Below are 57,671 nucleotides of genomic sequence, written 5' to 3'. Positions count from 1 at the left end.
ACCGAGTTTTGCATTGCGCTTACGCTTTGTTGTGCTTTATCTTTTGATTGACCGATATCGCTGACAACGTCATCTGAAATATGAGTGAGCTCTTCAATCATTGATTGAATTTCAGTGGTCGATTGTGAGGTACGATTCGCCAGCGCTCTTACTTCATCAGCAACTACAGCAAAGCCTCGTCCATGTTCACCAGCACGAGCAGATTCAATGGCTGCATTAAGAGCCAGTAAGTTGGTTTGTTCAGAGATACCTCTAATTGAATCCACAATACTAGCGATATCAATAGTCTTTTTAGAAAGTAAAGCAACTTGCTCGGTTATGCCGTCAATGTCGCTGGCAAGGGCTGAGATTGTCGTTTGGCTTTGTAACACTTGTTGATGGCTTTGCTTAGTGTTATCGCGGCTATCGTTGGTTAACTTAGCTGCATTGGCAGCACTTTGCGCTATTTCTTGCACTGTAGCGCCCATTTCATTAATGGCTGCTGCAACTGAAATAGTTTGCTCTTTTTGCTTATCAAGCGCTAAAGAGTTTTGCTTGGCTTGTGAAAATACATGATCTGAGCTGTGGCGAATACCGTGGCTCTCATTAGCCACTTGCACAATAGCGGTTTCTATTTTTTCAATAAATTGATTAAAGCCGGTGGTTAAATTATTTAGCTCAGGTTGGGGAGATGTTGGTAAGCGATAGGCTAAATTTGCGTCGCCACGCCCTAAACGCGAAAATAACTCAGCCATTGTTGATAACGGTGAAGCTAAAGACCGAGCTAATAAGTAACTGATCACGCTTGCGATTAGCGCAGTGATGATAGTGAAAGTGAATATTTGCCACTCTAGGGTATTTACACTAGAAAAGACTTCGCTTTTTGGGACTTGAGCTAATACAAATAAGTCAGTGTTTTTAATCGGTGTGGCTGCAATGAGTGTGGCTTGCCCGTTGATATTTACTTCCTCTAAAGCGAAGCCGTTTTTATTAAGTAATTTGTTATGAATATTAGCGCTGTAAATACTATCTATATTAACCTTAGCGACTTTGTCTGCATCTTTATGTAACTGAATTAATCCGTTTTTATCGGCAATAAACACAAACCCTGATTGCTCAATTTTAAATTGTTGTAGCAGCTTTTGCATATCTGTAATGCTTTTTGCTAAGCCTGCCAAGCCTAAACCATTAGGTTGTTGGTGGTTAACAAACATTTTTACATCGTTTTCTGACTCTTGATAAATACTAATTGAGTAAGGTTGCTTTGATTGTGTAAAAGCAAAAAACCATCCATCTGCGGCATCATTTTTTAAAACACGTAAAAAGCCATCTTGATTCCAATATTGTGCAGTGTTTTTATTCGCCCACGAAGCCGTGGCAAGATCGTATTGGTCAACCAAACGATTGAGCTCTTTAAGTAATAGCGTGTCGTTGTTGTTGCCAGCATTTGCCCAATCTAAAATAAAGGTATTTGCCGAAAGCTGCTGTGCTGCACCAAGAAGTTCATTGATCTCGCCACCAATATGATTACTGACTGTTTGCAATTTACTTGGCAGTTCAGATTCGATCATGCGTTGCTCAATAATATTCTTTGAGTTATGCAAAGACGTCAAACCAATTAATACAGCAACACAAATAGCAATAATGCTTCCAAGGGCTGTTATTTTTTGAGTAATAGAGAGATTTTGTATCGTCATGATAGTGCTTATATTTACAACTGAGGCAATGAGGGGAATTATTTTAGCACATTATTTATTTTCAGCTATTGATGATTAATTTGCACTTAAAAAAGCCCACAGCAAAATGCAAGTGGGCTTGGTTTCTAACAAGTGAAAGTTCTAGGGTTATAGAATTAAACTATTTTTTTCATTGCGGACATGTAGCCGCGTAATTTTGCGCCCACTTTCTCAACAGGGTGCTCACGTAGAGCCGTATTTATTTGAATTAAAGTTTGGTTATCAACTTGATTACTTTGCTCATTTAAGCCTTTACCAATAACATCAGTATCAATACCTTGCATAAATTCTTGTAGAAGCGGCAAACAGGCATGGTTATATAAATAGCAGCCGTACTCAGCGGTATCTGAAATAGTGCGGTTCATTTCAAATAACTTTTTGCGTGCAATAGTATTGGCTATCAGCGGCGTTTCATGCAGTGACTCATAATAGGCAGATTCTGCAATAATACCGGCCGCTGTCATGGTTTCAAATGCCAGTTCTACACCCGCTTTTACCATTGCCACCATTAAAATACCGTGGTCAAAAAATTCTTGCTCAGCAATTTCTACATCGCCTGCAGGGGTTTTTTCAAAATGAGTTTCTGCAGTTTCAGCACGCCATTTTAGTAAGTTAGCGTCATCATTTGCCCAGTCTTCCATCATTACACGTGAAAATGTGCCATCGATAATGTCATCTTGGTGTTTGTTATAAAGAGGACGCATAATCACTTTAAGCTCTTCACTTAGCTCAAACGCTTTAACCTTTGCAGGGTTTGATAAGCGGTCAAGCATGTTTGTCACACCGCCATATTTAAGTGCTTCTGTGATCACTTCCCAGCCATATTGAATAAGCTTTGAGGCGTAACCGGCATCAATTCCTTTTTCAATCATTTTGTCAAAACATAAAATAGAGCCAGTTTGTAGCATGCCACATAAAATGGTTTGCTCGCCCATCAGATCAGATTTCACTTCAGCGATAAATGATGATTTAAGTACCCCCGCGCGATGACCACCTGTACCTGCTGCATAGGCTTTTGCTTGTGCCAAGCCATGGCCCTGAGGATCATTCTCTGGGTGAACCGCAATTAATGTAGGTACACCAAAGCCGCGTTTATACTCTTCACGTACTTCTGACCCCGGGCATTTTGGTGCAACCATAATAACGGTAATGTCTTCACGAACTTGCATGCCTTCTTCAACAATATTAAAGCCATGTGAATAGGCAAGGGTTGAGCCGTGTTTCATTAATGGCATGATGGCATTAACAACTGCAGTATGTTGTTTATCAGGTGTTAAGTTAAGTACTACATCGGCTGTTGGGATTAACTCTTCATATGTACCCACTTTAAAACCATTGTCAGATGCATTTAAGAATGACTGACGACGCTCAGAAATGGCTGAATCACGTAGTGTATAGGCTACATCTAAACCAGAATCACGTAAGTTTAAGCCTTGATTTAGGCCCTGTGCGCCACAGCCTACAATTACCAATTTTTTACCTTTAAGTGCAGCAACACCGTCGTTAAATTCGTCTGCGCCCATAAATTCACATTGTGCCAATTGCGCTAATTGTTCGCGTAAAGGTAAGCTATTAAAATAATTTGCCATGATAAGTTTCCTATTAATTCAGTTTGTTAGATGCATTGCTTTTGCTTTGCTTGGAATAACAATATGGAAAATCTTTTCTTGCGTAAAATGATATATTTGAATTAAAGTGTTTCATAATATGAAATACTGGTGTTGTTATGGATCATAAGCATTTAAATTACTTTTTGGCGTTGGCAAAAACGCTTCATTTCTCTCGTGCCAGTGAGTTATGCCACATAAGTGCGCCCACTTTAAGTCGTAATATTAAGCAGTTAGAAGATGAAGTAGGGGTGATGTTATTCCAGCGAGATAATCGCAGTGTAAAGCTTACCCGCGAAGGCGTTGCATTTAAGGAGTATGCCAGTGCAACACTTAGTCATTGGCAGCGGTTTAAAGCTAATTTAAACGAACCGCAACAACATATTTATGGCAATGTGAGCCTTTATTGCTCCGTTACCGCGTCTTACAGTTTTTTGCATCATATTTTAGAGCAACTGAGAGCTCAGCATCAGCATATTGAAATTACCTTAAATACGGGCGATCCCGCCTTGGCTATTAACCGAGTGTTAGATGGACATGAATCTATGGCCATTGCAGCCAGACCCAGTAAATTACCTGCACAAATTGCATTTGTAGATATTGGCTACTCGCCATTGGTATTAATTGCACCCACTATTCAATGTCCGATCACAGAAAAATTAGCCACTAGTAGCGAAACTATTGATTGGTCTGAGCTTGAATTTATTGTTGCTGAACAAGGATTTTCAAGACAAAGGTTGGAGCAGTGGTGGCGAAAAAATAATGTACAAGGAAAAATTTACGCGCAAGTGGCAGGGCATGAAGCTATGGTATCTATGGTGAGTTTAGGGTTAGGCGTGGCCATGATCCCAAAAATTGTACTCGATAATAGTCCGCTTAACGATAAGGTTCAGGTTTTAGAGTATAAAGGCGAGCCACCACAAGGGTTTAAAATTGGTTTGGCTGTATTACATAAAGAACTAAACGACCCTGCTATTAGTGCGCTTTGGAATATTGCACAAAATATGGGGGAAAACATAATATAGGCTTGTTGGATGATAAAAAACTGTTAATATAAACCGCTAATATTTATGTGTTTATTAACATCTTTGTTGTGATGTCTAAGAGTTTTAATTATGGATAATACGGTTTCACTTGCTCATTCTGCCCAGTGTTTAAAAAAAGCCATTCCGTTGATGGTTAAATACAAAATGCCTGTAACGCCAATAAATTATGCTATTTGGTACTGTTATGTACAGGGCGACAACCCACAACTAAACACAGAGCTTGATAAAGTCATCTCTTTGCACAATACGTGTTCAGCTCAAACCGCCCAAGAAATTTTTAATAAGCATATTAATGACGAAGAGCTTGCATTTTTTCAACAAATGTCTGAAAGGTTTCATGGCACCGTAGAGCAAATGCAGTTTGATCTTAGTGACTCCATTCAATATTCGAAAAGCTTTACTACCTCGTTAGTTGATTCACAAAATGAATTAAAAACGCTCTCTAGTATTAACTCATTTAATGAGATCCTTTCTTGCGTTGAGCGCCTAACTGACGAATCAATTGCGATGCAAGATTACGCCCGTGGATTCCAAACCAAATTAGCGCAAGCGTACAACGAAATTAAAGATTTAAAAGAAGCGCTTAGCGTGACCCAAGAAGCGGTTGATAAAGATTCCTTAACCGGATTATTTAATCGCGGTAAGTTTGACACAGACATTGTTGAGTTTTGTTTGAACGCCTCTTCACAAAATGAACACGGTAAATTAGCGGTGTTGATTATGTTCGATATTGATCATTTTAAACGTTTTAATGACGATTTTGGCCATCAAAAAGGCGATGAGGTACTCAAGCTAGTCGCTCAAAAAGTGCAAAATAGTGTACAAGAGCAATACAGAGCTTATCGTTTTGGTGGTGAAGAATTTTGTATTACGGGTTACTTTGAAAGCATTAATGATGCGATGGCATTTTGTAATCAGCTTCGTTTGAGCATTGCCAAATTGACGATTCGTAAAAAAGAAGACAGTAATAATAAACGTAATATTTCAGCCAGTTTCGGCATTGCTTTAATGGAACCTTTTAGTAAGAGCTGTTTATTAGTTGAAAAGGCAGATAGAGCACTTTATTTAGCTAAAACCCATGGTCGTAATCGGGTCGAAATAGCGGCCGATATGTAAACGTGTTCTGTTTGTATCAAATTTGTTAATGATTGTAACCCTCTAGAGCTTGTGTTCATACTACTTGCTACTATAGGGTCAAAGCCACTTTATAAACTAGCGATTAACTTCATGCGGTTCCATCTGAGAATAAACACATGCCTGTTATTAGTGCTATTAAGCACTAATGCGATTGCTCAGAAGCAGCAACATATATCCACTGATGAGCTTAATCTTAGTGTGAGTGTTGGTGCTGGGGTGATCACAAATCCTCTGTATGGTGCAGATAACATCCCCTTAGTTGTTATTCCGCAAGTGGCTTATTATGGTCAAAATTGGTTTTTTGATAATGGCCGTCTTGGTTATTCTTTTTTACAAAGCAAACAACATAACGTTAGTTTTGTGTCAGAAATTAACCCTGAGTCACGCTTTTTTATTGATTGGCATCCACAAAATATTTTCGCCTTTAAAACAACGTCTGAAAACGAGATATTAGAGTCGCTACACACTGACTCACCTCGTCAAGTAAATATAAATAATATACAAAAAAGACGAGTCGCACTTGATGCCGGTATCAGCTATTTTTTTGTAAAGCAGCAGCAAGTATTTTCTGCGCAATTATTGCATGATGTAAACAGCGTTTATAATGGCTACAGGGGATCGTTGCAATGGCAATATCATCATGAGTTTAAGCAATTAACGTTAAAGTCGACTTTAGGCGTTAATTACAAATCAGCCCAACTAAATAACTATTTTTATGGTTTAAATAGCGCTGAATCTATTTACGGTGAAATAGAAGTTGGTAGTAGTTGGCAACCTTATGCTAAAATCGACGCCCGTTGGCCTGTAGATGGAGTCAACGCGCTTCGTTTTCATTTAGCCTATTATGATTATTCAGCAATGGATAGCAGCCCGCTTTTTGAACATGACTATTCAATGACCGCCTTTATAGGATTCGAACATACATTTTAATATGAAGTGTTTTATGTTGGTTGTGCTTGCAGCTTCATTTTTTAGCAACGCTAGCGTTGCAAAAGCCTCTTCACTTAACGTATCACCCAAAGTCTGTGTGGTTTCCGAACAACAAGAATTTTGTGATCTTGAGTTAAAATTTAAGTGGCAACTGTCAGCCGCTAGCGATGTATGTTTATACCAACAAGATACACAATTACAATGCTGGAAAGGTGTCAAAAAAGGCCAACTTAGTTATAAAGCGCGTGTTCAGGTGGAGACCATATACTCCCTGATTAATCCCCATACAGGTGTATCGTTAGCGAGTGTGCAAATAGAAGTGCAAACCGCATACGCTAAGAAAAAACATCGGCTACGCTCACCTTGGAGCTTTTTTTAATTTAGGAGCAGTAAATGCCAAAGATATTACTTGTTGAAGATGATTTAGGGTTGCAACAATTAACCAAAGACTATCTTGAGCATAATGGCTTAGAAGTTGACGTTTTAGAACGCGGTGACGAAGTGTTCCCTTATCTTAGTGAAAACCACGTCGACTTGATCATTTTAGATGTAATGTTGCCAGGAAAAGATGGCTTTAGCGTATGTCGACAAGTACGTGACAAATACACTCTCCCTATCTTAATGCTAACAGCAAAGGGTGAAGACTTCGATCAAGTCATAGGCTTAGAACTCGGGGCTGACGACTACGTTATAAAACCGGCAGAGCCGCGTGTACTTCTTGCTCGAATTAGTGCATTGCTTCGCCGTGGACAGCCAAGTGTTAAAGCGATTGAAGAACTTCAATTTGGTGATTTATCAATAGATAAAACCAGCCGCATTGTAAAGCTAAGCGGTGTTGAAATTGTCCTGACTTCTCATGAATTTGAATTGCTGTGGTTATTGGCTTCAAATGCTGGTGAAGTGCTCAGTCGAGAGCATGTCCATCAACATATGATAGGGCGTGAGTACGACGGGTTAGACCGCACGGTGGATGTTCGTGTATCACGCATTCGTAAAAAGCTCGGTGATAACAGTGATAAACCATACCGTATTAAAACGGTGTGGGGGCAAGGCTATTTATTTGTATCAGATGCGTGGGATATGTAATAAATGCAAGGTGTTAGGCTAGGTTAATGGGAAAGCTATTTATAAGCCTTTACGTGTATATTATTGCCTCTTTGTTTATTGTTAGTGGCGTTATAGAGCAGTTTTGGCCCTATGATGAATCTCAGCAAAGTGTATTGTTAGATGACGAATTCGGGCAGTCTTTATGGCTGCTTTCACAAACCCCAGATGGGCTTGAGCAGCTTAAACATAATTTTGATAGCCAAGTCATTGCCCAGCAAGATCTAGTGCTCCCACCTGAACAGCAAGCACAACTATTTCAAAACCATTACCTTTATTTATATGATAAACAGCAGCGTATCGTTTGGTATGTAACACTAAATAATTCACAATTGCTACAAGTAGGCCCTGTGGGTGTTAAACACAGCAGCTCAGGAACTGTGTTACCGTATTTACTGGTGTTGTTTATTATAAGTTTACCAATAGGTTTGTGGAGCTTTTTGTTGTGGCGAGACTTTGCAAAGCTGAGTCATGCATGCGAAGCGGTGGGTGGCTCGCAAGATTTTCAATTAAGCCATGGCTCAAAGTCATTCTTCTTACCCATCACCGATACATTGCAAGTAATGCAGCAACGTATTGAGTTTTTACTTAGTGCTCAGCAAGAGCTCACCTCTTCTGTATCTCATGAATTTAGAACGCCATTAGCGCGGTTGAAGTTTGCTATTGCAATACTCGAGGATAAAACCCACGATACCAAAGCACAGCAATATTTATCTGACATGCAAATGGATATTCATGAACTTGAGTCCTTGGTATCTGAAATGTTGGAATACGCCCGTTTAGATACACAGCAACCTAGTTTACAATTAGCCCCTTGCGATATCGTTGCATTAATTAAAACTAATATTGAAAAAGTAAACTTTGATACCCGTATTAAACTAACAACAACGCTCCCCACTCAATTTATTTACTTATGCGATAGTCATTTTATGTCGCGGGTGCTGCAAAACTTAATCAGTAATGCACTTAAACATGCCTCGAAAAGTGTACATATTAGTTTAAGTACTGCCGATGAAAAGTTACTGCTAGTGGTTGAAGATGATGGCCCCGGCATTGCCTTCTCTGAGCGCGAAAAAGTATTTAAGCCGTTTACACGCTTAGATAAAAGTCGTGATAAAAAAACCGGTGGGTTTGGGTTAGGGCTGGCGATAGTGAGTAAAATTGTGTCATGGCATAAAGGGCAGTGCACGATTGAAGACTCTACACTGGGTGGGGTTAAGTTTATTATTAGCTTAGACTAGTAAATTCCACACAATAAAAAAGCGCCGTAAAGGCGCTTTTTTGCGGTTTAAAACCAAAAAATCAACAAGTAGCAAATAGATAGACAGGCCACTTATAGAAAAGTTCTATTTTATTTACTATTTTTTTCTAGTAATGGCATCAACATTTGCTCTAAACCATTAAGCTTCACTTCGTACATCATTGCAAGTTGAGAGCCGAGCTTGCTATCAGGAAAGCCTTGCTGTTTAAACCACACTAAATAAGGCTCAGGCAGCAAAAGTAAGGGGCGTCCCGCATATTTACCAAACGGCATAATGGTATTAATGGCGACTTTAAGTTGTTGAGGATCCATTATTGACATCTTTTATGAGTAGAGGTGTTAAGTGTAAGGGATAATAAAGAAATAAAATAGGCTGTAACGGGCAAGTAACAGCCTATTGATAGAGGGAGTAGGCCCTCTAATTTGAGAATCTTATTGGTTAATTAAAAGCAAGGGGTCCAGTTGTGTATATTTTTATTTAAATACACACTTAGGTATTAGCTTTACTAAACCAACACAGACATTTTACCTTATTTTTAAACCAATAAAATACGCAGATGTAAAGGAATGTAAATGCAATCCATTTGCATCTAAACCCTATTAAGGAAACAGGGTTTGCTTTACATGCTCTGCAAAACCGCTACCTGCTTCTAAGTAAAAGTTGTAAGTAGAGTCTATTCCCATTTCTTCTAATTCTTTTTGCTGATCGGGGTAGTTGGCAATCGCCGTTACTTGTCCTTTATAACCCGATGCTTGCAATTGCTCTAAGGCAAAAATATTTTGCATGTGCTTAGGCATAGCTAGCATTACCATTTCAACGTGGGAGTGGTTAACACGTTGCCAAAAATCAGGATCGGTGGCATCGGCAATTAATACTCGGCGACCTCGCTTTACATGCTTATCAACTACCTCAGGCTTAATATCAATACCTGCAACAACATCCGGATGAGTTGCGTTTATTGTTTCATAGGCACCTGTGCCAATTCTACCCATACCAAAAATAACAATTTTTGTGTCATTTAAGTTTACTGGGAGCTCTTCAGCTAAGCGGGTTTTGCTTTCAAACTTTAATAAAAAGCGTTCAATTTTAACGTATAGCTCGTTAGAGCGTTTATTTAAAGGAGAAGCAATTACAAAGGTGATCGACACCGCAATCGCAATAACAGCAAGCCACTCAGAGGTAACCATGCCGGTAGATGCGGCAACTGCACACACAATCAAACCAAATTCGCTAAAGTTAGCTAGGCTAAATGCTGTTAACAAAGAGGTACGCGCACGAAGTTTAAATAGGTTGGTTAGTATGTAATAAAGCAGGGTTTTAATTGGAATAATTAATACCAGCACTAAAGCGACGACTAAGGAGTGGGCAGTAAGCTCTGCACTTAAACCAATGCTTAGGAAAAAGCCAACTAGCAATATATCTTTTAGGCTAAGCAATGACTTAGACAATTCACCTGCTTTTTTGTGTGGTGCGAACATCATACCTACAATCAAAGCACCTAAATCACCTTTGAGACCTGCAAATTCAAAGGCGTTATAACCTGCTACTAAGGCAAAGAAAAACCCAAATAGCGGCAGTAACTCACCATGTTTAGAGCGGTTTAACACCCAGTACATAACAGGGCGAAATAAAGGTAAGGCAATAATTAACCCTAAGGCCCAAATATTCGGCAACTTACCGGTACTGACCGCTAAAAATATAACCGCAAATATATCCTGCATAACTAAAATACCAATGGCTATTTTACCGTGCAGGCTTGCCATTTCACCGCGCTCTTCAAGAACTTTTACCGCAAATACGGTGCTTGAAAAGCTCAGAGCAAAACCAACTAACAGCGCACTTTGCCAACTTAAATCGACGAATAATGGCAGTGCAAAAACACCCAGTAATAGCATAAAGCCACTAAATAAAGCGCTGCTTAGAATTATATGTAAGGTGGCCGGAGCCCAGACTTGAGGTTTTATTAAATTTGAAATTTTAAGCTTGAGGCCAATACTAAAAAGAAGCAGTGTAACCCCTAAAGATGCAATTGTTTCCAGCAGTTCCGTGCTTTTATAACCCGCTAAATTAAGAATAAATCCAGCCATAAGAAAGCCGATAAGTGGCGGCAATTTTAGCTGGTATATACCAAAACCGCAGACGAAGGCGGTAGCAAAATAAATTAGTTCCATAGTTATTAATACCACTTTTTTAGGCATTGTAGTGTAGCGAAAAACAATGCTTATTGACAATTAATCTACTTATTTAACGCAGTTAGTTACGTGATAGTGAGTATTTATCAAATGATTGCTACTGTCAGTTTATGCAGAGGTAAAGTAGCTTCAATGTATAAAAAATGCACATATATGGCTAGTTTTATGGTAAACAGCATGTAAATAGCAGTTTTTCGCTGACAAGAGCTTTTAAATGTGGTTAAGATGCCATAACGAAGGAGTTTAAGCGTAAGCAAACATTAGAGTTGCTTAGCTTAAGGAGAAAATATGTTTAAAAAGATTTTAGCATCGGTAGGCATTGGTGCCGCCAAAGTAGATACTATTTTAGAGACCGAGCATCTTCAGCCGGGGCAATTATTTAACGCGCAAATTGTAATTACTGCAGGCGATGTGAGCCAAGAAATTACCGGTTTAGACTTAATGTTAGTTACCCGTGTCAAAGTGGCGAGTGAAGACGGTGATTATTTCACTAATCATGTGATTGACCAGTGGCGCATTACCGATATTGGTATTATTGAGCCCGGTGAAGTAAGAACTATTCCGTTTGAAGCCCGTTTACACTCAGAAACGCCTATAACCGAAATTAATGCAGGTTATAACCAATCTTATGTATGGTTAGAAACAGGCCTTGATATCGACCTTGCGCTTGATCCAACAGATAAAGACCATTTACACATTTATCCTAATGAAGCGGTTAAAACATGCATGCAAGCGATGGAAAAGCTTGGTTTTAGTTTAGTTAAAGCCGATGTAGAGCAAGGCCATTTACGTGCTCCTACTTTTCAATCTGTGTCGGGGTGTTATCAAGAGCTTGAGTATCAGCCTAATAGCCGCAGTTTGTTTGGCATAAAAGAAATAGAGTTGTCGTTTATTCCTGAAGCGCATAAAACCCATGTATTGATTGAATTAGACAGAGCGTTTAGAAGTGATGGCTATGTTGATTTAACCATAGAGCATGACCATGTTAATTTATCGCAGTTATGTGATCAGTTAGAACGATTATTTGCTTAATCGCTTTAGGGGCTTACTTTAGGTAAGCCTTTGCAATAAAAAAGGTGTTTAAATGGCGTTTAAATGTGAGCCATTCTCTGCGCTCGACTCCCAAACCCTGTTTTCAATCATGCGTGTACGTGTCGGCGTATTCGTTGTAGAACAAGCATGTCCTTACCCCGAACTTGATGATCACGATATCGCAGACTCTACACGTCATGTCTATTTACTTGATGGGCTATCGGTGCATGCCTATGCCCGTTGTTATGAAAAAGATGCTCAGTACAGTGCGATAGGGCGTGTATTGGTTGCTCAATCACAGCGAAGTTCTGGATTAGGCAAACAGTTAGTCAATGAAGCAATAGCATGCTGTAAGGCGCAATGGCCGACTCGCGATATTTATATTGGCGCACAAACCTACCTACTGAATTTTTATCGCTCATTCGGTTTTGAATGTGTTGGTGATGAATATATAGAAGATGGCATACCCCATCAGGATATGATTTTAAAGCAGTAGTATTGCTCCACTAAAAAGGCCCACTGATGTGGGCCTTTTTTATGCATCTTTTAACTAGCTTAGTAGGGAATGTAAGAATACTAAGCTAATGGCAATAGGGCATACAAACTTAGTATACCAAGGCCATATCTTCCAAAATAACGTATTATGCACCTCAGGGTTACCTTGTTGAATCGCTTTTAGTAGTGACGATCTGTACCAGATCCAACCTACAAATATACAGCACATAAGCCCTAATAAAGGTTGTGCAACTTTGGTTGTTAGGGTGATCACTAAGCCAAATAAAGTGCCTAGGTTACACACTATGGTAATGCTCACAATGGCAATTAAAGCGCCTATTAACCACGTTGCTTGAACACGTTTCATCGCAAAGCGCTCTACCGTGTACGACACTGGCGCTTCTAACATGGAAATAGATGAAGTTAGTGCGGCAATACTCATCAATGCAAAAAAAGCAAAGCCAACAAATAAACCTACACCACCCATGCCATCAAATAAGGCAGGCAATACCTGAAATACGAGAGTATCTTCAGAGAGAAGTTTACCTGTAGTTGAAGAGAATATTTCAACACCTTGCGCTTGTGCCACGTACATAGCAGGGATGATCAATAAACCCGCTACAAACGCTATAAACACATCAATTAAGGTTACATACGCGCCAAGGGACACAAGGTTTTCTTTTTTACTGATATATGAGCCATATATAATCATCACACTGGTGCCCAGTGACAGTGAAAAGAAAGCTTGGCCTAAGGCACTCACTAACAATGTAGGGTCAAAAATAGAAGAAAAGTCAGGGACTAAGTAAGCTTTTAACCCCTCAACAGCGCCTTCTTGAGTCATCACGTAGGCAATTAAGGCAAACAAAATACCGAGCAGAGCGGGCATTAAGCGTTTAGACCATTTTTCAATGCCGTTTTCTACACCGCGGCTGATAATAGCAACAGTTAAAATAATAAATAAAACAGTGAAAAGAATATTACGAGTAAGCGACTGCTCACTTAACCATAAAGAGGCGGCATCAGCGCCGACCAATGTGGTTACCGGTTCTAAAGTGGCACTTAACATCCAACCGGCAACAATGGCATAAAAACTTAAAATAAATCCAGCACATAAAATACCACCAAAACCGACAGCAAAGGCAAATTGCTTTTGCCATGGTCGCGTGGTTAATTTAGTTAATGAAGAAACCGCATTAGCTTGCCCATGGCGACCTATCATCAGTTCTGCCATTAAAGCGGGGTAGGCTAAAAAGAAAGCCAGTACTAAATACGCGACTAAAAATGCAGCGCCCCCATTACTTGCTGTTTGAGTCGGAAAACCCCAAATATTACCCAAGCCAACAGCTGATCCTGCCGCAGCCATTATAAAACCAAAGCGGGAGCTAAACTCACCTCTTACTGCACTCATATTATTCTGCTTCTCTATTTTTTCGACGCCGTGACAATCTACTGGAATTATAATTAAATAAAAAGTGCTTATTTGTCTCTGTTGCACAATTATTGCGTTTTATTTAGCTGTATAAATAACACGTGCGTATTTTGATTATAAATAGCACAATTTTTTTAATTATATTTCGTTAATCAGCTGTATTGAGCATCTTTGCATTGTTGATTAATGTTCAAACTGAGCGATGGTTAATGTGAAACAGGCGCCTGAGAGTCGTTCACTTTTACTCACTTTTACGGTGCCATGATGCCAATCGGCAACTTTGGCGACGATTGCTAACCCCAAGCCATAACTATTATCACTGCGATTACGGTGGCTGCGTTCACGAAAAAATGGGCTAAATACTTTATGATTATTTTCTTGAGCAATGCCTGGTCCGTCGTCGGCGATGTTCACCACCAGAAAACGTTCTTGTACTGAAGCGGTTACTTGAATGCTGTGATTTGCAAAGTCGCAGGCATTATTAATTAAGTTGGTGATTGCTCTTGCCAGCCAATGTAAGTCAGCATAAACGGTATGATCATCACATTCTAAAGAAATATTAAGCGAGCGAGAGGTTATTCTAGGCTCAAGTTGCAATACAATATCACTTAGGTATTGTTTAAGGTTTGCTGATGAGTAAGTAAGCTTATTCGCATTTTGCTCTAAAGTAGCAAACGTTAAATAGCTTTTTAGCATTGACTCCATATGGTCTAAGTCGGTTTCCATGCGAGTTAAATAATGCTTTATTTTATTTTCGTCATGACTATCAAGAGCGGCGTCGACACCAAAGCGTAAGCAAGCAATTGGAGTTCTAATATCATGCGATAAGCTGGAGGCCATTAGCTTGTTTTCAGCAACTAGCTTTTCAATTTGACTCGCCATACGGTTAAAGGTCAGTTCCACATCTTTTATATAGGTAAATCGAGAGGGGGTAATACGCGCTTTAACATTACCAGATGCAAATTGCTTTGCTGCTTCGTTTAACACCGTAAGGCGCTTTGCTAAAGGGGTAATAATAAAACCCATAAAAACACATAAGCCAGTGTAAAATAATAGCGTTAAAATAATATCGTTTCGTTGTGTGGCCTCATAGGGTTTATCTAAACGCATGGTTAAATGATAAGGACTTAACTCATCATTTGTGTAGAGCATATAAAAGCCTTGCTCGTCTTCGAGTATTAATCCGCCTTGGGTTTGCATTTTATCTAATAGCGCTAAGGGCAGTGCCAGCGACTGATTTAATTTGTAGTTAAGTATAAGGTCAAAGTCAGCGGCGAGCTTTGTTACTTGTTGCGGGCGAGCATCGGGTTTAAGCGCCGTGAGCTGTTTACTTAACCCGACAATAATCTGGCTTTGAACGCTAAACTCATCCAAAGGCGCATGCGCTTGTTGGCTAAATGCATCAATAAGCCAACCTAAAACAATAATTGAAAGCAGCGCACTGCCTAGTAGTGAAATATAAAACTTTTTCATTGATGCTATTCCATAATAGGCTGGGTGTATTGAAGTGACTTTTATTACTATCGCGCTAATTATTTTAAGCACTCAGGCATTAAAACTTACCACGCTGTAGTCACAAACAAATAACCACGTCCCCAAATGGTTTTAATTTTTTCTGGTTTTTGTGGGTCATCATTAAACTTTTTACGCAAGGCAGAAATAAGCACATCAACGCTTCTATCTAAGCCATCATATTCCCTGCCTTTGGTTGCTTTAAACACCGCATCGCGGGAAACAACTTGTCCAGCATTACTGGCTAAGTAATGCAGTAATAAATACTCTGCGCTTGAAATGTTCACATCCTGTTGGTTAAGGGTAACGTTGCGTGACTCGGTATTAATACTTAATTGACCGATATTGATCATATTTGCTTGATCATCGGTTTTAGGCGTGTCGCTACTGTAGCGCAAGGCAGATTTAATGCGTGCAAGCAATGCGCGAGGGCGTACTGGTTTTATTATATAATCGGTAGCACCGACTTCTAGCCCAATGACTTCATCCATTTCTTCATCGCGGGCAGTAAGCATTATAATTGGGGCATGATAAAAGCTACGTAGCTCACGACATACACTAATACCATCAAGCCCTGGCAGCATAATGTCGAGTAAAATAAGTTGTGGGTTTAAACGTTTTACTTGGCTTATTACCTCATCACCTCGATGACATACATGTACAACATAGCCTTGCTCTGTTAAATACTCAGTGACCCATTGTGCAAGAGAAATATCATCTTCAACCAGTAAAATAGTACCGTAATTATCCATAAGCTTTCTTCGCATACCTAAATGATGTTTAGCTATCATAATGTTTATAGTGTGTGACTAAAATAACCGCCAACGCCGCTTTTTTTGCCTATTTTGATACACCCATTGTAATTTTACTTCTGTGACGGCAATGACTTGTGATGTATTACTGTCAAATAGTTCAAACGAAATACTTTGCGTTGAGTCAAAGGCATAATTAAACGAACCTTGTCGCTGTTTAAGCCAGCACTGCATAATGTACTTTGAGGTGGCATCGCGTAGACAATAATTTCCCACTTCTACTTGCTGCCATGACAAAACAACATCGGCGTAACAGTGACGTCCTTCACGTAAGGCCACACAGGTATCAGGTACTGCACTCAATTGAGCGGGTATTTGCACTGGGGCTGCCAGCAAAGAGCCTGAATAACTAAACAATAAACAGTAAAAAAATCTAAAGTACATAACGCACGCCTACCTTGGCTTTGTGTTGATATCCTTGGGAAATAATTGGGCTGTCATCAATTTCTTTTGAAAACCACGTCGTTAACCAGCCTGCTAAAAAGACCCAATCTTGGTTAATGGGGTATTCAGCATGAAATTCAAACATAATACTGGTACTGGCATTGGTTTGATAAATAGGGCGAGTTGCGTTTGCTTCATCGCTATCAATACCAAAATAATAGTTTGTAAAATCTGCAGAGTAGGCACTTAGGCCAATACCAGAGCGAAACTCCCAATTACGCCAAGGCTGAATATGACTAAAAAATACGTTTGCCACCCAGCCATTATGAGCACCAGATATATCATGTAAGTATTCAAGGGAAATTTGTGAGTTTTCAAATCGACGTGTTAATCGAAGGCCAGTATCAAAATCATAGTTACGTTTTTTGATACCGCGCAGTGGCTCAATAATGCCATCGTTATAAATACCTAAGCCTTGTTCGTCAAACCCGGCTTGGGAATTAGTGCCTAATAAATCAAGGCCCCAATCGTATTTGTTAATTAAGCTATAGCCTAAAACAAGTCCACCGCTGAGTTGATTATGATCAAAATCAAGGTAAAAATTATCGTAAGAAACCGCAAGGCTTAAATCTAACTCGGCGCCAACATCATAAGAATTCATGCCCACCAAATAAGAATCTTCTATGTAATAACCTGCTCCCGCACTCCAGTCCCAGGCAAACCCTGTAGTGGGTTCCAATGTGTTATCGGCATAGTAACGATTGCTTGCTGTGCTCTGGCCACTAAAAATGAGCGCAAACAATAAGGCTGCACAACGGAAAAAATGTCTTTGTGGGAAATGCTTCATCCTTGGAACCTAAATTAGAGTTTGCTTAAAAGGGTAGTATATTGTCAAACTCTTGGCTAAATCTGTAAAAAAATGTAGCGGTCGTCCTGCAACTACTGAACCTTAATTTTATCGATAAGTATACTGCTTAAGTAAAATTGCATCATGGGAGTTAATGCGCTGATCTCAGTACGTGTACATGGCCCATTTAATTTAGTTAAACGACTCAGTTTAGTAATGGTTTTATAAGCAGGGGCCGTTACTTCATTTTTAAGTTCAGCACGCTTAAGCCGAGCCTGTTCGGTATTATGTTTATGAATAAACGCAACAACTTCTAACTCGTTAGTGATCTTTTTTTCTTCAGTAAAGCTATAGATTAGGGGCTCACGATGAAAGCTTGCACTATCTATTGATGATTTGGCAAACCACACTACATCTCCCGATGCTTTGTGTGTAAGGCGCATACTAACTTGTGCCAGTATATTTGCGCATTGTTGAGAAGGGAATTGCTGTGCTACTTTTGAAAACAATGAATAAGGTTTTTCTGGCTGCGCTAGGATGTACTTAGCATCATCTATAAACTCAAGGTCAACTTGATGGATAGCTAACGTGTAATCACTGTTATCGGTTGTGGTAACTTTTAGTTGTTTATCGTTAAGTGCTTGGCTAATTTGAGATACTAATGTGTCGGTGACACTTGCACGGTCTACGATCACTCTGACAGTCTGATTTTTTTTAATGTTATGTGCAGGTAATTGCACCGATTTTACTTTCGGTGAAGCATGCTCGGTTTCATATTTAAGTTGGTAAGTTTGACTCTTAAGCAAAGGTTTTGCAGGCATTGCTAAAGGTTCTGCAGGCTGCTTAACTACGGCACAACCTGAAGCTAATACAATAAAAAGTGATACAACTAAAAAACGCATAAATATTTTACATCCACTCAAAAGCCATTAATCGAACATATTGTACGTTAGTCCGAGCAAAAGTTCATGATATTATAGAGGCTGATTATGACTAAAAAAGAAAAATTAGCTAAGAATGAAGTATTTTAACTCCTTACCCTTTTATTTTTTTGCTTTATGTATTTTAGGGACGCATTTACAGGCAAGCGCAAGCACAGATCCTGACTGGGAAGCTTTTGTTAAAAATTATGGACGCTACGTAGAAAAAAAACTAAAAGTAAAAAAGATTCCGGGCGGAGCGCTTTCCATCGTCAACGCACAAGCGCGTGACTATATACATACTATGGGGCATACCAAAGTGCGCAGTGGGCAAAAAATTAATCCACACACTCGGTTTCGTTTGGCCTCAGTATCTAAAACGTTTGCAGGGTCGTTAGCGGCAAAACTTGCAAATGAAGAACAACTTAATTTGTATTTTCCTGTTAGTCATTACATTCCTGAATTTAAACAAACCGACTACAAAGATGATTTAAAGGTTTTTCATATTTTAAGCCATTCTAGTGGGCTAGTACCGAATGCATACGATAATTTAATCGAATCGCGAATGGGGTATAGCGATATTGTAGAAAAGCTATTAAGTGTAAAACCCATATGCGAACCCGGTGACTGTTATGGCTATCAAAATGTCATGTTTAGTTTAATTGATGACGTGATTTTAAAAAGCACCAACAAAACTTATACTCAGTGGCTCAATGACGCATTTTTTATCCCTCTAAAAATGAACGATGCAAGCTTAGGCTACGATGCCATGGTACAAGATAGTAACTACGCACACCCTCATGTGCGTGGGAAAAAGCGTTGGTACAGTGCCCGTTTGAAAAAGAATTATTATAAAGTCGCTCCGGCGGCTGGGGTAAACGCCAGTGCGTCAGATATGGCTATTTGGTTAAATGCGCAATTAGGGCAATATCCATCGGTATTATCCTTAGATGCATTGGCCACGCAAACGCGTCCTTATACACATACTAAAAAAGAACGCTACAGACGAGTATGGCGAGAGCACATGAACGAAGCCTACTATGGGCTAGGCTGGCGTGTGTATGATTATGATGATGAAACGCTTTATTACCACAGTGGTTGGGTGCAAGGTTATCGCAGTGATTTGGTTGTGTTTCCACACTTAAATGTTGGCTTTAGCTTAATTTTAAATGCAGAAACTGGACTCATAAATGAGCTTACAACTGAGTTTATAAATCGCCTATTAGCATATAAACGAGAGAAGCAATAATGAACGCCCACATAAAAACATTGTTAATAGCATTATTACTTATTTGCCAACCCGCCTTTTCTGCCCCTGAACAGGTTTACTTGTTTCGACATAGCGAAAAACAAACAGGGGAAAATCCATTTCTAACTGCCCAAGGCCAAGCGCGTGCTGAGCACTTGGTTTCGTTAGTTAACACCTATCCAAACATAACGTTATTCAGCAGTAACTATAACCGTACCCTAAACACGGCAGCGCCATTAGCCGCGTATTATAATATTAAAGTTATTACCTATGATGCTGCTGATCTAATGACATTGAAAAAACAATTATTAGCACAAAATGGCGTTGTGGTAGTAATAGGGCATAGTAATACCACACCGCAGTTGGCTTCATTATTGAGTAACCAAGCTATTGAAAGTATGGATGAGAGTCAGTACGGGCATTATTATTTAGTGAGTAAACTAGAAAATAATAGTTATGAAGTTAAAACGCTGACAATGGGTTTTTAAGCAGGCATAAAAAAACCAGCAATGGCTGGTTTTTTTTGTTTTACCTTTAAATGGCCTTATTAGCCACGAGGTAATTGAATTTTTTTCTCAGGGCTTTGACGATAAAGCACAATCGTATGACCGATAGTCTGTAATTTAGTAGCCCCTGTTTCGCGAACAATAGCATCAAAAATAAGCTTTTTGGTTTCACGATCGTCTGTTGGCACCTTCACTTTAATTAATTCGTGAATTTCTAGTGCGCTTTGGATTTCAACTACTACGCCTTCGGTTAAACCGTTAGAACCTAGTAAAACTACAGGCTTAAGGCTATGCGCCTGACCTTTTAAAAACTGCTTTTGTTTGTTTGATAATGTCATGATATTACAAATTTTGCTGAATATGGCTTGAATTAAGGGTATTCTAACGCCATCTAGAGAATATTACTAATTAGTTGCGTGTTAATTTATGACAAATAAAAAACAGTCAGCCAGTTCACAACGTTGGCTTAAAGAACATTTTGATGATAAATATGTTCAAGAAGCGCAAAAAAAAGGCTGGCGCTCTCGAGCTGTTTTCAAATTAGACGAAATCCAAAACAAAGATAAGTTATTGCGCCCAGCGATGACCGTTGTTGATTTAGGCGCAGCCCCAGGGAGTTGGTCACAATACTTAGCTGAAAAAGTGGGTGACAAAGGCCAAGTGGTTGCGTGTGATATTTTACCTATGGACTCTTTAGCGGGCGTTGACTTTTTACAAGGCGATTTTCGTGAAGAAGCGGTACTTGATGCATTGTTAAAACGCATTGATGGTAAAAATGTAGATGTGGTATTGTCTGATATGGCACCTAACATGAGTGGCAATAACTCGGTTGATCAGGCAGGTAGCATGTACTTGGTTGAGCTTGCACTTGATATGTGCAACCAAGTTTTAAAGAAAAATGGCGCGTTTATTGTTAAAGTATTCCAAGGTGAAGGCTTTGATCAATATTTGCAAGATGTACGTAATAGTTTTAAAGCAGTGAAGATACGTAAACCGGATGCCTCGCGTCCCCGTTCTCGGGAAGTATATATAGTAGCGACTGGATACAAACTGTAGTACAGTTGCTTGGCGTTTAGTTGAATTTAAATTAATTGGATACAAGAGGTTAACCCCTTGAGCGATATGGCGAAAAATCTAATACTCTGGCTGGTTATTGCAGTAGTGCTTATGTCAGTATTTCAGAGCTTTAATGGCGGCGATCAAGTTGATCGTCAAACAAGTTACAGTCAATTTGTAAAAGACGCCCGTAGCGGCTCTATACAAGAAGTGTCCATTGAAAGTGGTAGTGGCACAATTACTGGCATAAAAAATAGTGGCGAGCGTTTTCAAACCATTATGCCTATTTATGACAAAGACATTTTAAATGATTTGTTAAAAAGCGATGTGAACGTTAAAGGTGTTAAACCTGAAGAACAATCGTTTTTAGCAAGCATTTTTATTTCTTGGTTCCCTATGATCCTGCTTATTGGTGTGTGGATTTTCTTCATGCGTCAGATGCAAGGTGGCGGTGGCAAAGGCGCCATGTCATTTGGTAAAAGTAAAGCCCGCTTAATGAGTGAAGATCAAGTCAAAACGACCTTTGCTGATGTAGCTGGCTGTGATGAAGCCAAAGACGATGTAACTGAGCTGGTGGACTTTTTACGTGACCCTTCTAAGTTTCAAAAATTAGGCGGTAGTATTCCTAAAGGCGTACTTATGGTCGGTCCTCCAGGTACAGGTAAAACATTACTTGCTAAGGCTGTTGCTGGTGAAGCAAAAGTACCGTTCTTTACTATTTCGGGTTCTGACTTTGTTGAAATGTTTGTAGGTGTAGGTGCATCACGTGTACGTGACATGTTCGAACAAGCTAAAAAAGCAGCTCCTTGTATTATCTTTATCGATGAAATTGATGCGGTAGGGCGTAAACGTGGCGCTGGTATGGGGGGCGGCCATGATGAACGTGAGCAAACTCTAAACCAAATGCTTGTTGAAATGGACGGCTTTGAAGGTAATGAAGGTATTATCGTTATTGCTGCGACAAACCGTCCTGACGTACTAGACCCTGCGTTACTTCGTCCTGGTCGTTTTGACCGTCAAGTAGTGGTCGGTTTACCTGATATTCGCGGTCGTGAACAAATTCTCAAAGTACATATGCGTAAAGTGCCATTAGGCGATAACGTTGAAGCGGCCGTGATTGCACGTGGTACACCAGGATTCTCGGGTGCTGATCTCGCTAACCTTGTAAATGAAGCTGCTTTGTATGCTGCACGTGGCAATAAACGTGTTGTTAGTATGGCTGAATTCGACGCTGCGAAAGATAAAATCATGATGGGCGCTGAGCGCAAGACCATGGTTATGAGTGAGCAAGAGAAAGAAATGACGGCTTACCATGAAGCTGGCCACGCAATTGTAGGTCGTATGGTGCCAGAGCACGACCCAGTTTATAAAGTATCTATTATCCCACGTGGCCGAGCGCTAGGTGTGACTATGTATTTACCAGAACAAGATCGTGTTAGTCACTCTAAAGAGCTTTTAGAATCAATGATTTCAAGCCTTTACGGTGGTCGTATTGCTGAGGCAATCATTTATGGTGAAGACAAAGTAACCACGGGTGCAAGCAACGACATTGAACGTGCCACTGATATTGCGCGTAAGATGGTGACTCAGTGGGGCTTAAGCGAAAAATTAGGTCCATTACTTTACGCTGAAGATCAAAGTGAGATGTACATGGGTGGCGGCGGTGGTCGCTCTATGAGCATGTCTGATGAGACGGCGAAAGTAATTGATGCAGAAGTACGTTTATTCTCAGACCGCAACTATCAACGTGCAGAATCAATATTGAAAGAAAACATTGATATTCTGCATGCAATGAAAGATGCATTAATGAAGTATGAAACCATTGATGCGAAGCAAATTGATGATTTAATGGCTCGTCAGCCTGTACGTGAACCACGTGATGCGCATGACCGTCATGAAGCTAAACCAGAAAAAGAAGATGTTTCTAAAGACAAACCAGTTGATGAAGTACAAAAACCAGCTGATGAAGTACAAAAACCAGCTGATGAATCTAAAAAAGATGAAACAAACCTTGATGATAAAGCTGAATAATCGTTAAAATAACATATCCAAAAGCCCCGAAGTTCGGGGCTTTTTTGTATCAGTTTGATGTAAATAACTAAAATTATCACATATTAAGGTTAGCGATGAATAATAAAATTAACCTTGCGCGTGGCCGAACGCTTGATTTTGCAGAGCCTGTGATTATGGGGATCGTGAATGTTACCCCTGATTCATTTTCTGATGGCGGTCAGTTCTTAAATACAACTGCCGCGCTGAGTCATGCGATGCAATTACTTGATGATGGTGCGACCATTTTAGATATCGGTGGCGAGTCAACACGCCCAGGCGCACCTGATGTTAGCCTTGAAGATGAGCTAAAGCGTGTTATTCCTATTATTAAAGCTATTCGTGAGCAAAGTGACTGCGTTATTTCAATCGATACCAGTAAAGCTGAGGTGATGCGCCAAGCGATTGAAGCCGGTGCTGATATTGTCAACGATGTACGGGCATTGCAAGAGCCCGGCGCAATCGATGTGGTTGCACAGTTTCCTGAGGTAGCAGTGTGTTTAATGCATATGCAAGGGCAACCTCGTAGTATGCAACACGCTCCTCACTATAATGACTTAGCGGGTGAGATAAACGATTTTTTTAGCCAGCGAATAGCCGCATGTGAAGCTGCTGGCATTAAACAAAGCCAGTTAATTTTAGATCCTGGTTTTGGTTTTGGAAAAACACTAAAGCATAATTATCAAATATTGGCTCAATTTAACGATTATGCAAAATTGGGACTTCCTTTGCTCGCGGGATTATCGCGTAAGTCAATGATTGGTAAATTATTAAATAGAGACACAGACGATAGATTGGCAGGCAGTTTAGCTGGAGCACTGATCGCCGCACAAAACGGTGCACACATTATTCGTGTGCATGATGTAAAAGAAACCGCAGATGTGCTTGGCGTATATCAAGCCTGCAAACAAGGAGTACTTTAAATGAAAGAAAGAAAATATTTTGGCACGGACGGTGTGCGTGGTTTAGTAGGTCAAGGTCCTATTAACCCAGAGTTTGCGATGAAATTGGGTTGGGCCGCAGGGCGTGTACTCTCACTTCATGGCACTAAAAAAGTCATTATAGGTAAAGACACTCGTATTTCAGGTTACATGCTGGAGACTGCTTTAGAGGCTGGATTAATTGCAGCAGGTATTGATGTTATTCTTTTAGGGCCCATGCCAACGCCTGCAGTTGCTTATTTAGCGCAAACGTTTCGCGCTGAAGCGGGGATAGTGATCAGCGCATCACATAATCCTTATTATGATAACGGCATTAAGTTTTTCAATGGCCAAGGTTTAAAGTTAGATGATGAGGTAGAGCTACAAATTGAAGCGATGCTTGACGAGCCTATGACATGTGTTGCTTCTGACAAGTTAGGTAAAGCAACACGTTTATCTAGCGCTGATGGCCGTTATATTGAATTTTGTAAAAGCCAGTTTCCACAAGGATTATCCCTTGAAGGAATTAAAATTGTTTTAGATTGTGCTAATGGTGCTACATACCATATTGCTCCTTCTGTAATGCGAGAGCTTGGTGCAGAGGTGATCACCCATGCATGTGAGCCAAATGGCGTAAACATTAACCATGAATGTGGCGCAACCCATGTTGATACATTAAAGCGTAAAGTACTAGAGCATAAAGCGGATGTCGGTATCGCCTATGATGGCGACGGCGACCGTGTGATGATGGTTGATCATAATGGCCGCGTATTCGACGGTGATGATTTGGTTTATATTATTGCTTGCCAAGCTGCACAAGATGACAATTTAGGCGGTGGTGTTGTTGGCACGGTTATGTCGAATATGGGACTTGAAAATGCGTTAAAAGCAAAAAACATTGCTTTTGCTCGCAGTAAAGTCGGTGATCGTTATGTGATGGAACTGCTGCAGCAAAAAGGCTGGAAAATTGGCGGTGAAAGCTCAGGGCATGTGTTGAATTTAGATTTAATCAGCACGGGTGATGGTATCATCTCAAGCTTACAAGTGCTTGCTGCTATGGTAGCACAAAATCGTACACTTCAAGACTTAGGAGCCGGTTTTACTAAGTACCCAATGAAAATGATTAACGTACGTTACACTGCCGGTACTGATCCGACCCAAGCACCCGAAGTGCTCGCTGCAGTTGCTGAAGTAGAGCAAAGCTTAGCAGATAAAGGGCGCGTATTACTGCGTAAATCAGGCACTGAGCCTGTAGTACGAGTAATGGTTGAAGCTGAGCAAGAAAAAATAGTAATTGATAGTGCACAGAAAATAGCAGCGGTTGTCGAATCTATGAGCAAACAAACTGATTGATAACAATAACCTCTTGTAACTTTGGGCGAGTCGAGTTAATATCTCGCCCGCTTTCTAATGTGGAGTGGAAAAATGGCAGCACGCAAAGCGATGGTCGCAGGCAACTGGAAAATGAATGGTTCATTAGAACTCGTTCAACAACTGTCTGATGCTATTAACGATGTTAAATCTTCTGAAGTAAACATTGTTTTATTTCCTCCGTTTCCTCTAGTCCCAGCAATGATTGCAAGTGGTGTAACAACAGGCACGCAAACAGTGTCTGAAAATACCCCAGGTGCATTTACTGGTGAAGTAGATGCCGAGCTAATTAAGCAGCTCGGTGCGAAATATGTACTGGTTGGTCACTCTGAACGACGCAGCATATACAAAGAAAGCAATGATACCGTTGCTGCAAAATTTGCTCGCGCGCAACAAGTAGGTCTAACGCCTATTTTATGTGTTGGCGAAAGCGAAACAGAGCAAGAAAGCGGTCAAACAGAACAAGTAGTTGCTGCGCAGATTGACGCGGTAATTAATAAATTAGGTGTAGCAGCACTAAAAGAATCTGTGATAGCATATGAGCCCGTTTGGGCTATAGGCACAGGTAAGACTGCATCGCCTGAACAGGCACAAAGTGTTCACAAATTTATCCGTGACAAAATTGCTGCACTAGATAGCGATTTAGCACAAGGGCTAACCATCTTATATGGTGGTAGCGTTAATGAAAAAAATAGCGAATTATTATTTGCGCAAACAGATATAGACGGCGGCCTAATTGGAGGCGCAAGTTTAAAAGCAGAATCATTTACTGCTATCTGCAATAGTGCAAAAGGGACCGTATAAGATGTACGAAATTTTATTAGTAGTGTATTTAATTGTAGCTTTAGCGCTTGTTGGTATGGTTTTGATCCAACAAGGTAAAGGTGCGGACATGGGGTCATCATTTGGTGCCGGCGCATCGTCTACAGTTTTCGGTTCTTCTGGGGCTGGGAATTTCATGACGAAAACGACAACGGTATTAGCTACAATCTTTTTTGTGCTTAGTATTGTGTTAGGTAACCTAACTGCCGGTCAAATTAAAAAGACTGACGAATGGGAAAACCTAGAAGCGGCTCCAACTGTTGAAACAGTGACTCCAGTTGAAGAAGATGTGCCAGTCACATCAACTAAAGAGCAAAGCTCTGACGTACCAAATTAATTTAGTTTTAAATCGTTAAGTTGTTTATTTCCCTCAAATAAACATGCGGACTTAACACTAAGCAATAGCTTAAAAAATGCGGATGTGGTGGAATTGGTAGACACGCTACCTTGAGGGGGTAGTGCTTTCGGGCGTGGGGGTTCAAGTCCCCCCATCCGCACCAAATACAAAAACCAGTAACAGTAATGTTACTGGTTTTTTTGTGCCTAAAATTTAAAATATTGAACAACTCTTTTAGGATTAATGTTGATCATTGAGTAGAACACTCTATATTTCAATTGTTAGTGTTTACAAAAGAATATTACGGTATATTTAACTTTATGTATAAAAAGCGTCTAAAGTTAAAAATAAAGTTAACATTTATGCATCTTAAGCCGATAATAACTATAGATAATTAAACGGAGTAAATGAATATGGCTTCAGGTTTCTCTTTTAAAAACCTCAGCATTACTAAAAAAATACATGCAATTACATCTATAGCGATCATCGCATTCTTAGTAATCGTTTTGGTTAACTACTTTGCCATGAACGAAAATCGCATATCACTCAATGAAATGGAGAAATCGTCTTATAAAGTAGCCAAATTAACCTTGGCTAACGTTAGTATTTTAGAAAAATTAGATGAATTATACACCCAGGCTGTAACCTTTGGTGAGCAAGACTTAGTAACAAAGGCGAGTGAAACCTATGCGCAGTTGGTTACTAATCTTGGTGCGATTGAGGCAATTAATACCTCTTATATTGATAATGATACAAAAACACGACTAGCTAATTACGAAAAAATATCTGCAACTATTGCCAATGGTATGGTTAATGGCACGGCAGATTTCAGTAAAATTCAACAACAAGCTCAGCTTAAAACAAGCCTATATGAAGCCGTATTAACCAGCTTTAAAAGCGCACAGCAAAAAGCAGATGATCGCTTTTTCCAGCTTGTTGCTAATACAAAAGCTCGCTCAGATGACGCACTTAACTTAATGCTGGTTGTTGCGGTAGTTTCATTAGCACTGTTATTACTTATGGCTATTTGGATAGCGCGTAATATCGGTTCATCCGCTAGTGATGCCGCTAATAATTTAAGCCTTTTGGCAAGTGGTAAAGGGTCGTTAAGTACCAAGCTTGCTGTTAACTCAGAGGATGAAATAGGACAGGTATCTATAAACTTTAATGCTTTTATTAGCCTGCTTAGAGAAACCGTTTTAGAAGTCATCGCGGTATGTGAACCGTTAATGGAAAATTCAACCCGTCTTGTACAAGGGATGGAGCGAGCGGAGAGAGCGACCACCAAACAAACCACCGATGCAGATGTTGTTAAACAGTCGATGGAAGAAATGAAGCAAAGCGTGGGTGATATTTCACAATCAGCTGCAAGCGCATCTAATGCCGTGCAAACCGCAGAAAAAGAAGTAGATCAAAGCCGAATACAAGTAAAAATGTCTGTAAATGCGTCGCGAACGCTAAGTGATGAAATTAATATAGCGGCCAGCACCATTAATAAGTTAGCTGATGACACTAAAAATGTATCGCAAATATTAAATGTAATTACATCCATTGCCGAGCAAACAAACTTATTAGCCCTAAATGCCGCAATAGAAGCTGCACGCGCGGGTGAACATGGCCGAGGCTTTGCCGTGGTTGCAGATGAAGTCCGTGAGCTTGCCTCTCGTACGGCGCAGTCAACTAATGAAATACGTGAATTGTTAAGTACATTAAGTGTGGCAGCTAATGAATCTGTAAGCGCGATGACCTCTGCAAGAGATATGGCAACCGATAATGCTAGTGCAGCAGAGCAAACCGGTGTTTCGATTGAAAAAATTGCAGAGCAAATACTAGAAATTAATGGCATGAACTCGCAAATTGCAGCTGCAACAGAAGAGCAAACCTCTGTTGCTGCAATGGTTGTAGACAACGTATCTAATATGCATGTTTCATTTGAAGATACTATGAGCTCACTAAAAGCAGTAAGAGATGTGGCTAAAAACTTACATTACCTTTCAGATAACTTATTAGATGCAACTGCTAAGTTTAAAATTGAATAGTTGCTAAAGCACATTACTTTAACGTTTTATGATTTTGTAAAACGTTAAGGGATAAAAAAGCCCGCAATAAAGTATTTATTGCGGGCTTTTATTTTAATTTAGCAGATTAATACTTACCCACTACTTTAACTTTATCACTTACTTTGGCGCTATCGATATAGCCAATTGCATCTGCATTAGCAGCGACAAAATCAATCACAGCTTGGTCATTATCAAGTTTACCCGGCGGTGTGCCTTTACCTGTAAATACGAGCTTTGACCAATAGGCATTTAACTGACTACCCGATTTACCAACAAGTTTGTCGTTAAATTCATCAGCGACTGCAGTGCCATTTTGATTAACAGGGTTCACTTTGGTGCCATCGGCAAACGATTTGCTCTTGCCAAGGTATATTTTTTTAATATCGTCTTGGCTTACTGCATTAGCATTCGCAGGGTTAATGATGACTGCAACTTCAGCAAAAACTGCTGAGCTACATAATGTTAGCATGCTGGCTAAAATTAATTTTTTCATGATTCGCTCCAATTAAAATACTAAATCAACGCCAACGGCCACTACGTCGGTTTCAGTATTTGTTATGTCATCTTTTAAGCGGCTAAAGTCTACTTTTAAGGCAGCCATTGGGTGGAAATCATAACGAGCACCAATAGTGTACACATTACTTTTTGCTTTAGAGCCTTCCAAAACTTGGTTAAGGCCAGCATTTAATTGCGGCACAGTTGGGATTGCATTATAACGATTACTGTCATGCTCATCATCGTTATTTTCATAGGTTAAATGAACAAGCCATTCATCCATACGGTAGCCTAAGGATGTGTAATATTGAGTTTGCTTAGCGAGCGCACTGTTATCTACTTCAAACTGTGTGTATTCAGCGTCAAACAAGATATTGTTGTAATCAATTGAAAAGCCAAGCGCTAAAAATGCACCATCGTCTTCGTCAATAGCAATACTGTTTGCTTGGTCAACAAAACCTGAGTTACGAAGGGCTTGTTCTAAGCCGTTAAGGGCCATACCTTCGGCCGTATCATTTTCAATCTCAATACTCGTTTCGGCAACAAAGTAAGCAGCGCGAGCACTGAACCAATCGTAACTTAATGTCCAGTTTAACCCTGCAATATCATTAAGCTCGGTATCACCATTTACTGATACAACCGCGATATTATCATCGAAGCTGCCGTAAATAACCTGTAGAGTAGAGTCCCAATCACCAAGCTGAGTTGTATGTAATAAGCTTAGGCCTTCATAGGTTGAAAAAGGTAAGTTATATACAGACTGAGGTGGGCGCACCCAGCGGTAGGTATAGCCAACATCTAAAAAGTCAGAGTAACGATAAAACGGTGCACGCATTTTACCAGCACTGATCTGTAATTCGTCAGATATCTCATAAGTTAAGTATGCCCATTCAAAATCGGCATCAAAATCATTTTCGCCGCGAGCCACTATTTGGGCTGTAGCGGATAGCTTCTCTTGCAAATCAGCAGTTAGCTGAAGAGCAAATACGCTTTCATTTTTGAATGAAATATCATCATCATATCCATATAAAGTTTGATCACTATCGAGCGACTTACCACCGACAATAGAAGCAAACCCATTAATACGAACTTCAGCACTCGCGTTGCTTGTGGCAAGTGCGCAACAAATTGCTACTGCTACAGATAGTTTTTTCATTGTGTATCCTATTTAATTTCATGTGTATCCCGCTGCAGTATAAGACGAGTATTAACTTTTTTCTAATTAAAATTAATAAATTAAGTACTTTTCACTACCTTTTTGCAACAAGAACACATGACTGTGATTGAAAATTAAGGCTTTTATATTTTAAGGTAATGTAACTAGCTGAGTTTTTTGAATTATTTATGATGAGATAATATTTACTGCAGTACGTATTAAGTAGTAATTATTTTTTTAGTTATAAACGTGAATTTATATTTTTTAAGTTATCTTGGCACCAACGAATTGCTTGCTGTTTATTTTTGACCGCTATTTTTTTATAAATTTTATGTAAGTGCACTCTCACCGTCGCTTCACTTATAAATAAACTATCAGCAATAGCACTGGAATGAAGTCCGCTAAAGAGTAGATTGAGTACTTTAATTTCTTTATCGGTTAGGTTAGTTGTTTGCAAAGCGTTTTTTTGCTCTGTATCGAGCATTTGGCGCATCCAAATGTCACTAATGGTTCGTGGAAACCACAATTCACCTTGTTTAATTGCATCTAACCCTCTATTGAACAACTCTTCACTAGTATCTTGATAAAAAAGACCTTGTAAATTTGGCCATTCTTTGAGTGAAGCCGCATCGGTATTTTTAGGGATATTAAAAATAACGAGCCCTTGGTAATTATTTGTATGAATAAATTGGTTTAAAAGTTCGTAATTAGTAAGAGAATTTAGGGCTGAATAGCAGACTAACAATATGTCGTTATTCAATGTAGTAAAAAATAATGGATTATAGTGGTTGTTGTTAAAAAGCATGTTAGCTGATTGTGTGGTCTGTTTTTTTGTCATGCTTTTCACCTAAAAATGGCTTTGCTGTAGACTTAAATATAAAGGGTCTTTGGATATTGTCATAATCTCATGTAGCTTTAATGTGTTTTTCACAATAAATTATGTGTGCGATTTATGCACAACATGGCTGCTGGCTAATGTTAAAGTCTTAATTTAAAACCAAAGTTGCGTCATTATTGAGATAATTAGTTCAGATTAAAAACTGAAAATTAATTTTTTTGTATAAACTAAAGTTAAATATACATTTTGTAACTTTTATGTAATACAATACACTCCCAGAGGAAAGATGCATCTAAGCATCTTTTTTTATGCCTACAGTTTATGTTTACACAACATATAACGCATAATTAAATTAATACCCTTTGGAGAAAACCTTGAAATTACGCACCCTCTCACAGTTAAGTTTAGCGGTTATTGCAGCCCTAACAACTTCCGTAAATGCACAAGAAGCTAAAACCACTGCCAAACAAGACGCGTTTGAAAAAATTGAAGTTACAGCACGTAAACGTACCGAGAGCTTGTTCGAATCTCCAACTGCAATTACATCAATAGGCGCTAACCTTATTGATAAAGCCAATATGGGTAACTTAGAAGACATTGGCAAATACGTTCCTAACTTAAACATTACTCGTTATGGTGTTGGTAACGCGGCACATGCTTCTGTATTTATTCGCGGCATTGGTTTACAAGATCACATTATAACAACCGATCCCGGTGTAGGTGTTTACCTAGATGGCGTTTACCTAGGTCGCCAAATGGGGTCTAACTTATCGCTTCCTAATGTTGAGCGAGTTGAAGTTCTACGTGGACCACAAGGCACGCTTTATGGCCGTAATACATTAGGTGGTGCAGTAAACGTAATTACTAAGCAGCCTGGTGATGAAGGTATTTTAACGACAACTGCTAAAGTGGGTAGCCGTGGGCGTATTGCTGGCGATATTTACTTTAATAATGCACTAACCAATGATTTAAGCATGTCAGCCAGTGCGTCATACAAACAACGTGACGGTGTAGGTACGGCGGTAAATTTAGCTAACCCTGAAAAAGAAATTGGTGAAGAGCAAGAGTTTAGTGGTCGTATCGCGCTTAAATACGAAGCCACCAGCGACTTAGCGTTTACTTTCTCATTAGATGGGGTTGATAATGAATCAGGTCAATCACCTTATACTATTGAACTAACAGATTCATTAGATTCAAATGATGTATTCAATGGCGATTTCCCATTATTAACTGAAGACTTAATTCCATCGAATCCAGATGATTTAGGCACAACAGTTGCCGGTATTGAATCAACCTCATATTCAGGTTGGGGTACGTCATTTACCGCTGATTGGGCAATTAATAACACGTATACAACTAAGTTTATTTCAAGCTACCGCACTTCTGAGTATGAAGGTGGCTTAGATGATGATGCATCACCACTTAACTTATCTGAGTTCCCAGAAGTAGGCGGTGCAGATCAATACTCTTTTGAAGTTCAGTTAAACGCAACGTTTGACAAAATGGACTTTGTATCAGGCTTATATTTCTTTAATGAAGATGGTTTTACTCGCTCAGAAGATTTTGTATTTAGCCCGTTTAACACGCCAAATGGTCTGTTAAATGATGGAGTTACTCCGTCATTTGGTGGCTTTGGATTTTTTGAAATCAATCAAGAAACAAACTCATACGCAGCTTACATTAACGGTAGCTATGATTTAACGGATGATTTAACAATTGGCGGTGGTCTTCGTTACTCAGAAGATAAAAAAGACGCGAATGCGATTTTCCCAAGCTTTTCAGAGCGTAAATACATTAGTGCAGACTTTAATGCAGTGACATGGGATATTAATGCTTCATATCAGCTTAGCAATAATATGAATGTGTACGGCCAAGTACAAAAAGGCTATCAAACAGGTGGTTTCCCGCCGCGCCCATTTGGTGGTCCAGATCAGTTTGTATCGTTTGATGAAACCAAAGCAGTTAACTACGAAATTGGTTTAAAAGGCCAAGTACATGAAAATGTGTCTATGATGCTTGCGATGTTTGTTACCGACTACACTGACTTAGCACTACCATTCTCAGATCCAACTGCGGGTGGTGGCTTTGTAACTATTGTTGAGAATGCAGGTCAGTCTAAAGCGCAAGGTATTGAACTTGAAACCACAATTGCAATAACTGATGACTTTACTATTCGCAGTGCGGTAGGTTATTTAGACTCAGAGATTACCGAAGTCGCCGAGGGCGTACAAGGTATTGGTAAAGGTGATTCACCAGCATTGACTCCGCGTTGGACAGTGATGGTTGCGCCTTCTTACTTTGTAGATTTAAGTAATGGTGGCACAGTTGCATTGAATGCAAATTACTCATACCGCAGTGAAATGCAAGGTCAATCAGTTTTCAATAAGAGTGAAACGATTGATTCGCGTGAGCTCGTTGGCTTTAATATTTCTTACACTAACCCATACGGTGATATGGAAGTAACGTTATATGGCGAAAACGTATTAAACGAAGTTTACGATGTAGGACGTCTACAGCAAACTGGCTTTGTTGGCGTTATGCGCAGTAATGATCGTAGTGAGTTTGGTTTAAAATTCAAAAAAGACTTTGAACTATAATCTATATTTTACTTTAAAAGTAAAACAAAAAAGGTAAGCCATGGCTTACCTTTTTTTTATGGTTAAAAATAATTAACCTTCTTTATGTTCTTTACGTGCCTGCTCAATTTCTGCGGCAATTTCACGTGCTTTTTGCTTGGTTTTTTCAGTCAGCTCGCCAGCCGCTTCTTTGCTTTTAATCCATGCATCAACAGCTACTTCTTTGCCGTCGTCGTACATGTCTAAGCCCATTTCTTTACTCTCTTCAAGTAGCTCATTTAATGATTCATCATTTTTAAGCTCATTGGTTTTTTCCTTTACTTCATTCCAAGTTTCATCAAGCTTTTCTTTCACTTGAGCGCTTGTTTCTTTTGCATCTTGTTTTACTTCGTTGGCATCTTCACAGCCAGTTAACGTAATTAAAGTGCCTAATAAAGCTAAACCTGCTAATTTCTTCATTTACTATCTCCTTTAGAGAAAATTATATTTCAGGGGTAACTATACAACAATGAAAATGAACATAGCTGTAACAACACGATTAAGTTTTAAATTAATGGACGAACATGATTGGCCGCAATTATACGAGCTCGATCAAGACCCAGCCGTTATGCAGTATTTAACACAAGGTAAACCCACTTCGCTTGAAGAGATAAAAACAGTCAGTATTCCTAGAATGCTTGCTTATCGTAACGAGCAACAAGGGTGGGGGTTATGGCAAGTAACCTTGCGTGAAAGCAATACCTTTATAGGATGGGTGCTTGTTCGGCCGATGGGCTTTTTTTCAGATACGCCTGATTTTAGTGATATTGAAGTGGGCTGGCGGTTTAAGCAAGTGAGTTGGGGCAAAGGGTATGCTATCGAAGCGGCAGGCGCTATTTGTTCAGAGCTTGAAAAACAACGCCAAGTAAAGGCAATTAGCGCTACAGCACTGACCTCAAATGTTGGCTCAATTAATGTTATGAAAAAACTCGGTATGCAGCTTAAACATTATTATATTCATACAGAGGATGGCTCAAATTTAACAGCCGTACTTTATTCAAAGTCATGTGGATAATCTAACAACAATCCTAAGCTCTTTAAATGTGGCGTATAAATATTGACCTAGTGTTTGTTACTGTGCATTAATGTTTGCCATCAATGTATAAAAATAACCTAAGGATATGGGATGGGATCACTTTTTTCACCACGCAAGCTAATTATTAGCAGTGTCTTAATAATACAAGTAGGCTTTTTTAATGTAGCGGCTAAACAAAGTGCGGTGGCGATGCCCGACACATTTAGTGCCCACGCTGCAAAAGCCGTGTTAGAGCAAGGCGGCAACGCGATTGATGCAGCTATTGCTGCTCAGTTTGTATTAGCCGTTACGCTCCCCGAAGCGGGTAATATTGGTGGCGGTGGGTTTATGCTTATCCATAAAGATGGAAAAGGTGATTTTATAGATTACCGCGAAACCGCGCCCAGTGCCGCGCATCGTGATATGTATTTAGATGAGCAGGGGCAAGTAATTGAAAATAAATCTATTTACGGCATACACGCTAGTGGCGTGCCTGGCAGTGTCGCAGGAATGTGGTTAGCCCATAAAAAGCATGGTACGTTACCGTGGAAAGCGTTAGTGCAACCTGCGGTAACATTAGCAGAGCAGGGCTTTGTTGTGCCTGAAAAGTTGGCTCAGCTGATTGAGGACTATATAGCGCATCTAAATAATAAAAACATTAAAGTAAATTTTGCCAGTTATTTTGCTACAGCTACGGCAGGTGCGCTTTTTAAACAACCAGAGCTAGCTGCCACACTCAAACGCATTCGCGATGACGGTCAAGATGGCTTTTATCAAGGTGAAACTGCCGCAATTATTGCAAAATTTATGCACCAACATGGCGGGATCATTAACCAAGATGACTTAAAACGTTATCGTGCTAAATCGCGGACTCCTATAAAAGCGAACTGGAATGGCTACCAAGTGCTTACTTCACCGCCACCAAGTTCAGGCGGCATTGCTATATTGCAATGGCTGAAAATGTATGAGCTTAAAAAACCAACGCCTGCACAACAACATAATTCAGTAGGGTATGTGCATTTATTGGCTGAAATAGGTAAGCGAGTATTTGCCGATAGAGCAGAGTACTTAGGCGATCCTGATTTTTACCAAGTACCTACAGCAAAACTACTTGCAGAAAATTATCTTAAAAACCGTAGTAGCAGTATAGATTTAAAGGCTATTTCAACCACCGAAAACATTAAACCCGGTTTAAAAGAAAGCGAGCAAACCACTCACTTTTCCATTGTCGATAACATGGGTAACGCTGTAGCTAATACCACCACCATTAATTTAGGCTTTGGTAGTGGTGTGGTGGTAGAAGGCGCAGGCTTTATTTTAAACGATGAAATGGATGACTTTAGCGCTAAACCCGGGGTTATGAATGTATTTGGTGCCATTGGCGGCAAAGCAAATGAAATTCAGCCGCATAAACGTATGCTCAGCTCTATGACCCCCACTATTTTATTAAGTAATAACCAAGTGAAAATGGTAACAGGTTCACCGGGTGGCACCACCATTATTAGCTCGGTGTATCAATCAATACTCAACGCGATTGAATTTAACATGAGCGCCGATGATGTGGTAAATAGCCCACGTTTTCATCATCAGTTATGGCCAAAAAATGTGATCAGAGCACATGCCGGCTTGGAGCCATCAGTAAAACAACAGCTGATAAAAATGGGCTACACAGTGGATGAACGCCACTTTGGTGATATGCATGTGATTATTAATCATAATGGCAAATTAGATGCGGCGTCAGAGCAAAGCGGCCGAGGAAAAGCAATCGTGTTTTAACGTTAGCGTTTGCATGGCAATCCCCCCAAACTCTTGTTTGGGGGGATTGCCAATAGAATATTACTTATTATTGGGTATTAACCTATTGCAGGTATTAAGCCTGCCATTTGTAGGCATTGCGCACTAATAATTGAAATACCACACAATGCTGCTATGGCTAAACCAATATTACCGCTTCGTACTTTATAACCGCTTTTTTCAACGCCTTGACGCTGTTTGTACACCATACTCACCGGCAAAAATACAGCCAATATCACCAATGCAATAGCGGCATAACCTAATGCCATAATAAATCCTTGCGGATAAAATAAAGCAAACCCAAGAGGAGGAATAAAGGTAATAAATGCAGTTTTTATTCTATCTGCGCCCGTATCTGCTTTTTTGAATGTGTCGGCAAAAAAGTCAAACAACCCTAAGCTCACTCCCAAAAATGACGTTGCCAGCGCTAAATCAGCAAAAAGCTTAACCGCTGTAGAAACGCTCGTGTTGTTAGCAATACTTGCCACACTGGCTACAAACCCGCTTAAGCCTTCACTTTCGAGAAGTTGGGCTTGGCTCATTATACCTTGGCTTAACACTTGCCAAAAAATATAAATAACCAGCGGTAAAGAGGCACCTGCAATCATTACTTTGCGTAATGTTTTTATTTCAAGGCCAACGTATTTAACAATAGAAGGAATAGAGCCATGAAAACCAAAAGAGGTAAATACCACAGGGATGGCCGATAATATAAGCCCTTGCTCAACCGGCATTTCAAGTAAGTGCTGGCCATGCACATAAGGCGTAAGCATATAAAATAAGCTACCCAATACCACTATTTTTATACTAAACAGCACTCTATTAAGCTTATCTACCTTGCTGGTGCCTAAAGTGACAACACCTGCAATCACCACCGCTAAAATAACGGAGCCTAACTGTGGGGCAATACTTAAGTTAAAACCAGTGTTTATACGTTCTTGTAGCTGGGCTCCGCCACCTGCTATGTAGGCCGCGCATAACGCATAAAATAAAAATATCATTGAAAAGTTAGCTACATACTGACCGCGCTTACCTAGCCAAAGCTTAGCCAAGGTATTTAAGGTGGCGTCGCGAGGGGCGTATTGATGTAGTTCCAACATAAGTAAAGCGGTGTAGGTCATAAGTAACCAACAACCGATAATTAATACCATCGCGGTATTAAATCCAAGCCCTGCAGAGGCGATAGGCAGGGCAAGCATACCTGCACCTATGGTGGTTCCTGCAACAATTAACATGCTACCTATTGTTTTATTTTTAAGCACTTAATGATCCTGATCAAACGTGAGAGACACGCAAGATATAACTAGTTGTGTAAAACTTAAATAGTTTTGTCATAAAAGAGACAAAATAAAATGTAATCTTCTATTTACAACTGTATTAAAAAAGCCAAAATCATCAAAAAAAGGAAATTTAACTTATTAATATAAATGAAAAAATAAAAAGCTAAATGTTAATAATTAAAAGGGAGGTTGTTTGCTATGTATAAAATAGGCATCACAAAAATGGTATGTATTGACCGAAAGCGTTATCCATTACACCGTCGGTCGAAAAGGAATACGACAATTTACATTTTAGCGATTTGAATCACTAAGCGGCGGTTTTTATCACGGCCTAAAATATTGTCATTAGTATCTACAAAGCGTTTTTCACCAAAGCCTTCAGTAACCACTTTAGCTTCATCAACGCCTAAGCCAACCATGTAATCTTTAATCTCCTTAGCACGCTTTCTTGATAAATCGAGGTTATTCCAGCGACCGCCATAACTATCGGTGTACGATGCAATACTAATTGATTCTATACTCGGGTCGTTTTTTAAATACTCAGCAATTTTATCAAGGCGCTGCTGAGATGATTTGGTTAATTTACTGCTATTCGATTCGTAGTTCATTATAGTGAACGAAATATCTTCAAAATTATATGGCAGTAATTCGTCGCGACATTGTAAAAACGCCCAATAAGCTTGTTTAAAGTTGATATTAGACATTCCCACGGCAATTTTGTCGGCACTATTTTGCCAATCTTGATAGTAAAAGGTAGGTTGGTTGCCTTTTTCAAGCTCAGTTAGCATTTCCCACGCTGTTTTATTACCTAGTTCACCATCAAACTTTTTAAGTAATTTCATATCAGCAATATCACGGGCAGGGCGACCTGCTCGCCAACTAGGTGGCACCGCTTTTAAACCGGCAATCGCGTAATTTTCTGGGCGTACCACCATGTCTAAATTAAAGGTAAGATCTTTATTTTTACTTGCAGATGCTTTAAAAACAGCCTCACCATAGTAGGGAACTTCATGATTTAATTGGCATTGTAAGCGAGTTGTTTTAACCAAGTTCCAATTTGAATTATCTTGGTCAGCAGTATATTGGCGCATAGCTGCAGTCGTATTAAAACTATACAGTACACCGCTAATGCTTAGGCTAATAAATAACAACTTATACTTCATCAAGAACTCTCCATTAAGCTCTGCCAAAAAAGTGACAAAAACCGTAAAATATTACGCAACAGCAAATAATTCAGCGCAAACGCTAGGGTCTGTTGACCTTTCAAGGTTAAATTTGCAGCAGCCTGTTTGGTATTTAGGCAAGGCAGAGCCTATGTGGTGTGGTTATTCCCCATAAATAGGCGATAACACAGCATTAATGCCAAACAGGCGCTGCCCTTTGGGTTCTGCCTAGGGGCGATTTACTCTTTGTTGCTCGGTTTTTACTTAGCCCACTAGGTTACAAACCTCGCGCCGCGATTAAACCGCCCCTAGCTTGAACAAATTTTAATCCGCAAAGGTCAACAGACCCTAATTACCAAGCAAGTAACATGCCTATAGTTTAGCTGTAATAAATCAATAAATCCCCTAGCCGACAGCCCCCTAATTTTGACATAATAGATAGCTAATCCCTATAAACCAAGAATACTATGGCAAATACTGAGCAAACACTTTTCGCACAACGCTTTCGTGGCTTTTTTCCAGTGGTTATTGATGTTGAAACCGCCGGTTTTAACAAAGAAACCGACGCACTACTTGAAATTGCAGCATCCGTTTTAAAAATGGATGACGAGGGATTGCTTAGCATAGATCATACCGTTCATTTTCATGTGCAACCCTTTGAGGGAGCAAACATTGAACAAGCCGCCATTGAGTTCAATGGTATTGAGCCTTTTTCAGCACTTAGAGGCGCAGTACCCGAAGAAGAAGCCATTAAAGAAATTTGTAAAGTAGTGCGAAAAGCGCAAAAAGCGGCAGGGTGCCAGCGCTCTGTGGTGGTTGCTCACAATGCGGCTTTTGATCATGGCTTTTTAAATGCGGCAATTGAGCGTAATAATATTAAACGCACACCATTTCATCCATTTGTAAGTTTTGATACCACATCACTTGCAGGGTTAGCGCTAGGCCAAACTGTATTGGCTAAAGCGTGCCGCGCGGCAGGAATAGAGTTTGATAACAAACAAGCACATTCTGCGTTATACGATACAGAACGCACCGCTGAATTATATTGTTTAATTGTTAATCGTTGGCAGCAACTAGGTGGTTGGCCACTTGCTATAGATGAAACACAACAAAACGAAGACGAAGTAAGCAACCAAGATTAGCATAAACTCAGCTCATATTAATGAGTGTTCACTGTGTGGGCTGAGCCAGTCTTAATATGCGTTATTAAAACGATTGCGTTATTTTACCTTCACTGTGGGTGATTAAATGAGGAGGATAATTACGCGAAAAGCTAATTGATTCTCGTGCAATTTTAAGCTCCACCCCGGGGTGCATAAGCTCATTAACTTTCAAACGACTGAGCGCTAAAAGCTGCGCCATTTTCTTTCTTAGCAACTGCTTTTGCTGACTGATACTGGCGCTTCGGTTTGCTATGTGTTCTTCATTCGTTGTTATTTTATTCAAAAACTGCTGACGCTGTGCGCTTGCAACTTGTTTATTAATTCGCTGGCGCGCTTGCTGTAGTTCAATTGACTTACTGATTAAAACTTTTTCAAAGTCAGTGATTTGCGCTTGTTTTTGTTTTAGCACATACCATCGCTGTGCGATGCAAACACGGGTTTTAGTTCCTGCTGGTGCGCCCAATTCACCTGTTTCAATGCGCATTGCGTCTAGAATATGACCACCAATAATTTTCCCTTTAGGATCTTTTGCGCTGCCAACCCTAATTAAATTTCCAGCACTCAAGTCACAATGTAATGATTGGCGTTCTATTAATAAGTTTTGCTCCGTTTTTATGTCACAGTATTGAGAGTAACCAAGTGCAACGGTTCGTTTAGCAAAAATAGAACAGGTGAATGGCTCATCGGCTTCTCGTTTTCTGCCAATTGCCCCCTTTACTATTGTGATGGCGTTATTACTTTTTAACTGCGCCGATTCAACAAAACCTAAAACAGTAATATCGCCGGTAGCAGTCACGCGCATGCCATCTTTTATATCACCACTGACTATAATACTGCCATCAAATTCAACATGGCCGGTACTTGGGTCAATATTATGAAAACATAAAACATCATCAACACGCATACCACGGGGAAGGGCAACCGGTACACCAGTACAGTCGGCAATTAGTAAGTTGGGGTTATCGGGCGCAATTTTAGTACCGTCAAAAGGTTGTAATTTATGCTCTTTGCCAGGGATTGCAGTTAGCACATCTCCAAACACAGTAAAGCCATCAACTCCCGATGTTGCTGGAATACGCCGCATTAGTTCACACCCAGGTTTTACAGTAATAATATCACCTAGGTTTCTCATATCGACTTTACCACCGCCCTTAGCTTGCGGGCTAAGTACGCGGTCTTGCGCTGTGCAGCAAAGACGCACAAATTTGGCATCGTTACCCACTTTAGGCGCGCGACCAAAAGCGACTTCAGCGCAATGCGTGCTTCCTGAGGGTTGTTCAAATTGTTGTGCCAATAACTGTTCTAATGCATGAGAGCTAATACCCTTTACAATCCCTGCCTGAGCTAACACGTCAATTGCTTGTTCCATGTTAAGTAATTTACCGCCCTTAGCAGTAATAAGGGTAGCTTCAACAAGCATATTTTTTTCATCAATGTTAATGGTTAGCTTTGCATCAATGGCTTGAGCAACCACCAAAGAGGAGATCTCTTCGTCGTTATTTTGAGCAAACAACTTACCAATATTGCTAACAATAATGTCACACTCGCAATATTCTGACTGACTAATTAATTCAATAAGCTGTGTTGCTGTTGAGGCTAAACCTGAGACATTAGGGTGGGAGAGCAAAGAGATATGCCCCGTTTGCTCATCAAAAGAAAAAACCGACATTTATAAATCCTCTAGGTAATATGCCTGTTATTATTTTTTTATATTGTATTAGACCAAGGTCTAGCCCTACATTTGAGCATAAAGCATCATGCTTGTTAAGTAATTGTTTCTTAATTGTCCAATATTTTACATTTAAAAGTGTGTTTGATGCAGGATTAACCAACCAATAAAATAAAACGCCTAAGGTGTTGAGTATTGATGGGTTACTCAGTTATACTGCTCGCACGCTCTGAATGAGTAACCTTATTCAGGGGCTGATTAGGATTCGACGGAATTCAAGAAGCCCAAGGTGCATGTCGAGGTGCGGTTTGCCTCGTAAAAAAGCCGCAATTTAAAGTAATCGCAAACGACGATAACTACTCTCTAGCAGCTTAGGCTGGCTAGCGCTCCTTCCATGTATTCTTGTGGACTGGATTTTGGAGTGTCACCCTAACACCTGATCGCGACGGAAACCCTGGCCGGGGTTGAAGCGTTAAAACTAAGCGGCCTCGCCTTTATCTACCGTGTTTGTCCGGGATTTAAAGGTTAATTAAATGACAATACTAAACATGTAGTACCGACGGTCGAGGCTTTTCGGACGGGGGTTCAAATCCCCCCAGCTCCACCAATAAAGGTTTTTAGATACGTTGCTAAGAACCGTAAAAGACCCGCAACGCTAGTTAATTCGAGCCTTGCGGGTTTTTTTATGCCTATAGCTTAACCATTAAAGACCGTTTAAAACTTGTAACAACCGCGATTTGTTGTAACACTAAACGTAACAACTGGAATTTTACATAGGGATCGTTGTTACAAATGGCTATTCACAAACTCACTGCAAACCGAGTCAAATCAGCTGAACCAGATGATAAAGAATATAACCTTACTGACGGTGGCGGCTTAACATTACGAATAAAGCCCAGTGGAGGTAAATTTTGGCTTTATAACTACACAGCGCCAATTACTAAAAAACGTAAAAATATGGGGCTTGGCTCTTACCCTGATATAAGCCTTAAAACTGCTAGAGAACGTCATAAGAAATATAAAGCCCTAGTACTTGAAAATATCGACCCTATCCACCAGCGCCAGCTAGATGAAAAGCAAGCACAAGAAACACACCTACAAACATTTAAAGCAGTTTCTTTAATGTGGTTTGAAAAAAAGAAAACAGAAATAAAACCACAAACAGCACAAGCCGCTTTAAATCTGCTAACTAATCATGCCTTTCCTGCGTTTGGTGATGAACCAATAAGTAAATTAAAAGCCTTTCAAGTAATAGAGCTAGTGCGACCCATAGAGGCAAAGGGCAGTTTAGAGACTGTAAAAAGACTATGCCAGCGTATTAACGAAGTAATGGTGCATGCGGTTAACTGTGGGCTTATAGAAGCCAATCCACTAGCGAATATAAGGCAAGCTTTCCAAGCGCCTAAAAAAAGCGCTATGCCGTCTATTGAAGTGGATAGATTGCCAGAGCTTATGAGCGCCTTAAATCGCGCCAGTATTAAGCTTACAACACGTTGTTTAATAGAATGGCAGTTACACACCATGACACGCCCTAATGAGGCTGCAACAGCTAAATGGCAAGATATAGACTTAAATAGTGGTGTGTGGGTTATACCTGCCGAGCAAATGAAAAAGGGCAAAGAGCAACGCGTACCCCTTACACCGCAAACACTCGCTTTACTTGAACTAATGAAACCATTAAGCGCACACCGACAATATGTATTTCCCGCAGACAGAGACCCACGCAGCCATACAAACGTGCAAACAGCCAATGCAGCAATAAAGCGTATGGGATTTAAAGGCGAGCTGGTGGCGCATGGTTTACGCTCGCTTGCCAGTACAACGCTTAATGCACAAGGGTTTGATCCTGACGTAATAGAAGCGGCACTCGCGCATGTTGATACAAACGAAGTAAGGAGAGCATATAACCGTACAGATTACTTTGAGCGTAGAAAAGTGATGATGTGCTGGTGGTCTGAATATATCGAAAATGCGGCTAGTGGGAGTAGCTCCTTGGCAGGGATCAAGGGGTTGAAAGTAATATGAAAAGAAATGAGTTAGTTACTTACTCTGAGCTTGAGGGTAATAAAACCGTTAACTATTTAGCTAAAAATATAATGATAGAATTGGGGTTAAAGGATCATGAAAATAACACACTTATACTGAACGGGATAAACCTGCTTGTGATGATTGCAACCTCTAACATTGAGCAGGCAACAGATGGCACTAAATCTGACTTAATGAAAAATGAAATTGCTGAAATATCAAAGCTTGAAAAAAAACTATCAGAAATAAAAAAAATAAGAAATGATTTAAGGTATTACAAAGGTGAAAAAGTACGTGAACAATGGAGTTCTATTGATACCCTTGAAAAGGATTTAACAAATTTTAAGCTAAAACATAGAAAGCTAACATCTAAGGATTATTTCATTATTCGATTGTTTGGTGGTTGGTGCAGAGTTGCTAATAAAGCAGGCTTAAACGATGACAAAAAAACTATGTTTAGAAAAATATTGGTTTGTATATTTGAGGAGTATCACATTTCAGGCTCTAATATTGATGCAGTCAAAAAAGCTATTAAAAAGCTAGAAAGGGAAAATCTTCTTTAATTTTTTAAATTATCTTCCCCGTTAGCTACTTTAAAATCTCATAAATTACCTCTTAGTTTATTAACAACACTCAACAAGAGGTAACAAGATGGTAGATATTCTTAAATTAATTCGCACCAAAGAGCTAATGGAAATTGTTCCTTGGGCTCGAACTAAGCAGCAAGAAAAAATAAAAGCTGGACTAATGCCCCCACCAATATCAACTGGACAACGTGGTGTCGCTTATTATGAAACAGAAATAAACGCAACGCTTGCCGTAACAATAGTAGGCTATAACGATGAGCAAATTAAAAAATTTGTTTCTGAACTTGTAGCAAGACGCAAAGAGTTACTAAAAAAATACACTCACTTGGAGGCAGCTAATGATTAATTTAAATGAACTGCCAACACCAATCACATTAGAATATTTGGAAAAATTAGCACCAGCAGCTTTTGAGGAGCTAGTTCGAATGGACATTATTCACCGTTCAATCTTGCTCGCATGGCTCAACGGTCAATCTACAAGCCCAATTGGTAGAGGGTATGCCGATGTTGAATTAGATAAGGAAGATGCAAAGCATAGCCACCTTAAAATGAAATGCTTTATTGATTATCAAAGTAAGCGTGAGGTTGGGCTAAAGGTTTCTCACTCTATGAGTGAGCAACAACGGTTTGAGTTTTTTAATAAGCGAGAGGCACAGCGCGAAAAAGTTAAGTGTAAAGTCAAAAAGGAAAGAGAACAAAGGGCAAAAAAGAACCTCGTTAGAATCCTTGAACAACTCGGTATAGAGCAGGTTAAAACCATTATTGTGACTGAGCATTTAAAGATTACTGGTGCGGCTAATGATCCTCTCTTTTGAGAAAGAAAAACCGACTAAGGATTAGTTAGACGGTTTTGGATTGGTTATTTTGAGGGCTGGTGTGAGTAGCTAAACTACCACCAGCTTTTATATTATACAGTGCACTTCATTACCTACACAAACCTAGCTAACTAAGTAGGTACTAACCGCTAAGCCCAGAAAAAGTTTGCCTTAATTAATTTTATAGCTATTTCACGGTCATTAACGGTAGTCATTAATAGGTTTAATTTTTGTTATTTCAGTTGAATGTTGGTAGTTACTAACCGCGCAGGATTTATATGAAGTGTGTCTTAGGTAATTATATTGTTTTATTTTACCTGAAATTTATCGGTTATTTATATTATCTATTTAGAGGGGTTTGTTAGTGGCTAACTATCACTACGTAAGTCATTCACCTATATTTCAGCATTGCGGCAACTTGTGGCATGTTAACGCAGCAAAGAGCGGTTTATATACCCAGCAATTGAAAAGCATATTAGATCAATTAGAGGCTGTTTTGAGTCATTGTAGCCAAGTATTAGTGCTGCGATTTGATATTCGTACTCCAGAACAAACTAATGATAATCGGTATATTTTGGCTGTTATAAAAAATTTGAGTCGATTTCTCAAGCAAAATTACCAAATGTCAGTATTTGGCTATCATTGGGCGCGTGAGCAAGAAAAATCAAAAAGTCAGCATTACCATGTGGTGTTTATTTTAGACGCTAATAAGGTGAATCACCCGAGCAGAATTAATGATTTTATATTGGAAATGGGGAATACCCTTGGTGTTCAGCCATGGATACCAAAGAACTGCTATTACAGATTTAAACGCAATGAGTATGATAAAAAGCAAGGCGCTATATGGCGTATGTCTTACCTTGCTAAAGCCAGAGGGAAGGGCTATAAACCAGCACAAACTAAAAACCACGGCTCAAGTAGGGTTAAACCTAAGCTTTAAGGAATGTATACAATACAAAGCAATTAAACACTTTATATCTAACTTTGTTTGCTGTCAGGTTATCAAACATTGTCAAAAGTTGATTATAAATGGCTCTACTTATTTTAAGAGCTTAGCGAATGTATTTGTTTTTGTACTGATGAAATCTAAATTATCCTAGCCTTTATACCTGATAAAACCTCAACTGTATGAGCAGTTAATACTTAGTAAAACTTAGTTTAATAAGCCTAACAAAACCTTACAAAACCTATCATTTTAGGCTTATAAAAAGACAGTATCAAATAAACACCTTACAGCTGTTTTGCGGAGAGATATGCACGTGTATTCATTAAGCTCTTAAACATGCATCTTATTAGGCTTATAGCTTTGCAAGCTTTTTGCTACATAGTTTTAAGTCGATATCTTACATTTGTTTGCATAAATACTCGCAAGCCATTTAGATTTGGGTGATAGTATAAGGCTATGGTTTGTATCTTTACTCTATTACTACTTATTAGCTGCTAAATTTAAGGGGAGCCATGAGACTGTTTTTAAGTATTTTATTTTTATTCTTTTCGCTACATTCAAAGGCTGCAACTATTACGGAACTATTTGGTGATGGTGTTTTTGGTACTCAGTGGGGTGATTCGTTTGAAACGGTTTTAGCCAAATACCCAAAAGCGAAGAAAAAAAATATTAGTGATATCGTTTGGTTGGAGTTAAAAGATACGCGTAAGGTTTTTGAGATCGACAGAGATAGGCAAAGATTACACTTTTCGTTTGACTCAGAAATGAGGTTAATCGGTGTTGGTGTTACTTTTGATACTGAAAGTTATATTACTTTAACAAATAAGCTAACTACTATGTTTGGTGATTTTGAAAAGCCGAATATGGCATCTGCTACACTAATATGGAAAGATAAAAAAACATATATAAATCTAGCATTGATACCATCAACATTTGGCATGGAGACAATGTTAAGTGTTGGTTACGTTGGCTTAGATAAACCAGAAAGTGACAAAAAAAGTTTAGGTTTTAATTAATTTGTTGAGAGGGAATTTATGAGAAATATCTATTTATTAATTTTTGTGCTTTTTAGTTTTCATTCAGTGGGCAAAGAATATTACATTGATGGATATGAATTTAAATGGGTTGTCACAGAGTTTTCAGGCGCTAGTCTTGCCGTTATCAAAACTGATGAGACAACTTATCTTAGATTAACTACTAAAGGTTCAGCGTATAAGCAATTACGTCTTACTGAACATGAAGCTAAAGAGTTATCGATTGCGTTACAGAAGACTCGTGAATATTTTAATGAGCAAAAAGGAACAACAAAAGACGTATCAGCAAAGTTAATGGCAGCCGAGTATGAAGTGAGCTTTAGTTCATCACCAAAGTATGGCTTTTCAGTTTATATACGTAAAAAGTCGGGTTCACTTTTTGATTCAATTATTCTTGATAAAGCAGAAGCAATAGGTTTACAGCCTTATTTCGAGCAAGCAGAAGAATTAATTAACTTTGTAGATACAAAGATAAAAATTTAATGTAATTATTATATTCATGTTCAGCTGCAAAACGCGAATTTGAACCCACACAAAAACAAATAGTAACAACAATAGTAACAGCAAGTGATTTGATGTTGTTGTTAGTTGTTTTATTTCAAGTGGTTGCGGGTTTAATTAAGATTCCCCCAGCTCCACCAATAACGGTTTTTAAATTCGTTTGTTTAAAAACCCTAAAAAACCCGCAACTTGAGCAATCAAGTCGCGGGTTTTTTTATGGCTAAAATTATTGAATTTATTGTGCTTTGGTTTATCTTGCGAACCCCGAACCCCGAACCCCGAACCCCGAACCCCGAACCCCGAACCCCGAACCCCTTACAACTAATAGACTAGTCGCTTACTTGCTTATTTTTTGTATTATGAGCCAATGATTAACTGCGAGCTTTGATATGGATATTTTTACAGCTGAACACATTTCCCCTTTGATCTCGCTTTTACTTATTTTACTGGCGGGGTTTACTTCGTTTGTATCGGCGGCCTTTGGTGCGGGTGGCGGTTTAATGCTGTTGGTGGTAATGGCGTCGGTTATGCCGATGGCAATGGTTGTGCCGGTTCATGGTTTAGTGCAGTTAGGCTCTAATGCCAATCGATTATTGTTAAGTATTGCTCATCTTGATAAGCCGATGTTGTTGTATTTTACGCTGGGTGGGTTAATTGGCGCGGGGTTGTCGAGCCAAGTAGTGAGCGATATTAACCTTGATAGCATGAAGTTGTTTGTGGCTTTATTTGTGATTTATTTACTGTGGGGAACAATCCCTGAATTTAATAAAGACTCACGATTAGGGCGTTTAATAGCGGGTTTAATTACGGCATTTATTTCTACTTTTGTGGGAGCAAGTGGGCCTCTGGTGGCAAGTTATTTACACATTAATAACTACGATAAGCTTAAATTTACCGCGACTTTTTCAAGTATTATGACCTTGCAGCATAGCTTAAAAGCCGTTGTTTATGCGGGGCTGGGTTTTAGCTTTTGGCAATGGTTGCCGTTAACACTGGCGATGATTTTAAGCGGAGCCATTGGCACTTGGTTAGGGATTCGTTTACTTAAGCGGCTCTCTGTGGCACGTTTTAGGGTTATTTTTAAAGTGATTTTAACTCTGCTTGCCATGCAGCTTGCATGGCAAGGGGTGAGTGTAATGCTTACTTAATAGCGGCTTTTATTGGTTTATCGCCATCAAATAACTCAAAAATACGATTGCTATTAAATGAGTTTGTAGCAACGTAAAGCAATGCGTTGGCTACATTTTCGCGGCTAATTTTAGCCTTTGACTGATCGCTAGGGCGCTCTGTTGTTACTTCCAAAGAGGCACTTTCGTCAGTTAATGTTCCTGGGCGGACAATTGTGTAATTGAGTCCACTGTGAATTAAATGCTCATCAGCCATATGTTTTGCTACAAGATAAGGCTTTAAGTCACTATCTATCGCATCAGGATCGTCTGCGCCAATGGAGCTGACCATAATAAAGTGTTTTACACCGTGCTCTTTAGAATAAGTTGCTGCTTTTGTCGCTGCCCACAAATCAATAAGTACGGTTTTATCTGTGCCTGTACTTCCACCTGAACCTGCTGCAAAGATAACTTGGTCGCAGCCATTAATGGCACTTGAAAAGTCACCTTCTAAATCCTGTTCAACAATACTTAAAAATGGGCTATCTAAATCACGCAGTTTGCTTTTGTCTCTTACAAGTGCAACAACATTTTGCTCATTTTCTAAAAGTAGTTTGGTAGCCATTTTACCAATTTGACCACTTGCGCCAATAATTAAAGTCTTACTCATAATTAATTCCTTCTCAATATAGTGTAAAGATTGTTCGTACAAACAGACCTTGGGGTAGGAAATTATTTTTAAAGAGTAAATGGGATTTAAACGAGCTTATTTAAAAAAAACATATTAGTGAAAAGTTATTACTTAACTGAGTATTAAAATTAGCTATTTTTTTAGGCGTTTTTTAGAACTTTTTACTCGATCATTATACTTACTTCGGTTACAAAGCTACGGTGGTATAAGCCAATACGTACACTGCGTTCTTGGTAATTACAGTAAAGGGCTTTGTAGGTATTATTACCTTTAAATTTTATTGCGAATAAGGTCACGAACAATAAAGCGGCCTGGGTGAATAGCTTGGCTTACGCGTTCGCTTAGTGGGCGAGGTTCATTGTTTAAACTACTAATTATGTGCTCGGCAGATAGCGGTGCACTGCATAATGCTCGCGCGCCAAAGCCGGTAAAAATATGCAGGCCCTGTTGTGGTTTTTTTAATGCTTGGTATTGATAGCGTTTGCCCAAACGTAAATTAGCAAATGCATGTGTATAGTCAGTTTGCTCCACCCATTCACCGGCCATAGGTAAGTGATCAATAAAACTACAGCGAACAGCGGCTTTAGCAGAGCTAATATCGCCTAAGCTGGTGGCAAATTCAGTGTTGTTATAAAAGCTCAGCAGTTGCTCGCGGTTGGTTTGATTATCTTGCTCGGTCACTTCACGGCTTTTACTGTTTTTTTCAAAGGTGGCGCCCATACAATGGTGATCTAAATAAGCGGGGGTGAAATACCCCTTGTGACACAACACGGTTTTTAGCTTACGTGATTGCGTGCTTGCTTGAACATGTGACACCTGTCCGCGTACGCCAACAATAGGGAGCGTTTTAGTTTGCGCAAATGCATCGCTGTGTTCACCGGCGCAAATAATCACATCGCTAAAGGGGCCAAATGTTTGTTTTTGCGTGGTTAAGTACCAGCCATCGGGTTGTTTGTTAAGTTGCTCAATGTGGCAATTAAATAGGCTCTCAAACTCATTTAATTGCTGTGCGGCATCTAACATAGCACTGACTAACTGGGGGGGATTAACCCAGCCGCCTTGTTCAAAAAACACCCCTGAGTAACCTGTTTTAACCCCAGCAATAGCATCACCCTCATCAGCAGTCACATTTCGCATAAGCTGCTCTGGCCACAGTTGTTTATCAGCGAGATTTTGATGACGCTCTGCCAATGGTTTTTTTACTGCATGTTGCAGCACACCACACCACTGGTGATCAAACAAAAAGCCATTGTTGAGTAATTGATTGTAAAGCCGCTTTGCGTATAAAAAACTATGGGCAAATAGTTCACTGTGTGGCGAATTTTTTGCTTGTAAATGCGGATATATCGCCCCTTGTACATTGTGAGATGCCCCCATGGCCGGTTGTTTATCTTGGCAAAATAAGTGGCTTGGTATACCGCGTTTCGCGAGGCTATAAAGAATACAACTGCTCGCTATACCACCGCCAATAACAGCCACATTGGTAAGGGGAGAGAAGTGATGCTCAAAATAGGCGGGGGCCGATTGTTTTGAATTAGCCTGAGCGAGTGTGCCAACTAGCATCTCTCGTTTTCGGCCAAAGCCTTTAGCTTTTTGCATGCTAAAGCCTGCTTCAATTAAGCCCCGACGAACAAAGCCCGCAGCGGTAAACGTGGCTAATGTCGCGTTGCATCTGGAAATATCAACCATGGCGTTAAATACACTTTGCTGCCACATGTCGGGGTTTTTACTCGGTGCAAAACCATCTAAAAACCATGCGTCAACGAGTCCACTTTGTGGGTAGCTCATGCTATTAATACATTCCAGCACATCACCAAAGTAGAGGTCGAGCACCACAAGGCCATTGGCAAATTCAAGGCGATGACAACCGGTTAAATTAATCGGGTAGTGGGAGACGAGTTGGGCGCTTAAATGACTTAAACTAGGCCAAGCTTGCAAGGCTTGTTTTAAATCATTTACGCTAAGTGGATATTTTTCAAAAGAAATAAAATGCAGTCGTTGCACGTTATTAGACTGTTGACTTTGAACTTGTGGGCATTGCAGGTGGTCATAAAACTGCTGCCATGCATTTAAAAAATTAAGCCCTGTACCAAAACCGGTTTCGGCTATAACAAAGTGCTCACGGTCATGATTTTGTAACCGTGACTCTATATTGTTTTGTTGATAAAACACATAATGAGACTCAGCGAGGCCGTTGTCATTAGAAAAATAAACATCATCAAAGTCATTAGCAACCGGTGTCCCTAAATCATTAAAGTGTATGTGGGCGTTTTTTATCATGACCAATTCAATTTTATAGATAATTTTTTAATTATTTTACGTGTTTTCTTTGAAATAGTCTGGCGTTATTTATAAGCTGTAGGTTCAGAGTACAAGTGTACGCTAGAAAGCTGACCACTTAGGTGATTAAATTCGCGTAAAATAGAACACAATTAAGTATTAAGCTAAGGGAATTACCCATGAGAAGAGCCGTAATAACAGGCATCGGTGTTGTATCAAGCATCGGCAATAATAAAGAAGAAGTATTAGAGTCACTAAGAGCGGGTAAAAGCGGTATTGCTTTTAACCAAGAATTTGCTGATTACAAATTGCGCAGCAATGTATCAGGTAAAATTGATATTGATGTTAAAGAGCATGTTGACCGCAAAGCAATGCGCTTTATGGGTGATGCAGCGGCTTATTCTTATATCTCAATGGCACAAGCGATTGAAGATGCGGGCCTTAGCGACGAACAAGTATCAAACGAGCGCACTGGTTTATTAGTGGGTTCTGGCGGCGGTTCATCAAAATGGCAAGTAGAAGCGGCCGATATCCTTCGCGAAAAAGGCGTTAAGCGCGTTGGCCCTTACATGGTGCCACGTACTATGGCGAGCACCACCTCGGCTTGTTTAGCAACGCCATTTAAAATTAAAGGCGTTAACTATTCAATTAGCTCTGCGTGTGCAACCTCTGCGCATTGTATTGGCCATGCCGTTGAGCAGATTCAACTAGGCAAGCAAGACGTTATTTTTGCAGGTGGGGGTGAAGAACTTCACTGGACGCTAGCGATGGAATTTGACGCTATGGGCGCGCTTTCGACTAAATATAACGACACACCTGAAAAAGCATCACGTACATACGATGCTAACCGTGATGGTTTTGTGATTTCAGCCGGTGGCGGTATTGTGGTTGTTGAAGAGCTAGAACACGCACTTGCACGTGGCGCGCACATTTATGCTGAAATTACCGGTTACGGCGCAACCTCAGATGGTTACGATATGGTTGCACCATCAGGTGAGGGCGCAGTACGTTGTATGCGCCAAGCAATGCAAAACGTTGATAGCATTGATTACTTGAATACCCATGGTACGTCAACACCCGTAGGCGATGTGAAAGAGCTGGGCGCTATTCAAGAAGTATTTGGTGGTAACTCGCCAATGATCAGCGCAACTAAAGCAATGACAGGCCATGCACTGGGTGCGGCAGGTGTACACGAAGCCATCTTTTCATTGCTAATGCTTGAGCATGGTTTTGTTGCGCCATCTATCAATATTGATGAGCTTGATGAGCAAGCAGCGGGCTTGAACATTGTAACTGAAGCCAAAGACGTTGAACTAAATACGGTTATGTCTAACAGTTTTGGTTTTGGCGGCACCAATGCCACATTAGTAATGAGCAAATACAAAGGCTAAGTAAACCTTTAACTATTTTAAAGCCGAGCAAAATGCTCGGCTTTTTCGTTTGTGCAAATAGGCGGTTGTTCGTTACAATAAGGTCCCATTTTGCCAAACGGATTCACAATGAAAATTCTTGCCGATCAAAATATGCCTTTAGTTGAGCAATTCTTTAAAGATATGGGTGAGGTTGAACGATTTGATGGCAGGCAATTAACTCCAGAACAACTCATTGATGTTGATGTATTACTCACTCGTTCAGTCACGCAGGTCAATAGTGAATTATTAGCACAGGCTAATAAGCTAAGCTTTGTAGGTACAGCCACTATTGGTGTGGATCATATTGATACCGATTTGCTCAACGCAAAAAATATTGATTTTACCAGTGCGCCTGGCTGCAATGCGATTGCGGTTGCTGAATATGTGATCAGTAGTTTATTTGCATTAAGTCAAGAAAACGCCAGCCCATTAAGCGGTAAAACAATCGGTATTGTGGGTGTAGGTAATATTGGCAGTTGCCTCGCGCAAAAATTAAAAGCGCTTAACGTTAATTTACTATTGTGCGACCCAATTAAGCATGAGCAAGGGCTATTAACCGAGCATGTTGAGCTTGATGAGCTATTAGCGCAGTCAGATATAGTCACGTTTCATGTGCCGTTAGTAAAAACAGGTACGCATAAAACACTGCACATGCTTGATAAAAAGCGCTTAACTACGCTTAAACCTGGACTTACTTTAATTAACGCCAGCCGAGGTGATGTGATTGATAATCAAGCATTACTTGAGGTGATGGAAGCAGGCGCTGAGCTCGATTTAGTGTTGGATGTGTGGGAAAACGAACCTAACATTTTAACCGAGTTACTTGAGCATGTTCGCTATGCCAGTGTGCACATTGCCGGACATACTCTTGAGGGTAAAGCTCGGGGTACACAAATGTTGTATCAAAGCTTGTGTGAGCTAAAAGGGGTTAACGCAATAAAATCACTGGATGATTTTTTACCGCCTCCTGCAATTAAAAAAGTCGCCCTAGGAAGTAGTTTTAGCGAAACAGATATAGCCCGTTTAGTGCACTTAGTTTATGACGTACGCCGTGATGATGGCATTTTACTGCGTCATTTGGCCGATGAAGGCTTTGACAGTTTACGAAAAAATTATCCAACCCGACGTGAGTTTAGCACCGTGGTGGTTGAAGGTGATAGCACCGAGCTTGCTGCACTTGCGCAGCTTGGTTTTACTACAGCAAACTAATTTAATTAGCACGGTTGTTTTAATCGTGCTTACAGAGGATGAAATATGTCGCAAAAATATAACGTTGCCGTGCTCGGCGCTACAGGCCTTGTAGGTCGTCAAATCATTGAAACTTTGGAAGATCGTAAATTTCCGGTCGATCAGCTGTTTTTATTAGCAAGCAGCCGCAGTGCTGGCGAAGATATAAAGTTTCGTGGTGAGACCATAGAAGTACGTGATGTTGAAGGCTTTGACTTTAGCCAAGCGCATATCGGTTTATTTTCTGCTGGTGGCAGTGTATCAGAAAAATATGCCCCTATTGCCGCAGACGCTGGCTGTATCGTTATTGATAACACATCGCACTTTAGAAATGACTTTGAAGTGCCGCTCATTGTGCCAGAAGTAAATGCATCGAGCTTAGCCGATTTTAGAAATCGTAATATTATTGCCAACCCTAATTGTTCAACCATTCAAATGATGCTTGCGCTTAAGCCTATTTATGATGCATACGGCATTGATCGTATTAACGTTTCAACTTACCAAGCGGTGTCGGGAGCAGGTAAAGAGGCAGTTGATGAACTGGCTAAACAAACTGCAAATTTAATGAATGCACGCCCAATGGAAAACGAAATATTTCCTAAGCAAATTGCGTTTAATGTAATACCGCAAATCGATAGCTTTGAAGACAATGGCTATACGCGCGAAGAAATGAAGATGGTAAACGAAACGCATAAAATTTTAGGCGATACAACCATTGCGGTAAACCCGACTTGTGTTCGCGTCCCTGTATTTTTTGGTCATTCTGAGTCAATTAATATTGAAACGCGTATGCCTTATGATTTTGAGCATGTAAAGCAACTATTGAGTGATGCGCCAGGTGTTGAGCTAATTGATGATGCTGGCGACTACCCAACGGCTGTGTCGGATGCCAGTGGTAATGATACTGTTTATATCGGCCGTTTACGTGCTGATATTTCACACCCACATGGATTAAATATGTGGGTAGTAAGTGATAATACCCGTAAAGGGGCTGCAACCAATAGTGTACAAATAGCAGAAGAACTGATTGCTAATTATATGTAATTAGCCTGAAAATAGTGATAATTTCAATAAACGGCAAACCACAGTGGTTTGCCGTTTTTTTATGCTTTAACCGCCATTTTTTTGCCACTTATTAACTGAGAGAGTGTAAACATCTTGATAAACAACATAAAAACATTTTTATCATGATGTTTAAGGTATTTATTTTCAATGCGTTGCGATGGATATTATGGCTTAACTGGTTTATAGTTTGTAACTGGAATAGAGCTTGCAATAAAAATAGATTGTAATAAAAATGTGCGTTGGCCACGTGGCTAACAACGGCAAGAATAATCAATGTTTAAGCGCCAATTTTAAAGCGCTGCGTTAACATTTAAACATTAAAGGATCAGCATGCGCGGTTTCGTTTCACTTATTATATTAGCGTCTGCACTGATGGTAACGACTGTTTACTCTCAAGACAGTACCCAATTAAGAGGGCCTAAAGGCGCAGATTACGGCGCGCAGGGTCGCTCTATTGGGCCAATAAAACCAACCGATACACTTTGGCGTATTGCCGTTAAAGTTCGCCCAGATAACTCAGTCAGCATATATCAAGTTATGCAGGCCTTGTATAACAAAAACCCCAACTCATTTTTAGAACAAAACTTAAATCACATGCAAAGTGGTTCGTATTTAAAAATACCTACTTTGGCAGAAATTAGACGAGTAAACCCGCAATTAGCTAAGCAACGTTCTGAGCAAGACGATGAACTGTGGGAAAAAAAGAAAAATGGCACACTCACTCAAGCAGAGATCAATTCAGCACAAACACAAGTAACCCAAGCCCGCAAAGCAGACGTTGATGAAGCCAAAAAAGAATTACAACAAGAATTAAAAGCGATTAAAACAGATCAAGGTAATAAATTAGTTGAGCTTCAGCAGCAGTTTAAAAGTTCGGTTAGTAACGTAGAAGAGATTTTAGTTGAAAACAACAACCTTAAAAAACAGCTGACAGGTATTTCAAACGAGTTAGAAAACGTTCGTTTACAACTAGGCCAAGATAGTGAAATTCAACAACAGTTAAAAGAATTAATCGTTAAGCAAAACGAGATCATTGCACAGCAAAAATTAAAAGATGCAGAGCAAGAGAATGAATTTAGCTTTGCTGCATTACTCTCGAGTCCTTTGGTACTCATTTTATTAATGACCATTCCAGCGTTGTTGATTATTTTTGCTGTAGTTATGTGGCTGCGTAAGCGTGGTAATAACCAAGAGCCTGAGAGTAACGATGATGAATTTATACCACAAGCGCCTGCTTATACTGACCCTCTAGATGAAATGCCAGAACCCACGCTTGACGAAGCGCCTGCTCCCGATCCACTTGATGATTTAAGTGTGCAGTTAGATGAGAACATGGATGACGTATTACTTGATGATGATGTGGAGTTTAATGATGATCTCGATGATGACAGTTTATTAGATCAAGATGAGTTAGAAAGCTTACTTAATGATGATGTTGTTTTTGAAGATGAAAATACTGAGGGCGATGAACTTGATGTTTTCATGCAACAAGATTTTGATAGCCCTGATGAAGATGACACGGGCGATACAATTAATCTTGACGAATCGGATGATATTTTAAGTGCGGATGATTTAGATAGCCTGTTTGATGAAGAAGATGACGATTCATTACCAGATGAACCCCAAGGTGAATCGAATGATGATATGGCTGCACTCAGTGAAGAGCTCGCCGAAGAGGGCGAAGACTTCGACATTGATGATTTACTCGATGAAAATAATGAGCAGGCAACTGACACATCAGCAGACGATGACGAATTTGATATTGACGATTTACTCGATGCAGAGCAACCCGCTACTGCACAGAGTGAAGAAACCGATATTGACAGCTTAGTTGATGAAGATGACGAATTTGATATCGACGATTTACTCGATGCAGAGCAACCCGCTACTGCACAGAGTGAAGAAACTAATATTGACAGCTTAGTTGAAGAAGATGACGAGATTGACATTGATGACTTGCTTGATGCAGAGCAACCCGCTGCTGCAGAGAGTGAAGA

General features: G+C 39.8%; 53 protein-coding genes, 1 tRNA gene and 1 other RNA gene (1 of these 55 cut by a window edge). 35 read left to right on the top strand and 20 right to left on the bottom strand.

The window, feature by feature from the left end; all coding sequences use genetic code 11:
• Nucleotides 1-1,676, bottom strand: partial view of a methyl-accepting chemotaxis protein gene (locus BM380_RS11375; protein WP_090494410.1) — the 5' portion only. It extends 244 nt beyond the left edge of the window; the window shows 1,676 of its 1,920 coding nt (coding positions 1-1,676); its start codon is at nucleotides 1,674-1,676; its stop codon lies beyond the left edge, outside the window.
• Between the two features lie 155 nt (nucleotides 1,677-1,831).
• Nucleotides 1,832-3,304, bottom strand: a complete 1,473-nt coding sequence (gene ilvC / locus BM380_RS11370) for a ketol-acid reductoisomerase (protein ID WP_064662601.1) — start codon at nucleotides 3,302-3,304, stop codon at nucleotides 1,832-1,834.
• 137 nt (nucleotides 3,305-3,441) lie between these two features.
• Between ilvC and ilvY the strand changes: the two genes are divergently transcribed.
• The 6 genes from ilvY (at nucleotide 3,442) to BM380_RS11340 (ending at nucleotide 8,780) form a co-directional block, all read left to right on the top strand.
• Nucleotides 3,442-4,347: an HTH-type transcriptional activator IlvY gene (gene ilvY, locus BM380_RS11365; RefSeq protein WP_024602050.1), complete on the top strand. Its 906-nt coding sequence runs from the start codon at nucleotides 3,442-3,444 to the stop codon at nucleotides 4,345-4,347.
• A gap of 90 nt (nucleotides 4,348-4,437) precedes the next feature.
• A complete protein-coding gene (locus BM380_RS11360) occupies nucleotides 4,438-5,484 on the top strand; it encodes a GGDEF domain-containing protein (RefSeq protein ID WP_013465517.1) in 1,047 nt (348 codons plus the stop codon).
• Between the two features lie 111 nt (nucleotides 5,485-5,595).
• Entirely contained in the window at nucleotides 5,596-6,435 is an 840-nt protein-coding gene (locus BM380_RS11355; RefSeq protein ID WP_175527461.1) for a MipA/OmpV family protein, read from the top strand.
• 13 nt (nucleotides 6,436-6,448) lie between these two features.
• Nucleotides 6,449-6,814: a DUF3019 domain-containing protein gene (locus BM380_RS11350; RefSeq protein ID WP_090494496.1), complete on the top strand. Its 366-nt coding sequence runs from the start codon at nucleotides 6,449-6,451 to the stop codon at nucleotides 6,812-6,814.
• Nucleotides 6,815-6,828: 14 nt separating this feature from the next.
• Entirely contained in the window at nucleotides 6,829-7,521 is a 693-nt protein-coding gene (locus BM380_RS11345) for a response regulator (RefSeq protein WP_013465514.1), read from the top strand.
• Nucleotides 7,522-7,547: 26 nt separating this feature from the next.
• On the top strand, nucleotides 7,548-8,780 hold the full coding sequence (locus BM380_RS11340) for an ATP-binding protein (protein ID WP_028834009.1): 1,233 nt from the start codon (nucleotides 7,548-7,550) through the stop codon (nucleotides 8,778-8,780).
• Between the two features lie 110 nt (nucleotides 8,781-8,890).
• On the opposite strand, the gene BM380_RS11335 is transcribed toward BM380_RS11340, so the two are convergent.
• Together BM380_RS11335 and BM380_RS11330 are read right to left on the bottom strand one after the other, a co-directional pair.
• Entirely contained in the window at nucleotides 8,891-9,112 is a 222-nt protein-coding gene (locus BM380_RS11335; RefSeq protein WP_010387988.1) for a DUF3820 family protein, read from the bottom strand.
• Nucleotides 9,113-9,400: 288 nt separating this feature from the next.
• Complete coding sequence (locus BM380_RS11330) at nucleotides 9,401-10,972, bottom strand: cation:proton antiporter family protein (RefSeq protein WP_024602056.1); 1,572 nt, start codon at nucleotides 10,970-10,972, stop codon at nucleotides 9,401-9,403.
• A 309-nt stretch (nucleotides 10,973-11,281) separates the two neighbouring features.
• On the opposite strand from BM380_RS11330, the gene BM380_RS11325 reads away from it, so the two are divergent.
• The gene (locus BM380_RS11325; protein ID WP_013465509.1) at nucleotides 11,282-12,025 is read left to right on the top strand and encodes a sporulation protein; all 744 of its coding nucleotides are present in this window, start codon (nucleotides 11,282-11,284) and stop codon (nucleotides 12,023-12,025) included.
• A 52-nt stretch (nucleotides 12,026-12,077) separates the two neighbouring features.
• Complete coding sequence (locus BM380_RS11320) at nucleotides 12,078-12,521, top strand: GNAT family N-acetyltransferase (RefSeq protein WP_090494406.1); 444 nt, start codon at nucleotides 12,078-12,080, stop codon at nucleotides 12,519-12,521.
• Between the two features lie 54 nt (nucleotides 12,522-12,575).
• On the opposite strand, the gene BM380_RS11315 is transcribed toward BM380_RS11320, so the two are convergent.
• The 6 genes from BM380_RS11315 to BM380_RS11290 all read right to left on the bottom strand — a co-directional run bounded on the left by BM380_RS11315 (nucleotide 12,576) and on the right by BM380_RS11290 (nucleotide 18,409).
• Nucleotides 12,576-13,931: a sodium-dependent transporter gene (locus BM380_RS11315; protein WP_013465507.1), complete on the bottom strand. Its 1,356-nt coding sequence runs from the start codon at nucleotides 13,929-13,931 to the stop codon at nucleotides 12,576-12,578.
• 204 nt (nucleotides 13,932-14,135) lie between these two features.
• Complete coding sequence (locus tag BM380_RS11310) at nucleotides 14,136-15,425, bottom strand: sensor histidine kinase (RefSeq protein WP_090494404.1); 1,290 nt, start codon at nucleotides 15,423-15,425, stop codon at nucleotides 14,136-14,138.
• A gap of 86 nt (nucleotides 15,426-15,511) precedes the next feature.
• Nucleotides 15,512-16,216 carry a response regulator gene (locus tag BM380_RS11305; RefSeq protein WP_028834012.1) on the bottom strand — a complete coding sequence of 235 codons (705 nt, stop codon included), beginning with the start codon at nucleotides 16,214-16,216 and terminating at the stop codon, nucleotides 15,512-15,514.
• Nucleotides 16,217-16,273: 57 nt separating this feature from the next.
• Nucleotides 16,274-16,660 (bottom strand): DUF3019 domain-containing protein, encoded by a 387-nt coding sequence (locus BM380_RS11300; protein WP_016899250.1) that lies wholly within the window; start codon nucleotides 16,658-16,660, stop codon nucleotides 16,274-16,276.
• Entirely contained in the window at nucleotides 16,650-17,507 is an 858-nt protein-coding gene (locus tag BM380_RS11295; RefSeq protein WP_024602061.1) for a MipA/OmpV family protein, read from the bottom strand. Before BM380_RS11295 ends, BM380_RS11300 begins: the two co-directional genes overlap by 11 nt.
• 92 nt (nucleotides 17,508-17,599) lie before the next feature.
• Nucleotides 17,600-18,409, bottom strand: coding sequence for a hypothetical protein (locus tag BM380_RS11290; RefSeq protein WP_013465502.1), 810 nt, complete (start codon nucleotides 18,407-18,409; stop codon nucleotides 17,600-17,602).
• A gap of 115 nt (nucleotides 18,410-18,524) precedes the next feature.
• Between BM380_RS11290 and BM380_RS11285 the strand changes: the two genes are divergently transcribed.
• Together BM380_RS11285 and BM380_RS11280 are read left to right on the top strand one after the other, a co-directional pair.
• Entirely contained in the window at nucleotides 18,525-19,676 is a 1,152-nt protein-coding gene (locus tag BM380_RS11285) for a serine hydrolase domain-containing protein (protein ID WP_013465501.1), read from the top strand.
• Nucleotides 19,676-20,164 (top strand): SixA phosphatase family protein, encoded by a 489-nt coding sequence (locus BM380_RS11280; protein ID WP_024602064.1) that lies wholly within the window; start codon nucleotides 19,676-19,678, stop codon nucleotides 20,162-20,164. Before BM380_RS11285 ends, BM380_RS11280 begins: the two co-directional genes overlap by 1 nt.
• A gap of 59 nt (nucleotides 20,165-20,223) precedes the next feature.
• Here the strand turns inward: BM380_RS11280 and yhbY are convergent, their stop codons facing one another.
• Nucleotides 20,224-20,520 (bottom strand): ribosome assembly RNA-binding protein YhbY, encoded by a 297-nt coding sequence (gene yhbY / locus BM380_RS11275; protein WP_008112687.1) that lies wholly within the window; start codon nucleotides 20,518-20,520, stop codon nucleotides 20,224-20,226.
• A gap of 88 nt (nucleotides 20,521-20,608) precedes the next feature.
• Here yhbY and rlmE point away from each other — a divergent pair, with 88 nt between their 5' ends.
• From rlmE to BM380_RS11235, 8 genes are all read left to right on the top strand, one after another.
• On the top strand, nucleotides 20,609-21,238 hold the full coding sequence (gene rlmE, locus BM380_RS11270; protein ID WP_013465499.1) for a 23S rRNA (uridine(2552)-2'-O)-methyltransferase RlmE: 630 nt from the start codon (nucleotides 20,609-20,611) through the stop codon (nucleotides 21,236-21,238).
• A 66-nt stretch (nucleotides 21,239-21,304) separates the two neighbouring features.
• A complete protein-coding gene (gene ftsH, locus BM380_RS11265; protein ID WP_090494494.1) occupies nucleotides 21,305-23,269 on the top strand; it encodes an ATP-dependent zinc metalloprotease FtsH in 1,965 nt (654 codons plus the stop codon).
• Between the two features lie 95 nt (nucleotides 23,270-23,364).
• Entirely contained in the window at nucleotides 23,365-24,210 is an 846-nt protein-coding gene (gene folP, locus BM380_RS11260) for a dihydropteroate synthase (protein WP_013465497.1), read from the top strand.
• A complete protein-coding gene (gene glmM / locus BM380_RS11255; protein ID WP_013465496.1) occupies nucleotides 24,211-25,560 on the top strand; it encodes a phosphoglucosamine mutase in 1,350 nt (449 codons plus the stop codon).
• 72 nt (nucleotides 25,561-25,632) lie between these two features.
• Nucleotides 25,633-26,382, top strand: a complete 750-nt coding sequence (gene tpiA, locus BM380_RS11250; protein WP_013465495.1) for a triose-phosphate isomerase — start codon at nucleotides 25,633-25,635, stop codon at nucleotides 26,380-26,382.
• 1 nt (nucleotide 26,383) lies between these two features.
• Nucleotides 26,384-26,737 (top strand): preprotein translocase subunit SecG, encoded by a 354-nt coding sequence (secG, locus tag BM380_RS11245; RefSeq protein ID WP_090494402.1) that lies wholly within the window; start codon nucleotides 26,384-26,386, stop codon nucleotides 26,735-26,737.
• A gap of 78 nt (nucleotides 26,738-26,815) precedes the next feature.
• A tRNA-Leu gene (locus BM380_RS11240) sits at nucleotides 26,816-26,900 on the top strand.
• A 250-nt stretch (nucleotides 26,901-27,150) separates the two neighbouring features.
• Nucleotides 27,151-28,776, top strand: a complete 1,626-nt coding sequence (locus tag BM380_RS11235; RefSeq protein ID WP_013465493.1) for a methyl-accepting chemotaxis protein — start codon at nucleotides 27,151-27,153, stop codon at nucleotides 28,774-28,776.
• A gap of 106 nt (nucleotides 28,777-28,882) precedes the next feature.
• Here BM380_RS11235 and BM380_RS11230 read toward each other — a convergent pair whose 3' ends face one another.
• The 3 genes from BM380_RS11230 to BM380_RS11220 form a co-directional block, all read right to left on the bottom strand.
• Complete coding sequence (locus tag BM380_RS11230) at nucleotides 28,883-29,290, bottom strand: type 2 periplasmic-binding domain-containing protein (RefSeq protein ID WP_013465492.1); 408 nt, start codon at nucleotides 29,288-29,290, stop codon at nucleotides 28,883-28,885.
• A 12-nt stretch (nucleotides 29,291-29,302) separates the two neighbouring features.
• Nucleotides 29,303-30,448: a porin gene (locus BM380_RS11225; protein ID WP_013465491.1), complete on the bottom strand. Its 1,146-nt coding sequence runs from the start codon at nucleotides 30,446-30,448 to the stop codon at nucleotides 29,303-29,305.
• A 241-nt stretch (nucleotides 30,449-30,689) separates the two neighbouring features.
• A complete protein-coding gene (locus BM380_RS11220; RefSeq protein WP_090494400.1) occupies nucleotides 30,690-31,286 on the bottom strand; it encodes a LuxR C-terminal-related transcriptional regulator in 597 nt (198 codons plus the stop codon).
• A gap of 374 nt (nucleotides 31,287-31,660) precedes the next feature.
• Between BM380_RS11220 and BM380_RS11215 the strand changes: the two genes are divergently transcribed.
• Nucleotides 31,661-33,883, top strand: coding sequence for a TonB-dependent receptor (locus tag BM380_RS11215; RefSeq protein WP_013465488.1), 2,223 nt, complete (start codon nucleotides 31,661-31,663; stop codon nucleotides 33,881-33,883).
• 72 nt (nucleotides 33,884-33,955) lie between these two features.
• On the opposite strand, the gene BM380_RS11210 is transcribed toward BM380_RS11215, so the two are convergent.
• A complete protein-coding gene (locus BM380_RS11210) occupies nucleotides 33,956-34,321 on the bottom strand; it encodes a hypothetical protein (RefSeq protein ID WP_013465487.1) in 366 nt (121 codons plus the stop codon).
• Nucleotides 34,322-34,370: 49 nt separating this feature from the next.
• Between BM380_RS11210 and BM380_RS11205 the strand changes: the two genes are divergently transcribed.
• The gene (locus BM380_RS11205) at nucleotides 34,371-34,916 is read left to right on the top strand and encodes a GNAT family N-acetyltransferase (RefSeq protein WP_090494398.1); all 546 of its coding nucleotides are present in this window, start codon (nucleotides 34,371-34,373) and stop codon (nucleotides 34,914-34,916) included.
• A gap of 111 nt (nucleotides 34,917-35,027) precedes the next feature.
• Entirely contained in the window at nucleotides 35,028-36,692 is a 1,665-nt protein-coding gene (gene ggt / locus BM380_RS11200) for a gamma-glutamyltransferase (protein ID WP_016899256.1), read from the top strand.
• A gap of 77 nt (nucleotides 36,693-36,769) precedes the next feature.
• On the opposite strand, the gene BM380_RS11195 is transcribed toward ggt, so the two are convergent.
• Complete coding sequence (locus BM380_RS11195) at nucleotides 36,770-37,972, bottom strand: aromatic amino acid transport family protein (protein ID WP_090494396.1); 1,203 nt, start codon at nucleotides 37,970-37,972, stop codon at nucleotides 36,770-36,772.
• Between the two features lie 302 nt (nucleotides 37,973-38,274).
• Nucleotides 38,275-39,153, bottom strand: coding sequence for a flagellar protein MotY (locus BM380_RS11190; RefSeq protein ID WP_090494394.1), 879 nt, complete (start codon nucleotides 39,151-39,153; stop codon nucleotides 38,275-38,277).
• 467 nt (nucleotides 39,154-39,620) lie between these two features.
• On the opposite strand from BM380_RS11190, the gene rnt reads away from it, so the two are divergent.
• Nucleotides 39,621-40,295, top strand: a complete 675-nt coding sequence (gene rnt / locus BM380_RS11185; protein ID WP_013465481.1) for a ribonuclease T — start codon at nucleotides 39,621-39,623, stop codon at nucleotides 40,293-40,295.
• A gap of 64 nt (nucleotides 40,296-40,359) precedes the next feature.
• Here rnt and BM380_RS11180 read toward each other — a convergent pair whose 3' ends face one another.
• Nucleotides 40,360-41,985 (bottom strand): DUF342 domain-containing protein, encoded by a 1,626-nt coding sequence (locus tag BM380_RS11180; protein ID WP_090494392.1) that lies wholly within the window; start codon nucleotides 41,983-41,985, stop codon nucleotides 40,360-40,362.
• A gap of 250 nt (nucleotides 41,986-42,235) precedes the next feature.
• Between BM380_RS11180 and ssrA the strand changes: the two genes are divergently transcribed.
• From ssrA to BM380_RS11135, 9 genes are all read left to right on the top strand, one after another.
• Nucleotides 42,236-42,592: a transfer-messenger RNA gene (gene ssrA, locus BM380_RS11175) on the top strand.
• Between the two features lie 185 nt (nucleotides 42,593-42,777).
• On the top strand, nucleotides 42,778-44,010 hold the full coding sequence (locus BM380_RS11170; protein ID WP_090494390.1) for an integrase domain-containing protein: 1,233 nt from the start codon (nucleotides 42,778-42,780) through the stop codon (nucleotides 44,008-44,010).
• Entirely contained in the window at nucleotides 44,007-44,573 is a 567-nt protein-coding gene (locus BM380_RS11165) for a hypothetical protein (RefSeq protein ID WP_076923158.1), read from the top strand. The genes BM380_RS11170 and BM380_RS11165 overlap by 4 nt, the downstream gene beginning before the upstream one ends.
• 88 nt (nucleotides 44,574-44,661) lie before the next feature.
• A complete protein-coding gene (locus BM380_RS11160; protein WP_064662581.1) occupies nucleotides 44,662-44,943 on the top strand; it encodes a helix-turn-helix transcriptional regulator in 282 nt (93 codons plus the stop codon).
• Nucleotides 44,936-45,412 carry a hypothetical protein gene (locus BM380_RS11155; protein WP_090494388.1) on the top strand — a complete coding sequence of 159 codons (477 nt, stop codon included), beginning with the start codon at nucleotides 44,936-44,938 and terminating at the stop codon, nucleotides 45,410-45,412. Before BM380_RS11160 ends, BM380_RS11155 begins: the two co-directional genes overlap by 8 nt.
• 364 nt (nucleotides 45,413-45,776) lie before the next feature.
• Nucleotides 45,777-46,352: a YagK/YfjJ domain-containing protein gene (locus tag BM380_RS11150; RefSeq protein ID WP_090494386.1), complete on the top strand. Its 576-nt coding sequence runs from the start codon at nucleotides 45,777-45,779 to the stop codon at nucleotides 46,350-46,352.
• 518 nt (nucleotides 46,353-46,870) lie between these two features.
• Nucleotides 46,871-47,374, top strand: a complete 504-nt coding sequence (locus tag BM380_RS11145) for a hypothetical protein (protein WP_090494384.1) — start codon at nucleotides 46,871-46,873, stop codon at nucleotides 47,372-47,374.
• An 18-nt stretch (nucleotides 47,375-47,392) separates the two neighbouring features.
• Nucleotides 47,393-47,875 carry a hypothetical protein gene (locus tag BM380_RS11140; RefSeq protein ID WP_090494382.1) on the top strand — a complete coding sequence of 161 codons (483 nt, stop codon included), beginning with the start codon at nucleotides 47,393-47,395 and terminating at the stop codon, nucleotides 47,873-47,875.
• Between the two features lie 407 nt (nucleotides 47,876-48,282).
• Nucleotides 48,283-49,041 carry a sulfite exporter TauE/SafE family protein gene (locus BM380_RS11135; protein WP_090494380.1) on the top strand — a complete coding sequence of 253 codons (759 nt, stop codon included), beginning with the start codon at nucleotides 48,283-48,285 and terminating at the stop codon, nucleotides 49,039-49,041.
• Here the strand turns inward: BM380_RS11135 and BM380_RS11130 are convergent.
• Both BM380_RS11130 and mnmC read right to left on the bottom strand, forming a co-directional pair.
• Entirely contained in the window at nucleotides 49,034-49,669 is a 636-nt protein-coding gene (locus tag BM380_RS11130; RefSeq protein WP_090494377.1) for an SDR family oxidoreductase, read from the bottom strand. The two genes, BM380_RS11135 and BM380_RS11130, sit on opposite strands and share 8 nt — an antisense overlap.
• 291 nt (nucleotides 49,670-49,960) lie before the next feature.
• Nucleotides 49,961-51,970 carry a bifunctional tRNA (5-methylaminomethyl-2-thiouridine)(34)-methyltransferase MnmC2/FAD-dependent 5-carboxymethylaminomethyl-2-thiouridine(34) oxidoreductase MnmC1 gene (mnmC, locus tag BM380_RS11125; RefSeq protein ID WP_090494375.1) on the bottom strand — a complete coding sequence of 670 codons (2,010 nt, stop codon included), beginning with the start codon at nucleotides 51,968-51,970 and terminating at the stop codon, nucleotides 49,961-49,963.
• A 179-nt stretch (nucleotides 51,971-52,149) separates the two neighbouring features.
• Between mnmC and fabB the strand changes: the two genes are divergently transcribed.
• From fabB to BM380_RS11100, 4 genes are all read left to right on the top strand, one after another.
• Nucleotides 52,150-53,361: a beta-ketoacyl-ACP synthase I gene (fabB, locus tag BM380_RS11120; RefSeq protein ID WP_013465470.1), complete on the top strand. Its 1,212-nt coding sequence runs from the start codon at nucleotides 52,150-52,152 to the stop codon at nucleotides 53,359-53,361.
• A 108-nt stretch (nucleotides 53,362-53,469) separates the two neighbouring features.
• Complete coding sequence (locus tag BM380_RS11115) at nucleotides 53,470-54,591, top strand: 4-phosphoerythronate dehydrogenase (protein WP_090494373.1); 1,122 nt, start codon at nucleotides 53,470-53,472, stop codon at nucleotides 54,589-54,591.
• A gap of 45 nt (nucleotides 54,592-54,636) precedes the next feature.
• Nucleotides 54,637-55,653, top strand: a complete 1,017-nt coding sequence (locus tag BM380_RS11110; RefSeq protein ID WP_013465468.1) for an aspartate-semialdehyde dehydrogenase — start codon at nucleotides 54,637-54,639, stop codon at nucleotides 55,651-55,653.
• Nucleotides 55,654-56,004: 351 nt separating this feature from the next.
• On the top strand, nucleotides 56,005-57,671 hold a 1,667-nt coding region (locus BM380_RS11100; protein WP_302847038.1), incomplete at its 3' end, for a FimV/HubP family polar landmark protein.

This window comes from Pseudoalteromonas sp. DSM 26666, assembly GCF_900116475.1.
GTDB lineage: Bacteria > Pseudomonadota > Gammaproteobacteria > Enterobacterales > Alteromonadaceae > Pseudoalteromonas > Pseudoalteromonas tetraodonis.
The sequence above is the reverse complement of the archived record's forward strand: the minus strand, read 5'-3'. Positions and strand labels throughout refer to the sequence as shown.

What these genes read in the sequence shown, in the direction of transcription:
- BM380_RS11170 (WP_090494390.1), top strand. Translation starts at nt 42,778, where the DNA reads ATGGCTATTCACAAACTCACTGCAAACCGAGTCAAATCAGCTGAACCA.
- BM380_RS11330 (WP_024602056.1), bottom strand. Translation starts at nt 10,972, where the DNA reads ATGGAACTAATTTATTTTGCTACCGCCTTCGTCTGCGGTTTTGGTATA.
- rlmE (WP_013465499.1), top strand. Translation starts at nt 20,609, where the DNA reads ATGACAAATAAAAAACAGTCAGCCAGTTCACAACGTTGGCTTAAAGAA.
- ggt (WP_016899256.1), top strand. Translation starts at nt 35,028, where the DNA reads ATGGGATCACTTTTTTCACCACGCAAGCTAATTATTAGCAGTGTCTTA.
- BM380_RS11210 (WP_013465487.1), bottom strand. Translation starts at nt 34,321, where the DNA reads ATGAAGAAATTAGCAGGTTTAGCTTTATTAGGCACTTTAATTACGTTA.
- tpiA (WP_013465495.1), top strand. Translation starts at nt 25,633, where the DNA reads ATGGCAGCACGCAAAGCGATGGTCGCAGGCAACTGGAAAATGAATGGT.
- BM380_RS11310 (WP_090494404.1), bottom strand. Translation starts at nt 15,425, where the DNA reads ATGAAAAAGTTTTATATTTCACTACTAGGCAGTGCGCTGCTTTCAATT.
- ftsH (WP_090494494.1), top strand. Translation starts at nt 21,305, where the DNA reads ATGGCGAAAAATCTAATACTCTGGCTGGTTATTGCAGTAGTGCTTATG.
- BM380_RS11335 (WP_010387988.1), bottom strand. Translation starts at nt 9,112, where the DNA reads ATGGATCCTCAACAACTTAAAGTCGCCATTAATACCATTATGCCGTTT.
- BM380_RS11165 (WP_076923158.1), top strand. Translation starts at nt 44,007, where the DNA reads ATGAAAAGAAATGAGTTAGTTACTTACTCTGAGCTTGAGGGTAATAAA.
- secG (WP_090494402.1), top strand. Translation starts at nt 26,384, where the DNA reads ATGTACGAAATTTTATTAGTAGTGTATTTAATTGTAGCTTTAGCGCTT.
- BM380_RS11360 (WP_013465517.1), top strand. Translation starts at nt 4,438, where the DNA reads ATGGATAATACGGTTTCACTTGCTCATTCTGCCCAGTGTTTAAAAAAA.
- BM380_RS11280 (WP_024602064.1), top strand. Translation starts at nt 19,676, where the DNA reads ATGAACGCCCACATAAAAACATTGTTAATAGCATTATTACTTATTTGC.
- BM380_RS11110 (WP_013465468.1), top strand. Translation starts at nt 54,637, where the DNA reads ATGTCGCAAAAATATAACGTTGCCGTGCTCGGCGCTACAGGCCTTGTA.
- BM380_RS11225 (WP_013465491.1), bottom strand. Translation starts at nt 30,448, where the DNA reads ATGAAAAAACTATCTGTAGCAGTAGCAATTTGTTGCGCACTTGCCACA.
- BM380_RS11190 (WP_090494394.1), bottom strand. Translation starts at nt 39,153, where the DNA reads ATGAAGTATAAGTTGTTATTTATTAGCCTAAGCATTAGCGGTGTACTG.
- yhbY (WP_008112687.1), bottom strand. Translation starts at nt 20,520, where the DNA reads ATGACATTATCAAACAAACAAAAGCAGTTTTTAAAAGGTCAGGCGCAT.
- BM380_RS11140 (WP_090494382.1), top strand. Translation starts at nt 47,393, where the DNA reads ATGAGAAATATCTATTTATTAATTTTTGTGCTTTTTAGTTTTCATTCA.
- BM380_RS11355 (WP_175527461.1), top strand. Translation starts at nt 5,596, where the DNA reads ATGCGGTTCCATCTGAGAATAAACACATGCCTGTTATTAGTGCTATTA.
- BM380_RS11155 (WP_090494388.1), top strand. Translation starts at nt 44,936, where the DNA reads ATGATTAATTTAAATGAACTGCCAACACCAATCACATTAGAATATTTG.
- ilvY (WP_024602050.1), top strand. Translation starts at nt 3,442, where the DNA reads ATGGATCATAAGCATTTAAATTACTTTTTGGCGTTGGCAAAAACGCTT.
- BM380_RS11295 (WP_024602061.1), bottom strand. Translation starts at nt 17,507, where the DNA reads ATGAAGCATTTCCCACAAAGACATTTTTTCCGTTGTGCAGCCTTATTG.
- BM380_RS11285 (WP_013465501.1), top strand. Translation starts at nt 18,525, where the DNA reads ATGAAGTATTTTAACTCCTTACCCTTTTATTTTTTTGCTTTATGTATT.
- glmM (WP_013465496.1), top strand. Translation starts at nt 24,211, where the DNA reads ATGAAAGAAAGAAAATATTTTGGCACGGACGGTGTGCGTGGTTTAGTA.
- BM380_RS11325 (WP_013465509.1), top strand. Translation starts at nt 11,282, where the DNA reads ATGTTTAAAAAGATTTTAGCATCGGTAGGCATTGGTGCCGCCAAAGTA.
- BM380_RS11220 (WP_090494400.1), bottom strand. Translation starts at nt 31,286, where the DNA reads ATGACAAAAAAACAGACCACACAATCAGCTAACATGCTTTTTAACAAC.
- BM380_RS11235 (WP_013465493.1), top strand. Translation starts at nt 27,151, where the DNA reads ATGGCTTCAGGTTTCTCTTTTAAAAACCTCAGCATTACTAAAAAAATA.
- BM380_RS11315 (WP_013465507.1), bottom strand. Translation starts at nt 13,931, where the DNA reads ATGAGTGCAGTAAGAGGTGAGTTTAGCTCCCGCTTTGGTTTTATAATG.
- BM380_RS11160 (WP_064662581.1), top strand. Translation starts at nt 44,662, where the DNA reads ATGGTAGATATTCTTAAATTAATTCGCACCAAAGAGCTAATGGAAATT.
- BM380_RS11345 (WP_013465514.1), top strand. Translation starts at nt 6,829, where the DNA reads ATGCCAAAGATATTACTTGTTGAAGATGATTTAGGGTTGCAACAATTA.
- BM380_RS11300 (WP_016899250.1), bottom strand. Translation starts at nt 16,660, where the DNA reads ATGTACTTTAGATTTTTTTACTGTTTATTGTTTAGTTATTCAGGCTCT.
- BM380_RS11230 (WP_013465492.1), bottom strand. Translation starts at nt 29,290, where the DNA reads ATGAAAAAATTAATTTTAGCCAGCATGCTAACATTATGTAGCTCAGCA.
- BM380_RS11350 (WP_090494496.1), top strand. Translation starts at nt 6,449, where the DNA reads ATGTTGGTTGTGCTTGCAGCTTCATTTTTTAGCAACGCTAGCGTTGCA.
- fabB (WP_013465470.1), top strand. Translation starts at nt 52,150, where the DNA reads ATGAGAAGAGCCGTAATAACAGGCATCGGTGTTGTATCAAGCATCGGC.
- BM380_RS11135 (WP_090494380.1), top strand. Translation starts at nt 48,283, where the DNA reads ATGGATATTTTTACAGCTGAACACATTTCCCCTTTGATCTCGCTTTTA.
- BM380_RS11145 (WP_090494384.1), top strand. Translation starts at nt 46,871, where the DNA reads ATGAGACTGTTTTTAAGTATTTTATTTTTATTCTTTTCGCTACATTCA.
- BM380_RS11290 (WP_013465502.1), bottom strand. Translation starts at nt 18,409, where the DNA reads ATGCGTTTTTTAGTTGTATCACTTTTTATTGTATTAGCTTCAGGTTGT.
- BM380_RS11115 (WP_090494373.1), top strand. Translation starts at nt 53,470, where the DNA reads ATGAAAATTCTTGCCGATCAAAATATGCCTTTAGTTGAGCAATTCTTT.
- BM380_RS11130 (WP_090494377.1), bottom strand. Translation starts at nt 49,669, where the DNA reads ATGAGTAAGACTTTAATTATTGGCGCAAGTGGTCAAATTGGTAAAATG.
- mnmC (WP_090494375.1), bottom strand. Translation starts at nt 51,970, where the DNA reads ATGATAAAAAACGCCCACATACACTTTAATGATTTAGGGACACCGGTT.
- BM380_RS11340 (WP_028834009.1), top strand. Translation starts at nt 7,548, where the DNA reads ATGGGAAAGCTATTTATAAGCCTTTACGTGTATATTATTGCCTCTTTG.
- BM380_RS11305 (WP_028834012.1), bottom strand. Translation starts at nt 16,216, where the DNA reads ATGGATAATTACGGTACTATTTTACTGGTTGAAGATGATATTTCTCTT.
- BM380_RS11180 (WP_090494392.1), bottom strand. Translation starts at nt 41,985, where the DNA reads ATGTCGGTTTTTTCTTTTGATGAGCAAACGGGGCATATCTCTTTGCTC.
- BM380_RS11320 (WP_090494406.1), top strand. Translation starts at nt 12,078, where the DNA reads ATGGCGTTTAAATGTGAGCCATTCTCTGCGCTCGACTCCCAAACCCTG.
- folP (WP_013465497.1), top strand. Translation starts at nt 23,365, where the DNA reads ATGAATAATAAAATTAACCTTGCGCGTGGCCGAACGCTTGATTTTGCA.
- ilvC (WP_064662601.1), bottom strand. Translation starts at nt 3,304, where the DNA reads ATGGCAAATTATTTTAATAGCTTACCTTTACGCGAACAATTAGCGCAA.
- BM380_RS11205 (WP_090494398.1), top strand. Translation starts at nt 34,371, where the DNA reads ATGAAAATGAACATAGCTGTAACAACACGATTAAGTTTTAAATTAATG.
- rnt (WP_013465481.1), top strand. Translation starts at nt 39,621, where the DNA reads ATGGCAAATACTGAGCAAACACTTTTCGCACAACGCTTTCGTGGCTTT.